The sequence below is a fragment of the Streptomyces sp. NPDC087215 genome (genome assembly GCF_044744885.1).
Classification (GTDB): Bacteria; Actinomycetota; Actinomycetes; order Streptomycetales; family Streptomycetaceae; genus Streptomyces.
Map to the genome: position 1 here is coordinate 57672 of NZ_JBIUZD010000018.1, position 52380 is coordinate 110051.

Genomic DNA, 52380 nt, shown 5'->3' on the forward strand with positions numbered 1-52380 from the left:
CGGGTCGAAGCCGGTGACCCGGCAGAGCGGGCGGGCCAGGGGGCCGGTGGCCCCGGGGTCGGTCGCGGCGGTGGGGCGGCCGGTGAGGACCTCCCGCCAGGTGGTGTCGGTGCCGATGCCCGCCGGGGTGACCATGCCGAGGCCGGTGACGGCGAGCGGCTCGCGCGCACGGCTCACGACGGGTCCGGGTCCCCGGCGCCGGGGGCGGCGTCGAGCAGGGCGCGGACACGGCGGAGGAGTCGGCCGACGGTCTGTTCGTCGGGGGTGTCGCCGTCCTCGTCGAGCGGGACGCCCCACCGTTCCTGGAGGGTGACGACGAGTTCCACCCGGGCCAGGGAGTCGAGGTCGAGTTCGGCGAGGGTGGCGGTGTCGGTGACCGCTTCCGGGGGCACCTCGAACTTGTCGGTGAGCAGGGCGGTCAGATGGCGGCGTACCTCGTCCACGGGTGTTCCTCTCGTCGGCCGGCCCGGCGGGCACGGTGCTGGATGGTTGCGGGGCCGCACGGCTGGTGCCGTGCCGTGCGGGTCAGGCGCGGGGTGCGGGGGCGGTGTTCGGGCGGACGGCGGGCCAGCGCAGGGTGGCCGAGGCCCAGGTCAGCCCGCCGCCGAAGGCGGTGAGCAGGGTGGCGGCCCCGGGGGTCGGCGGCCCGGGGCCTTCCAGCGCGGCGGCGAGGGCGAGGGGCACGGACGCGGCGGCGGTGTTGCCGACGTCGGCGATGTTCCCGTAGCGGTGGGCGGGGGCGATCCCCAGCCGGTCGGCGACGGCGTCGAGGATGCGCTGGTTGGCCTGGTGGCCGATGAACGCCCGTACGTCGTCGGCCTTCCAGCCGGTGGCGTCCAGGGCGGTGCGGGCCGAGGCGGTCATCCGGCGGACGGCGTGCGCGTACACGGGCCGTCCCCGCATCCGGAAGTACGTGTCGTCCCGTCCGGGCGGGCTGCCCGAGCGCGGCGCGCGCGAGCCCCCGGCGGCGATGGCGACGAGGTCGCCGCCCGAGCCGTCGCTGCCCCAGTCGGTGGCCAGGACCGCGCCGGGTTCGTCGCTGCCCCCGCCGCGCAGCAGGACGGCGGCGGCGCCGTCGCCGAAGAGCGGCGCGGTGTCGCGGTCGTACGGGTCGATGATCGTCGTGTACGTCTCCGCCGCGACGAGGAGCACCGAGCGGCAGACGTCCGCGCGGAGCAGGGCGGTGGCGGTGACCAGGCCGTAGAGGAATCCGGAGCAGACGGCGGAGAGGTCGAAGGCGGGTACGGTGCCGAGGCCCAGGCGGTGGGCGACGTCGGGCGCGGTGGCCGGGCAGGGACGGTCGGGAGTGGTGGTGGCGAGGAGGACCAGACCGGGGCGGGGCGTGCCGGGTGCCGCGTCGAGGGCGGCACGGCCCGCGGCGACGGCGAGGTCTCCGGTGGAGGTGCCGGGAGGGGCGTACCGCCGCCGGTGGATGCCGGTGCGGCTGGTGATCCACTCGTGGCTGGTGTCGAGTCCGCCCAGGGCGATGACCTCGTCGTTGCCGACGACGGGGGCGGGGAGGCAGGTGCCGACGGCCCGGACGACGGCGGTGCGGCACGTGGCTGGGCCTGGTGGGGCTGGTGGGGCGGCCGGGGGCGGGGTCACGGCGCGACGAAGGGGGACGGGGGCTTCGGGATGCCCGCGAGGCCCCCGTCGGCCAGGGAGAGTCCGCCGTCCAGGACGAGGGCGTGGCCGGTGAGGTACGAGGAGGCGGGCGAGGCGAGGAAGAGGGTGGCGGCGGCCACTTCGTCCGGGTGGGCCCAGCGGCCGAGCGGCACATGGGCGAGGAGCCAGTCGCTGAGCGGGCCGCTGGTGTGGGCGAAGGAGGTCATGTCGGTGCGGGTCCAGCCGGGGCACAGGGCGTTGACGCGGATGCCGGCACGGGCCCAGGCGGCGGCGAGGGTGCGGGCGAGGGACACCTGCGCGGCCTTGGAGGCGGCGTAGGCCTCCAGGAGGGGGGCCGCGATGACTCCGGCGACCGAGGACATCAGGACGAGGGAGGCGCGCGGGGACTCGGCGAGCACGGGGTGGGCGGCCCGGCACAGTTCGGCGGTGGCGTGGAGGTTGATGCCGATGACCTGTTCCCAGCCGTGCCGGTCGCTCTCGGTGAAGGGGGCGACGACCGGGGTCACGCCGTCGTCGGCGGTCGGCAGGACGCCCGCGTTGTGGACGACGACGTCGAGCCCGCCGAGCGCGGCGGCGGCCGCGTCGACGAGGGCGCGGGCGGTGCCGGGGACTCCGAGGTCTCCGGCGAGGAGGACGGCCTTGCGCCCACGGGCCTCGACGGCGGCGGCCGTCGCCGCCAGCGCCTCGGTGCTCCGGGCGGCGAGGGCGAGGTCGCAGCCCGCGTCGGCCAGGGCCACGGCACACGCGCGGCCGATGCCCCGGGAGGCGCCGGTGACGAGGGCACGGGCGCCGTCGAGCCGGAAGGCCCCGAGAAGTCCGGGCGCGAGGGAGACGGTGGCCGGGGCGGTGGGTTCGGAGGGGGCGGCGGGGCCGGGGGAAGGGGCGACGGAGACGGTCGGCGAACCGATGGTGTCGCGGGGCGGAGTGGCGAGGACGGCGGGTGCGTCGGCGGGAGTGGTGGGGCCGGTGGAGCTGGTGGACGAAGCGGCGGGGGCGGTGGACGGACCGACGGGGGCGGCGGGGGCGGTCGGCACGTCGGTGGGCTCGGCGAGGACGGTGGACGGACCGGCAGCGGTGGTGGAGGTGGTCGACGAACCGGCGGGAACGGCGGGGCCGGTGGACGGACCGGCCGGGGCGGCCGGGGCAGTGGGGCCGCCGAGGACGGTGGACAAGCCGATGGGGTCCCCGCTCGGGGCAGTCGGGCCGCCGCTCGGACCGGTGACGGGGACGGACAGGGCGGTGGGCGTGGTCGGCGTCGTGTTCACGGGGTGGTCCTGTCTTTCGTCGGGAGGGTGGAGGTGGTGACGGGACGGCTCCAGCGCAGAAGCGCGCTGCCCCAGGTCATGCCCGCGCCGAAGACGGTGACGAGCGCGAGGTCGCCGGGGGCGAGAAGACCGCGCGCGTCGGCGGCGGCCAGGGCGTAGGGGGCGCTCGCGGCGCCGATGTTGCCCGCTTCGTCGCCGACGACGACCAGCCGGTCGGGGCCGAGGCCGAGTTCCTCGCCGAGCCCGCGCAGGAGGACCGGGTTGGGCTGGTGGGCGATGATCCGGTCGAGGTCGCCGAGCCGGAGCCCGTTGCGGTCGAGGGCCTCGTGGACGAGGCGGGGGAAGGTCGCCCGGATGAAGCGGCTGATCTCCCGGCCGTCCATGTGGATGTGGTGCCCGCCGTCGGCGAGGCTCCGGTCGTCGGCGGGCCGCCTGCTCCCGCCCGCCGGGATGAGGACGAGGTCCGCGAGGGTGCCGTCGCTGCCGAGCCGGAAGTCGGAGAATCCGCCGGGCGGCGGGACGGGGCCGAGGACAGCGGCGGCGGCGCCGTCCGCGAAGAGGACGGAGGTGCCCCGGTCGGTGGGGTCGAGGAACTTCGAGTACGTCTCCACGCCGACCACCGCCGCGTATCCGGGCGGGCTCTCCTGCCGCAGCCAGTCGTGCGCGACCTTCGCCGCGAACAGCCAGCCGGAGCAGGCGGCCGAGACGTCCAGGGCCACGGCCGCCGAGGCGCCGACGAGGCCCTGGACGCGGCAGCCGGTCGACGGGCCGAGTTCGTCGGGTGTGGAGGTGGCGCAGACGAGGAGACCGAGCTGTCCGGCATCGATCCCGGCCGCCGCGAGGGCGTGCCGGACCGCGACGGCGGCCAGGTCCGACGAGGCTTCGTCGGGGGCGGCGACGTGCCGTTCGCGGACGCCGGTGCGGTCCCGGATCCAGGCTGCGGAGACCCCGGTGGCGGCGGCGACCTCGTCGTTGGTGCGGACGGTCGGGGGCAGATGGCTGCCGGTGCCGAGGACGCCGATGGCGGGTCCCGGCGACGGTGCGGGGGCGCTCATGAGGGGTCCTCGGGGAGGAAGGCTCCGGTGGGGTGCGCGGCGGGCGGACGGACGCCGAGGCCGGAGCACACGATGTCGTCGGGGAAGGAGAACAGCCCTTCCAGGAGCGGGAGATGGGGAAGCAGCCGGTCGCAGAGCCGCTCGGTCTCCGCCGCGACCGGCACCAGGGCGGCCGGGGCGAGGGTCCCGCGGGTGAGGAGTTCCCCGGCCCTGCGGCGGGCCGCGCGCAGGGCCGCGAGGGTGCCGAGGTCTTCGAGGGCGTCACGGAGCGGGGGGCCGACGTCGGTGAGGAAGCGGTTCCCGGCCCGTACGACGTCCTCGGCGGCGAGCCGGGCGGCGTGCGCCTCGCCCAGTTCGCCCGCGAGGTCGAGCAGGGGGTTCCACCTCTCGAAGTCGTCGAGGTGGCGGCGGGTGCGCAGGGCGCGGCGCAGCCCGTCCGCGAGGGCGGTCTCGTGGGCCCGCAGGACCGTCGGCCACCAGGAGGGGTCGGTCGGGTCCGTGGGGCACGGCGCGGATGCCCGGCGGGCGGCCTCCGGCCCGTAGGACTCGTACGGCTCGGACGCGTACGGCTCGGACGCGTACGGCTCGGACGCGTACGGCTCGGACGCGTACGGCCCATGAGGCGCGTACGGCTCGGTGGCGAGGGCGCGGCCGAGGTCGTACAGGATGAGCTGGCTGTCGCCGCCCGCCGGGTCGAAGGCATGGAGGAAACCCCGGTACCCGGCCAGCCTGTTGGCGTCGACGAGCCCGTGGTGGCCGCAGCGCCGCTGGCACAGGGCGACGACGCGTTCCGCCTCGCGCACGGAGTACGCCTTGTAGGCGGACAGGTCCCGGCTGACGGCCGTCCACGGGGCGAGCCCCAGGGTGCCGGTGGCGCGGCCCGCCGGTCCTCCGGGGGCGTCGAGCAGGTCCTGGAGCAGTTCCCGGGCGCGGGCCGCCGCGCAGCCGAGGGCGTACGAGTCCGCCAACGCGCCCAGCAGGGCGCGCTGTTGGCTCCGGTGGGAGAACAGCGGCGCGCCGAAGGCGGACCGGGTGAGGGTGGCCCTGCGGCGGGAGTGACGCAGGGCGAGCACCGTGGACTGGCGGGCGAGCGCGGCGGCGGCGGACGGCAGGGCGCCCCACAGCTCGCGCCCCACGTCCAGGGAGCGCCGGAGGCGGGCGTCCGGGGAGCCGAGCGGGTCGGCCGGGGTCCCGTCGGTGTCCAGGGAGGCGGTGTCGCGGAGCCAGTGGCCGACCGGGACGCGGACCCCGTGGAGGGAGACGTTGCGCAGGGTGAGGGGCAGGGCGCCGACCTCGACCGGCGCCGACCACTCCACCCCCGGGCGGGGGCCGTCGGCGTCGGCGAGTTCGACCAGGAACGGGAAGACCCCGCCCTCTCGCCCGGCCGCCTCGACGCGGGCGAGGACCACGGCGAGGCGGCGCTCCGGGGCGTCCGGGACCCCGGCGAACTTGGCGGCGCCGGGATCGGGCGTGTCCAGGACGAACTGTCCGCGTTCCGGGTCGTGGACGGCACGGGTCATCGCCCCCAGATGACTGTTGGCCCGTCCGGTCTCGGTGATCAGGTAGCTGCCCCTGGCGTCTCCCCGGTCCAACGCGTCGAGTGCTTCGCGGACTTCGGGCGTGCCGGTCGCCCCGGGGGCGAGCCGGACGAGGGAGCCGGAGCAGAGGACGGTGTGCGTGACGAGGTTCATGGCGAGGCGCGGGTCGGCGACGGCCGCCCAGGCGAGGGTGGCGGCGAGCGCGTCGGCGTCGGCGAGGAGCGTGCGGGCGGGCGGCAGCGCCCGCAGGAGGGAGCGGAGGCGTTCACCGAGGTACGGGTCGCGTTCCTCGGGCCTGACGGCGATCCGGTACGGGTGCCGGGCCAGGGCCTCGTGGACGGTACGGAGGAAGTCGGGCGGGCAGTCGCCGTGCAGGAGCGGTCGGGCGCCGGGCCGGGTGGTGCACGGGGGCAGGGGCGTGAGGGTCATGGTCACTCCGGGAGGAGAGGAAGGGGCGTGGCGGCGCGGACCGGCCGGGCGAGCGGCGGCGGCCGGACGGAGGGGACGCCGGGCGCGGGGCCGCCGACCGGACCGCCTCCCGGGAGGCCGAGGGGGAAGGGTGCCCCGCCCGACGGACTGCCGGGGGCGGAGCCGAAGCCCGAGCCGGGACCGGGACCGGGACCGGGACCGGGACCGGGACCGGGACCGGGACCGGGACCGGGACCGGGACCGGGGCCGAGGTCGGGACCGGGGCCGAGGTCGGAGCCTGGCCCGGAGCCGGAGCCTGGCCCGGAGGTGGCCGTCCGGGACGGGGCCGCGGGGCCGCTCGCGCGGCCGGAACCGGTACGCGCGTCCCCCACGGCGCCGGGGCGCGGAACCGCATCGGACTCCGGTGGGTCGGCGGGGCGCGGGGCGGTGCACGTCTCCGCCGCGAGGACGGGACACGAGGCCGCACCCTCCTCCCCCGCCATCGGGACGCCGGAGCCCGTACGTACCTCCGTGACCGGAGCACGACCGGGAGCCGCGACGGCCGGACCACCGCCGGACACTCCCCCCGCCTCCCCGGTCCGGAGCCGCCGGGCCACCGCGTCCACCGCGTCCACCGGAACACCCCCCGTCGCTCCGTCCGGCTCACCCTCCGGAGCGCGCCCCGCGACCGTGTCCACCGGCACACCGCCGGAGGCCGCGTCCACCCCCACCGGAGCCGTGTCCGTGTCCCTGTCCGCCGCCTCCCCCCGGCAGCGCCCGGACCCGCGTCCCGCCGGGGCGCGGCCGGGGGCCGTCCCGGTCTCCTCCGCCGGGGCCTCCCCGAGTCCCCCGCGGACCGTGCTGTCCTCCGGCAGGACGCGGCGGGCCGCGCGGGTCAGGGTCGTGCCGGGGCCCGCCTCGCGGAAGGTGTCGTAGCCCGTGGCGCGGGCGAGCCGCAGTACGGCGGGCAGGAAAGCGGGGCGGACCAGGCAGTCCGCGAGGCGGCGAGGCAGGTCCTCGCCGGGGCGGTACGCGCGGCCCGCGACCGCCGAGAGGACGGGGAGCAGGGGCGGGCGCGGCAGCCGGGCGCGGACGGCCGCGTGGAACCGGTCCGCCTGCGCGGTGAGCGCCGGATGGTGGGCGCTGAACGGCAGCCTCAGCCGTACGGCCCCGATCCCGGCGGCGGTCGCCCGCGCCTCCAGGCGGGCCAGTTCCCGCAGCGGCCCGGCGACGACGGTCTCCTCGGGGTGGTTGACGCACGCCACGGCGAGGGCGCCGGTGTCCGCGGGGGCGACGAGTACGGCGGCGGTGGCCTCGTCGCAGGCCACCAGGGTCAGCCCGCCCGGGGCGGTGGCCAGGACGCGGGCGAGCACATGGGCGAGTCCGGCCCCCTCGCGGACGGTGAGGGATCCGGCTGCGGTGAGGGCCGCGATCTCCCCGAAGCTCACACCGAGCACCGCGTCCGGGCGGCCGTACCGGTGGACGAGCGCGGTGTGGACGCTCATCGAGGCGCCGAACAGGGCGAGTTGTCCGGTGCCCACGGGCGCGGCGGCCAACTCTTGGGCGCCAGGCGGGTTCCGGCCCAGCAGCCAGGGCCGCAGTGCGGGCACGCCGCGCCGGGTGCGGTCCCGGTCGACGGCGGCGAAGGTCGCCTCGGCCGCCGCGCGCAGCACCTCGTCCCGTGCGAGCGCCGCCGTGAACTCCCGTACCGGAAAGTCTCCCTGGCCCGGGAACATGTGGACCGTTCTCGCCATGTCTTCCCCCGTGGACACCGTCGTCCTCCGCGTCCACCCGTCGTACGGACGCCTGGTACCACGGTCGCGCCGGGGAGGGGGCGCGGGACAGGGCCGCCGGGCGGGATCAGGGTGAGAACGGCGGAATGCTGAAAGCGGAGGGAGGGCCGCCGCCGGGTGCTGCGGGGGCGTTCGCCCACGGGCCCGGGGCGAGGGCGCCAGGGGCGTTCGCCCACGGGCCCGGGGCGAGGGCGCCAGGGGCGTTCGCCCACGGGCCCGGGGCGGGTGTTCCGGGGGCGGCATCCGGCGAGTCCGGAGCGGGAGTCCCGGGGCCCGCGCGGCGGGTCGTGACGGATCGCCTCACGGTGTCACTCGGGCCCAGTCTCCGCAAGGCGTACAGCAGTTGCTCGGCGAGCGGACGCGGGGCGTGGACGGTCTCGACGACTCCGACGGCTCCGGCGGCGCGCAGCCAGCCGGGGTCCAGGTCCCGGACGGACGTCACCGTGCGGACGGGGGTGCCGGGCGGCGCCCAGGAGGCGACGTCGGCGGCCTCGGGGTCGTCGGGGCGGGCGGCGATCAGCAGGAGGTCGACGAGCGCGGCGACGCAGCGCACGGTGTCGCGCCGGTCGTCGGCCTCGTAGCAGTAGGTGCCGGGAGCCTGGGGCACGACGTGCCCGAAGCGGGCACGGAGGGTCTCCCCGACGGCGAGGGCGGGCCGCAGGGCCTGACCGGGGACGAGGGCGAATCCGACCCGGCGCGGATCGGGCACGGGGGTGGCCGCCGGGTCCGGCGCGGAGAGCGTGACCCCGGGACGGGCCCGCTCCCCGCCTGACGCGCGGCCCGCGCCGGTCCGGCCGTCCGCCGTCGCCCCGGCCTCCCCCCACCGGTCACCACCGCCCGCCCCTCCCGCCTCGGCGCCCTCCGCTTCTTCCGCGCCCTCCCTCAGCCGTTGCGCCGCGATCGTCCGGAGGGGGGCCGCGAGGACCACGTGTTCGCCCTGGCGGGTGAGGCGGGCGAGTTCGTCGGCGGTGGACCGGTGGCGTTCGCAGACGGCGTCCACGACGGTGACGCCGGGCGGGGCGGCGCGGTCCGCCGGGGACGGCGGCAGGGGGCCCACGACCATCAGGTCCCCCGGGCGGGCCGGGCCCCCGTCCGCCGTCCGGCGGGCGCCGAGGTGGCGGAGTTCGTCGGTCACCGTCAGGCCGCAGCCCTCGGACCCGGCGACGACGGTACGGCCGCCGGGCGGGCGCCCGGCCCGCTGGACGGCGGCGAGGAGGCCCCGGGCTCCCGCGCACAGGGCTCCCGTCTCGGTGGTGACGAGCAGGCGGGTGCGCAGGGCCGCCGTCCACTCCTCGACGATTCGCCGGGCGGCTGCGACGGCGGCGCGGTCCGCCGGGTCGGCGAGCGCGGCGAATCCGAGCCGGAGTCCGGTGCCGAGTTCGTACGAGACGGCCCAGCCGGTGCTGCGGACGGGTGCGTCGGCGGACGGTCCCCGGGTTCCGGGGGAATCCTCGGCAAACGCTTGGGCGTGCATCTCACGGGGCGTCGCTTTCCAGCCGTTCCGTGCCGCGCTCCCGGCGAGCAGCCCGGTCTCCGCGCAGGTGACGCGCTCGCGCGGGCCGTGGGAAAAGCGGAGGGGAATGAGGATCTCGCCCGGCCCGCACTCCTCCGCCGAAACGATACGACCGACCATGCGAGTTCTGTTCACCGCGCGCCTCTTTCCCTTTCGGCCCGTTGTGGTGAATCCCTATCAGCCGGATTGACGCGCAACAAATTTCTTGCACCCAAGCGGGCGAGAGAATTCCGGTCATTTCTGTATTAATTCCAGAGTTTCCGTTCGACCGGCGGGCGGGGCCGGGAGCACTCTCCAGGGCCGTTCTCCGGGAGCGCGCTCCGGGCCGGGCGCGTCCGGGCGCCCCGGCGCGGCCGACCGAGGGGAGGGCGGCGTCCGGGGCGCGTCCGGCGCTCCGGCGCGCGCCACCGCGCCCAGCGCATCGCCGCAGGTCGAGCAGATGACGTCCCGATCTTCAGACTGCCATTGTTCGTATCGGAGTTGGGATGTTAGCGTCCCTGGCGACCAGCGGTGTTCGACGCTGGCGTGACGAACGGAGCCCTCGGGTTCCGTACCGGGGAGCGTCGCCATGGGGGGTGGAGTGGGTCCGCGAAGCATTGCCGGACTTCTGGATTTCGAACGTCGGGTCGTCCCTGTCGTGGACCGCCTGCGCGAGGTCCGGAGCGGTGGAGGAGACGGCGATCCGCGAGTCGTCCTTGAAGAGTTGCGCACGGCTGTCCGCGGGCTCTCGGAACTTATGCCGGAGCGTCAGATATCGGCGACCCTCGGTGACTTGGCGCGCTGGGGCGAGTCGGGGTGCGAGGGCGTCCCTGATTTCGACGCCACCCGGGACTCGGTGCCCGCGCCCGAGGACGGTGAACCGGCCGCGTACGTGGGGCCGGTGGTCCTGCCCAACAGCGCCCGGCACGAGGTGCACATCGAGGCCTTCTCGGTGGTCCGGCAGGACCCGGACTGCACTCCGTACCTCCAGGAGACCTATCCGCACCCGAAGGCCGTCTTCCAGTCGACCCGGCTGCTCTCGGCCTCGCGGGGTCTGCGGGAGGGCAACTGCGTGGTGTTCTTCCCGGAGAACATCCCCTCGGCGACCCGCTGCACGCACCAGAACTTCGCCTGGTTCTTCTTCGACCGGCACGTGGACATCTGGGCCCAGACGCTGGCGATCACCGAGCGGCTGTGCGGCCCGTCACCGTTCGCCGGGGACACCGGGCTCGTCTCCCCCGGCATCGACCCCGAGGACGTCTACCAGGCCAGGTGCGTCTGGGGGTACATGCACGACTACTTCCACCACACCGGCCCCCGGCCGCTCGACCAGCACCTGGCGCTGAAGACGAAGTGGCGGCCCGGCCTCCTGGAGGAGCTCAAGGTCGACATGAAGACGGCCATCGCCTGTTTCGAGGAGGACGTGCCGTACGGCCAGGTCGTCCTCGAATACGTCTTCCTGGAGCGGCTGTTCCGCTATCCGGCGCAGCCGGAGCCGCTGCGCAACTTCGACTCCGGCACCGGGTTCGCGCTCGGTACCTGGCTGGCGGCGCACGGGCTGTTCACCATGGACGGTTCCGGGCGGCGGGCCCTCGGGCCGAAGGCGGAGATCGTGGAGTGCGTCCGTGAACTCGTGGTCCTGATCGAGGAGATCGAGACGACCGAGGACGACGAGGCCTACCGGACGCGGGCCGTCGACTTCCTCTACGGGACGCTGCTGCGCAGGCCCGAGTCGAAGCCGGACCGCTACGGCGGTCCGCTGGCACCGATCGGACTGTGGGGTTCCGAGGTACATGTCTGAGACAGCCCCGCCCGGGGCCCCCGCACCGCCCGGCCCGGACCGTGTGCTCCGCGATCCCGGTTTCTGCCGTCACGCGACCGGCCGGGTCGCGGTCGTGGAGTGGGAGGCCGGAACCGGCTGGTCCGAGCCCAGGATCGAGCCGTACGGCAGCCTGGTCCTGGACCCGGCGACGCTGGGACTCCACTACGGGCAGGCCGTCTTCGAGGGCATGAAGGCCTTCCGGGGCGCGGACGGGTCGGTGTCCCTGTTCCGGGCGGCGGACCACGGCCGTCGCCTGGGGCTGTCGGCGGCGCGGCTCGCGATGCCGGAGATGCCGGTGGACCTGTACGTACGGGCGTGTGCGGAGCTGGTCGCGGCGGAGGAGCGGTGGGTGCCGGGCGGCTACGGGCAGAGCCTGTACCTGCGTCCGCTGCTGCTCGCCACCGAGGCGGAGATGGGGCTGCGGCCCTCGCGGAGCTACCGGTGCGTGGTCCTGCCCTATCCCGCGGACCCCTGTTTCGGGAGCGGCTTCCGGCCGCTGGCGGTGACCGTGGCGTCGGACGCGGTCCGCGCGGTGCGCGGCGGCACGGGCGAGTCGAAGTGCGCGGGGAACTACGCGGCCAGCCTCCTCACCAGGACGGCGGCGCAGGCGGCCGGGTACGACGAGGCGCTGTGGCTGGACGGGCTGGAGCGCCGCTGGGTCGAGGAACTCAGCACCATGAACGTCTTCTTCGTCCGGGACGACGGGGACGGGCCCCGGCTGACGACCCCGCCGTGCGACGGCACGATCGTCCGGGGCATCACCCGGGACTCGCTGCTGGCGCTGGCCGGGGACCTCGGGCTCCCGGCCGCGGAAGAGCCGACGTCGATCGAGGACGTGCGGGACGGTCTGCGCTCCGGACGGCTCACCGAGGTCTTCGCCTCGGGGACGGCGGGCGTGGTCGTGGCGGTCGGCAGACTCGGCCTCGACGGCGGGGACCTGCTCGTCGGCGACGGCACGGAGGGCCCGGTGACCCGGGGGCTGCGGACCGCGCTCCTCGACGTCCAGCACGCACGTACACCTGACACGCACGGCTGGCTGCTGCCGGTCACCGGCGGTGCCGGAGCGACGGCCATCGAAGGCGGGGGACGACACGCATGAACGACAGCACGGGACGCGGTACGGGCCGTGGCGCGACGCTTCCGGCGGTGACCACGATCCACACCCTGGGCCCTTCCGGGACCAATCTGGAGAAGGCCGCGCACCACTGGTTCGCCGAGCGGGGCGTCAGCGGGAAGGTGCTGCTGCACGCGGAGGTGGAGGACGGGCTGGACGTCATGGGCTTCGACGGCACCGAGGCCATCCTCGCGTGCGCCGTCTACCCCCGGCTGCACGACCTGGTCTTCCAGAACCTGCACCGTCTGGAGATGGCCGACAGCTTCCTCCTGGACACCCATGACATGGTCCTCGCGGGCCGGGCGGACGGCACCGGGGTCCGCACGATCGTGTCGCATCCGGCGCCCAGTTGCCTGGTCGAGGGCCGGGGCGCCGTGTCCCTGGCGAGCAGCAACTCGCGGGCCGCGGCCCTCTGCGCGGCCGGTGAGTTCGACGCCTGTGTGACCACGGGCCCCTCCGCGCGGGCGGAAGGGCTGCGGGTGCTGGAGAACTTCGGCCCCGTACCGATGGTGTTCACGCTCCATGTGGGCAGGCGCGGCGCCTCGGAAGGGGCGGTGTGATGGCCGGTACGGCGAAGGAGCCGGCGCCGTCGGCGGGCCGCCGGGGGCTGCCCGCCGCGTTCCGGGCGCTGCGGACCAGCGAGGCGGTGTCCTCGGCCGGTTCGCAGCTGACCCTGGTGGCGCTGCCCGTCCTCGCCGCCGCCGGTCTGGACGCCTCTCCGTCGCAGATCGCGCTGCTCAGCGGGGCGCAGTTCGTCCCGGTGCTGCTCGTCACCCCGTTCGCGGGGCGGCTCGCGGACCTGCGGGACCGGGCGCCGCTGCTGTACGCCGCGCACTTCGCGCGGGCGGTGGTGCTGCTCCTGGTGGTGGGGCTCTCCGCGGCGGCGTGGCTGGACTACCCGACGCTGTTCGCCGCCGCGATGCTGCTGGGCGCGTTCACCGCGCTCTTCGACACCGCGCTCCTGGCGTACGTCCCCGACACCGTGGACACCGAGGACCTGACCCGTGCCAACGGGCAGTTGGCGGCGGTCAACGCGGTCTCACAGACGGCGGGTCCCGCCATCGGCGGTCTGGTCGTGTCGGGGCTCGGTCCCGGTCCGGCCCTGGCTCTGGACTCCGTGTCGTACCTGTTCGGCGGGGCGGCGCTGCGGGCCCGCCGACAGCCCTCGCGGAACCGGGCGAGCCGGGAGAACGCGTCGATCCGCGCCGGGTTCGCCGCCGTCGCGGCGTCCGATCCGCTGCGTCGGCTGGTGGCGGCGGGCTCCCTGTTCAATCTGGCCGAACAGGTCGCCCTGAGCGTGCTGTTCATCGCCGTGGTGCAGGAGGCCGAGCACTCGGTCGCCTTCCTGGGCATCGGGTTCAGCGCGGCGGGCGTGGGCAGTGTGCTCGGCGCCAGGGCCAGCGCGCGGTACGGCGGCGGGAGCGGCGCCCGGTCATGGGTGTGGGCCCTGCTCGTCTCCCAGGCGGCGCTGCTCGCGGCGCTGTGGGCACTGGGCCTCGGCACCTGGGGTGCGGCGGTCTTCCTGGCGAGCATGGCGGTGTACGGCGCCGCCATGGCGTTCTACAACGTGCATTCGCTGACACGACGTCAACTGGTGTCGCCCGAGGGGATGCTGGGCCGGGTGAACGCGGTGTACCGCACGTTCGCGTTCGGGACGATCCCGATCGGCGCGGGCGCCGCGGCCCTCCTGCTGCTGTTCACCACGGCGGCGGTGGCGGCCAGTCTGGTGGCGGTCCTGAGCGTCGTCGCCACCTGGGTCCTGGCCCGGGGCACGTACACGACCGAGAGGCAGGACGAGGCATGGACGACCCCCTGACCCCGTTCACGGTGGGCGAGCTCGACCGCCTCGACCCCTCCGGGACCGGTGTGCCGTGGCTGGACGAGGCCGGTTTCTACACCTCCCGCCGCTGGACCGCCTCCCAGGAGGGCGACCGGGGTTTCGTCACGGCGTATCTGGCGGGCCGGGACACGGCGAGCGGCCGGACCAGCGCCCTGGTGCCCTTCCACACGGCGTCCGGCGGCGACAGCAACCCGCTCTACAACGAGTCCACCCTGCTCGGGCACACCCCCGAGGTGCAGGTGCTGGCCGGTTCGCGGACCGGCTACGACAACCGGGTGCTGCTGGATCCCGCGCTGGCCCGCGAGGGCCGCGCCGGGCTGCTCGGCGCCCTCTGCGGGCGGCTCCTCGACCGGGCCGAGGAGTACGGCGCGGGGCACGTGTCCTGGTGGTACCTGCCCGAGGCGGAGACCCGGGAGCTGGCCGCGCTGCCCGGGTTCGCGACGGTCGCCGCGCCCTGTCCTCCGACGGCCGTGGTCCTGCCGCGCGGCGCGGACTTCGACGCGCACGTGGCGGCGCTGCCCTCGTCCCGGCGTTCGCTGGTGCGACGTGATCTGAGACGGCTCGCCGAGGGCGGCTACCGGTCGCGGACCGTGGTCGCCGACCCGGCGGACCTTGAGCGGTACGCGCCGCTGGTCGTCCAGGTGCAGGCCCGGCACGGCGAGGAGCTCGGCGAGGAGGGCGCGGTGCGCTATCTGCTGCGCTGTCTGAGCGTCGGCGGCGCGGACGTGGTCGTCACCGAGGTGCTGGACGGGCGGGACCGGCTCGCCGCCTTCGCCCTGGGCATCGTCCACGGCCGGACCCTGCACATGCGGGTCTTCGGCTGCGACTACGCCGCCGGGCACGGCGGGGCCGGGGAGTACTTCGAGGCGACCGTGTACGGTCCGCTGCGGCTCGCTCTCGACCGGGGTCTCGACGCCGTGCACCTCGGGGTCACCTCGTACCGGGCGAAGTCCCTGCGCGGCGCCGAACTGCGGTCGCGCCGCACCCTGTTCATGTCCCGCACCGGCCGTCCGCTGCCCGTTCCCGCGCCCGACTGGGCGTTCCTCGGGGACGACGAGCGGTTCGTCGCCGGAGTCTCGTCGGAGGTCCTGCCGTGCTGATCGTCGTCCAGCCCCTGTCGGCGGGTGTCCGGCTCGCCGCCCGGGTGGTGGCGTCGGGGACGCCCTGTCTGATCCCCACCCAGTTCCCCGAGCTGCTGCCGCCGGAGGTCGCGGCGGGCGCGACCGTCGTCGACTGGAGTCCCGACCGGGGCGTGGCGGAGCTGCTGCGGATCGTCGGGGAGTGCGGGGAGCGGCCGACCGGGGTCGTCGCGGGCTTCGAGTACGTGGTGCCGGAGAGCGCCGCCCTGGCGCGGGCGCTCGGGCTTCCGGCGCTGGGCGCGGAGGCGGCGGAGGCGGTGCGGCAGAAGGACGTGATGCGCCGCTGGTGCGCGGAGCGGGGGGTGGCCTTCCCTCGTTCGGTGCTGGTGGAGCAGGGTGTGCCGGGGCCGTGTCCGCTGCCGTTCCCGGTGGTGGTGAAGCCCGTCGACTGCGGCGGGAGCCTGATGGTGAGCCTCTGCCGGGACGAGGAGGAGTACGCGGCGGCGTGCGCCGTGGTGCACGGGCCGGGCGAGGTGAGGTTCCATCCGAACCCCCGGCGGGCCGCGCTCGTGGAGGAGTACGTGGAGGGGCCGGAGTTCTCCCTGGACGGCTGGGTGGACGCGGCGGGGCCGCATCTGGCGAGCGTCACCACGAAGTTCCTGTCGGCGGAGCCCGACTTCTTCGAGACGGGGCACATCGCGACCGCTCCGGAGCGCTCGCCGCACGGGGTGGCGCTGGAGGGGTTCGCCCGGCAGGTCGTGGAGGCGTTCGAGCTGACGGTGGGGCCCTTCCACATCGAGACGCGGATCGACCGCGACGGGCGGCCGGTGCTGATCGAGGTCGGCGCGCGGCTCGCCGGAGACAACATTCCCGAGCTGGTGCTCGCGGGTCCCGGGGTGGACCTGTGCGCGGCGGCGGCGGACGCGGCCCGTGGGCTGCGGCACGATCCCGGTCCGCTGTCGCCGGTGAGCGCGGGCCTCGCGTTCGTGACGACCCGGCGGGCGGGACCGTACGCCGGGACGCTGAGCGGCACCGGTCCGTTCACCGGGGCGGGTGAGTTCCGGGAGCTGGTCCCGGAGGCGGAGCCGGGCATGGTGCTCGATCCGGGCGACATCTTCCGCAACCGGGTCGCCCGGCTGCATTTCGAGGGAGCCCTCGACCAGGTCGAGCGGCTGGTCGCCTCGGTCATCTCAGAGGTCGAGGCCGACGTCGAGGGCGTCGGTCTCCAGAACAAGGAAGGTGTCCACGCATGAGCAACGAACTGGTGGTCACACCCACCGCCACCCCCCGTCCGAGGCCGGAGGCGGACGGGCCCGCCACCCCGGTCCTCACCGATCACGCCTTCTTCATGCGGTCGGGGAAGCGCCGCACCTGGCAGGGGCTCACCGTGGCCGACCGGGACGCGATCCCGGCGCTGCGGCCCACCGCGGGCGCGGTCCTGGCCGGTCAGTCGGTCGTGGACACGTTCACCGCGTACCGTACGGCGGACGGCCCGATCGCCGTGTTCCGGCCGGACAGCCACCTGAAGCGGCTGAACAACGGCGCCCGCAGGCTGGCCCTGCCGCAGGTCGACTTCGACCGGGTGTGGACGGCGGTCCGCGCCCTGGTGGAGCTGGACCGGGAGTGGATCCCGGCGGGTCCCGGCGGGGCGCTGCGGCTGCGCGCGGTCCTCGCCGCCGACGGTACGGGGCTCACGCCCGGCCCGGCGGACGCCTGCCTGTTCTACGTGCTGGCGTCCGTCGCCGACCCGGCGGCGGGACGGCCGGTCCGCGCGATGACCCTCGACGGTTACGTCCGGGCCTGGCCCGGGGGCACCGGGGACGTCAACGACGCCGGGTCGCTCGCGGCGGCGGTGGTGCCCGGCGAGGTCGCGGCGAACTACGGCTACGACCACGTGCTGTGGCTCGACGGGCCGGAGGGCCGCTTCGTGCAGCAGATCGGGAACCTCAACGCCTTCTTCGTGATCGACGGGGTCCTGACCACTCCGGCGCTCGACCGCACGGTGCTGCCCGGGGTGACCCGCGACTCCGTCGTCAAGCTGGCGCGGGACGCGGGCACCCGGGTCGTCGAGCGGCCGGTGGAGCTGGCCGAGGTGCTGAAGGGCATCGCGGACGGCACGGTCACCGAGTGCTTCGCCACCGGCGGCGGGGCGGGGATCGCGCCGGTGACGTCGCTGGGCCACCGGGGCGAGGAGCACCGGTTCGCCGCCGGGGAGACCGGTCCGGTGACGGCCCGCTTCCGGGGGCTGCTCGACGGCGTCCACCGGGGCGAGACCGTCGACCGCTTCGGGTGGATGCGCCGGCTGACCGAGGTCGCGCCGGTCCACGCGTGAGGGCGTCACACCCCCTGTGACACAAACCGCGGCGGGAACGCCGGGAACGAGACCGCGGAGGTACCGAGAGATGGCGTACGTCGTCACCGACGAGTGCATCGGCTGCAAGTACACGGACTGTGTGGACGTCTGCCCCGTGAGCTGTTTCCACGAGGGCCCCGAGATGCTCTACATCGACCCCGAGGAGTGCATCGACTGCAACGCGTGCGTCGCCGAGTGCCCGCCCGAGGCCATCTGGGCGGACGTCGACCTGCCGGAGGAGAAGCTCCGGTGGATCGAGATCAACGGAGAGAAGAGCGCCCAGTACCCGGTCCTCCTCGAGAGCCGGGGTCCCCACGGGGAGCCCTCCAGCCAGCCTTCCTGATCAGAGAGTGGGAGCCGAGGCCATGACAACCCCTGTCGAGAACCCCTTCATGCTCGGGCTCGACTCGAACTTCTATCTGAAGGACGAGTTCGAGAGCCCCGAGAAGCGCACCAACGTCACCTGGTTCTACCCCAAGATCTGCGCCTTCCAGGACGCCCTCGACGACGAGGCGGAGAAGGCCGAGTACTTCTCGTTCCTGGACCGGCAGTCCCACCCGGAGCGGACGGACATCCTGCTCTACTTCCACATCCCGTTCTGCGAGGCGTTCTGCAACTTCTGCGCGTGCTTCAAGGAGTCCGCGGCGAAGTACCAGGGCGAACGGCAGAAGCGTTTCGTCCAGGCCATGGTGAAGGAGATCCAGCGCAACGCGCGCTCGAAGTACTTCCAGGGGACGAAGATCAAGTACGTCCAGTTCGGCGGCGGCACGCCCTCCGCGCTCGAACAGGACTCGATGGCCACCATCCTGGAGGCGGTGCACCGCGAGTTCGACCTCAGCGAGGTCGACGGCATCTCCCTGGAGGGCAGTCCGCTCGGGCTCTCCCAGGACGGCTACATCGAGATGCTGAAGTCGCTGGGCATCACCCGGATCTCCTTCGGCGTGCAGACCCTCGACGAGCAGATCCGGCGCAAGCTCACCATCAAGGCCACCGTCGAGCAGGTCCACCGCACCGCGGAGAACATTCGCAGGGCGGGCATCCGGACCTTCGCCCTGGACCTCATGTACAACCTGCCGGGCCAGGACGACGAGGTCCTCGGCCGGGACCTCCAGGGCATCTGCGCCGAGCTGCGCCCCAGCTTCGTGCAGACCTACCGGTTCAACCAGTGGGAGGGCACCCGGCTCGACCAGCAGATCCGGGCGGGCAAGGTCGCCGACGTGAAGCCGTCGGGCACCATCGAGCGCGAGCAGTACCGGCAGATCAAGGACGGTCTCGCCGGGTACGGCTACGACAAGCAGCTCCTGATCAACTTCTTCACCCATCTCGACGACGCGGGCGAGATCGGCCTCAACCACGCCTGCGGCGGCAACGGTTACCGTGCCAGCTACACCCTGGGCATCGGCCCCGCCGCCGAGAACTACATGGGCGAGCGCAGCTACCGCAACCACACCGACGTGGACCGGTGGATGCGGGAGGTCGAGGAGGGGATCATCCCCATCGAGCAGGGCCGCATCTGCAGCGAGGACGAGGTCGAGAACCGCGTCATGGTCTTCTTCCCCGTCTTCGGCACGGTGCGGAAGGAGGACGTCGCCAACTTCGAGAAGTACCGCCGCGAGGTGGACTGGCTCGTCGAGGGCGGCTACGCGGTGGAGACCGACGAGGACCTGACGCTCACCGAGGTCGGCCGGGAGAACGCGGGCAACATCGCCTTCCTGTTCTACTCCGACGAGGAGAAGGCGCGGGCCCGCCGCACGATGTACCTCTCGCTCAAGAACAAGCGCAACCCCTTCCACCAGGACGCGCAGAACATTCCCAGGACCCCGCTGTTCCTGCAGACCCGGCCGAAGACCGCGGACGAGACCGCCCCGGCGAAGACGCCCGGCGAAGGTCCCGCCGCGCCCGAGAGGAGCTGAACCGAGGGTGAGCGACCGCAAGACCCGGGCGGACATCGAGGACGACCTGCGCGGGGTCATCGCCGATATCTTCCCCCACCAGAAGGTCGAACTGACGCCGGACACGCCCCTGTTCAACGGCGGCCTCTCGCTGAACTCGACCCAGATGATCGAACTGACGCTGGCCTTCGAGACGTTCTACGACATCGAGCTCGAACCCGAGCTGCTGACCGTCGAGAACTTCGCGACCCTGGGCTCGCTGTCCGAGCTGCTCGACGAGCTCCTGGACGACGAGGTGTCCCCTGTCTGAGATCTCCACGGCGGGAGCGGGGCCGCACCGGCCCCGCTCCCGGGCGGACGTGCGGATCGTCCTGATCCACGGGAACGCCGGAGCGAGCGTCGAGGGCATCTGGTTCCCCTATCTCAAGCGGGAGCTGGAGGCCCTCGGCCACCGGGTGGTGGCGCAGACCTTCCCCGACCCCATCAAGGGGCGGCTGCGGTTCTGGCTGCCGTACCTCACGGACGTCGTACGGCCGGACGAGAACACGGTGATCGTCGGGCACTCCTCCGGGGCGCTCGCCGCGTTCCGGTACGCCGAGACGGCGCCGCTGCTCGGTACGTTCGCCGTGGCCGGGCACCACACCGACTGCGGCTACGAGCTGGAGCGGCGCAGCGGGTTCTTCGACCGGCCGTGGGACTGGGACGCCATCCGCGCCAACCAGCGGTTCATCGCCCAGTTCCACTCGAAGGACGACCCCTGGGTGCCCCTGGAGGTCGCCGAGGAGCTGCACGGGCTGACCGGCAGCGACCTCACCGTCCTGGACGGCATGGGCCACTTCGGCTCGTACGAGCAGCGGATGGACACCTTCCCGGAGCTGCTCGAAGCGATCCGGCTCCGGCTCGACTCCCCCCTCACCTGGCAGGAGGACCGATGAGCGGACGGGCGGAGGGCGGTGTGCCCGTGTACGCCGACGAGATCCTGGAAGCCCGGTCCACGAGCGACGCCACGGCCGTGGTGGCGCTGGACACCGGCGAGACGGTGTCGTACCGGACGCTGGCCCGGCGCACCGAGGCCCTGACCGGGCTCCTCGCGGCGCTCGGTGTCGGCAGGGGTTCGACCGTGGCCCTGGTGATGGACAAGTCGATCGCCTCGGTGACGGCGATGTGGGCGGCGCTGCGGCTCGGCGCCCGGTACGTGCCGGTGGACGAGTCGCTGCCCGCCGCCCGCGTCGCGCTGCTGCTCGACCGGTGCGAGCCGACCGTCACCCTCGTCCATCCCGGCCACCGGGCGCTCCTCGACGGGGCTCCCGCGGGCCGGGTGGTGACCGTCGGGGACGGCCCCGGGGAGTGGGACCCGACGGCCGAGTCCGCTCCGCTTCCGGTGGCCGACCCGGCCGGGCGCGACCCGGACGACGCCGCGTACGTGGTGTTCACCTCGGGTTCGACGGGCTCCCCCAAGGGTGTCGTGATCAGCCACCGGGCGCTGTGCGCCTTCCTCGCGGGGGCGCAGGAGACGGTCGGCTTCGAGGAGGGGATGCGCTTCCTCAATGTGGCGCCGCTGTTCTTCGACGCCTCCGTCGTGGACCTCTGGTCGACGTTCCTGGTCGGCGGGAGCGTGCATCTGCTGCCCCGGCTGCGGATGCCGACGCAGATCACCCGGGCGGTCGAGGAGTGGCGGATCACGGACACGCTGCTCGTCCCCTCGGTGATCCGGATGCTGGTGGGCCGCTTCAGCGACGCGGCCCGCCGCGACCTCGGCTCGCTGCGGCGGCTCTGGTTCGGCGGCGAGTCCTGTCCGGTGGCGGTGCTGCGCGCGTTCGCCGAGCGGGTGCCGGGGCTCACGTACGTCCACGGGTACGGGCCGACCGAGACCACGCACAGCGCGACGCTCTTCCTGGTGGACGACATCGCCGGGTACGGGGAGGAGTTCCTGCCGATCGGCGGGCCCCTGCCGTCGGTGGACGTGCTCGTGGTCGACGACGCCCTGCGGCCGGTGCCGGACGGGGCCACCGGGGAACTGCTCATCGGCGGGCCCCAGGTGATGACGGGGTACTGCGGGGAACCCGGACGCACCGCCCGTGCCGTGGTGGAGCCGCTGGGGCCCGGCGGCGGTCGCTACTACCGCTCCGGTGACTACGTCCGCCGCCGCACGGACGGCGCGCTCGTGTTCCTGGGCCGCCGCGACGACGCCCTGAAGATCAACGGGAACCTCGTCCACCTGTCGGAGGTGGAGGCGGCGACCCTCGCCGTGCCCGGGGTGGGCGACTGCTGCGCGGTGCCGGAGGACCACGCCCTGACGGGCCGGTCCATCACCCTCTTCGTCCTGGGCGGCGGCCCCGGTCCGGACGGCGGGCCCCCCGGGGAGCCGGAGCTGCGCCACGCCCTGGCCCTGCGGCTGCCCGACTACATGCTGCCCGCCCGGATCACCTTCCTCACCGACGAGGACGTGAACCTGACCCCGTCCGGCAAGCTCGACCGGCGGCGCCTGCGGGCGCTCACGACCGGCTGAAGGGAAGGCACCCCATGGTGGAGGAGGAGTTCGCCCGCTTCGAGGAGCACGGCACCCTCACCGTCGTCCCCCGCTCGGCCGGCGGACGGCGGATCGGCTCCGACCCCGGGCAGCTCCTGCGCCACCCCGTGACGGAGTTCCTGCCGCCCCCGGGGGCCGTGGACCGGCTCGCCGACGCGTACGCCCGCGAGGGGCTGCGCGTCGAGGCCCGCACCGGCGCGGGACTGACCGTGTCCGGCGGGAACGCCCTGCTCGCGGAGGTCTTCGGGAGCCCGGTCCGCCCGGTCCGCAACAAGTACATCCGGGGTTCCGTACGGTACGAGACCCGGGCCGCGGGCCCGCTGCGCTCCCGTGTCCTGCCGGAACTCGTCGACGACGTCCAGGTCCCCAGGTCAGGCTTCGAACTGGCGGTGAGCGCCACTCCTCCGCTCCCCCGCACCGACCGTTTCCTGCGGCTCCCCGAGGACGCGGTGCGGGTCGCGGGCGCCGGGCCGCTGCACGCCGCCGGGATCAGGGGCGAGGGCGTCCGGGTGGTGATGGTCGACACCGGTCTCTACGCGCATCCGCACCACCGGGCGCACGGCTACACGACGTCCGTGGTGCCCGCGCTGGCCGCCTTCGACCCCGCCGCCGACGAACGCGGCCACGGCACGGCCATGTCGGCGCTGCTGCTCGCGGTCGCGCCCCGGGCCGAGCTGACCATGGTGAAGATGGCGAACGAGGGCTTCTCGTTCCCGCTGGCGGCGTTCCAGCGGGCCGTACAGCTGTCCCCCGACGTCATCTCGTGCAGCTGGGGGACCCTGCGCGCCGAGCCGCAGCTGCATCTGGAGGTCGCCGACGCCGTCCGGCGGGGCATCACCGTCCTCTTCGCGGCGGGCAACGGATCCACCGACCGGCCCTCCGCCATGTTCCAGTCGGTGGCCACTCCCGGCGCGCTCACCGTCGGCGGGGCGCACCTCTCCCCCCGGGGGGCGCTGCGCGCGGCCGACCTGGCGTCGAGCTACCGCTCCGCGGTGTTCCCCGGCCGGAGCGTGCCGGATCTGTCGGGTCCCTGCGGACTCCTTCCGCACGGGGACTACATCGTCTTCCCGACCCAGCCGGGCTGTCTCTTCGACCGGCGCAACAGCGCGTACGACGGGACCGCCCCGGACGACGGCTGGCTGGTGTCCAGCGGGACGTCGGGGGCGACGGCGTACGCGGCGGGCGTGGTGGCGCTGGCCGTGCAGCGGGGTGTCGGCGGGGGCCGTGCCCTGCGGGCGGAGGACCTGGCCGACGTCTGTCTGCCGGTCACCGAGGGGGTGACGTCCACCGGGGACGACTGCGGGGGCAGCTGCCCGAACGAGGCGGTGGGCCTGGGCCTGCTGACGGCGGGCGGGCTCGGGGCCTGACGGCTCCCGATGCCGAGCACCGGGGCGCGGGGCACGGGCCCCGGGGCGCAAGGGCGGCCCCTCCGCGCGTCCGTGCCCGGACGGCCCGGGGCGGGGAGCCACCGGACCGTCGGGAGCGCGGTCCCGGACGAGGCGGTCTCAGACGAGACGGTGCATCCAGCCGTGCGGGTCCTCCGCCCGGCCGAACTGGATGTCCACCAGACGGCGGCGCAGCCGCATGGTCACCGAGTCCTCGGCGCCCGTGTCCGGGGCGACGACCTCGCCGCCGTCCCACACCAGCCGTCCGACCGGGGTGACGACGGCGCCGGTGCCGCAGGCGAAGACCTCGCGGATCGCGCCGGTCCGCGCCCCTTCCTGCCACTCGGTGATCGGGACGGGACGTTCCTCGACCTCCAGACCCGCCTCCTTGGCGAGGGCCAGGATCGAGGCGCGGGTGACGCCCTCCAGGATCGTGCCCAGTTCCGGGGTGACGAGCCTGCCGTCGTCGGTGACGAAGTACAGGTTCATCCCGCCGAGTTCCTCGACGTACCGGCCCTCCGCCGCGTCGAGGAAGCAGACCTGGTCGCAGCCGTGCTCGGCGGCCTCCCGCATCGGGGCGAGGCTGGCCGCGTAGTTGCCGCCGCACTTGGCGGCGCCCGTGCCGCCGCGCCCGGCCCGGGTGTAGTCGGTGGAGAGCCAGATCGACACCGGCTTCACCCCGCCCGAGAAGTACGGGCCGACGGGCGAGGCGATCACCATGTACGTGACCTCGGCGGCGGGCCGCACGCCGAGGAAGGGCTCGGAGGCGAACATGAACGGGCGCAGATAGAGGCTCTGTTCCTCGCCGGTCGGCACCCAGTCGCGGTCGGCCCTGACGAGTTCGGTGACCGATTCCAGGAACGCGGACAGCGGGAGTTCCGGCAGGGCGAGGCGCCGGGCCGAGCGGGCGAACCGCTCTCCGTTGGCCTCCGGACGGAAGGTACGGACCGAGCCGTCCGCGTGCCGGTAGGCCTTCATCCCCTCGAAGATCTCCTGCGCGTAGTGCAGGACCGCCGCCGCCGGGTGCATGGGGACGGGGGCGAACGGGATCACGGCCGCGTCGCCCCAGCCGCCGTCCTCCGTCCACACGGCGCGGGCCATGTGATCGGTGAAGTACTGGCCGAACTTGGGGTCGGCCAGTATCTCGGCGCGCCGCTCGGGACCGGTGGGACGGGGGTGGGGCTGAAGCGTGAACCGCAGACTCATCGCGGGGACCCTCTCGGTCGGCGCTCGGTATCGGCGCGCGCTTGCTCCATCATGGGTGACGGCACGGCACCATATCGGCCGATCGCGCGGCGGAGCAAGAGAGTTGGATCTTGGCATGATGATCGGATCGATGAGCGGCGGCGAGGCCGCGCGGAAGGTCGGCGGGAACCTCGGGGAGAGCGGCCGGGACGTCGGGGAGGCGGCGGCGCGGGCGGCCCGCGCCCTGATCGGCAGACGGGTCCTGAACGTGGGCACGGACCTGGTGGAGGTGGACGAGATGCGGGCCGTCCTGGAGCGTCAACCGCGCTTCGCGGAGCGGGTGTTCACCGAGCAGGAACGCGCCTACTGCGGCATCCCGGCGGACTGCGCCGAGCGGTACGCCGTACGGTTCGCCGCCAAGGAGGCGGTGCTCAAGGCGCTGGGGGTGGGCCTCAACGGTTCCGTGCTCACCGAGATCGAGGTGGTCCGCGATCCGTCCGGCAGCCCCTCGCTGCGGCTGACGGGCCGCGCCGCCGCGCTCGCGGAGGAGGCGGGGGTACGGTCCTGGCTGATCACCCTCACCCACACCCGCACCCTGGCACACGCCTTCGTGGCGGGACTGTACGAGGACTGACCCGGGGCCGGGGCCGGGGCCGGGGCCGGGGGACGCCGTCGCCGGGGCCCGGTCGGGGCCCGATGGGCCGTCACCCGGCCCCGGCCCGGCCCGGGTACACGGTCCGCGCGCACCCGGGCGTTCCCCATGGATGCCGGAAGGGGTCCGTACGGGAGCGGGTCCAGCGGGCGGGTCGCCCGTCCGGCCGTCTCCAGGGGCAGGTGCGGGGCCTTCGGAACGGTCCGGTCCCCGGCCGGAAGGGAGTGCGGCCCGCTCGTGACCGCTTGCCCGCCACCACGGCACCGGAAGGCGGGGTCGGCGGGGAGGCCGCGCCGGGCCTCGGCGGCCCGCGCGGGCCCGTAGGCCCGTAGGCCCGTCCCCCAGGCCTACCGCCGAGCCCGATGAGCCGATGCCCGACGGTGTCCCGGAACCAGGGCGGATGGGCCGGGGGCCGCCGCCGCGCCCGCCGGTCATGGCGCCGACGAAGGCCCCGGGCTTGGTCCGGGTCCGGGCTTGGTCCGGGTCCTGGTCCGATTCAGGACACCCGCCATTTCCCCCACGGTTCCCCGTGCGTCGCCGACTGCCCCGGGATCGTGGACGGCGACCCGGTCGGCGTGGAGGCGGAGGTGTGCGCCTGCCGGAGAACGGGCACCAGGGCTTCGAGCGAGACGGTCGTGCCGTGGATCCTGGCACGGGGCGCTGACAGCCCCTCGAAGGACCACCAGGACAGTCTGCCCCGGAAAGTCTGTAATGCACCGCTTCCTATGGCCGTACACCGCGTTGAGTCCGGCGTGGAGAGACGCGCAGCCGCACAGGGCATCGGCACCCCGCAACCACCACCCCGGCAGAGGGAACCGACCGGCCCTCCGCCGGACCCGCACGCCCGGCGCCGGGCGGCCGTGCGCTCGCACGGCCCTTCGGCAACCACCCCTCGGTACGGAACACACCACGGCCCTCCATCGCCTTTCGGCCACCCCGAGAGCCCGTCACCGTCCCTAAGGAAGCCCCTGTGAGAAGTCTCAGAACGCTTGCCGCGACGCTCACGACCGCGGCGGCACTCCTCTTCACCACGCTCGCCTCCCCCACCCCCGCCGCCGCCGACACCGTGCCCGTCGACACCCCGCAGAGCCTGCGGTACGTCACCTACAACATCTGCGGCCACTCCTGCCCCGAGGGCAAGGGCCCCGCCCCGGGGGGCTACAGCAACGCGCGGCGGATCGCCGCCGTCGTCGCGGAGGCGTCCGGGCTCTGGAAGGCCGACCAGATCCATCTCCAGGAGGTCTGCCAGCAGCAGTACGACGAACTCGGCGCCAAGCTCGCGCCCCTGGGGTTCAGCGGGAAGTTCGCCGCCACCGTCACCGGCAAGGCGACGGTCTGCGGCGGCCAGGCGTACGGGGTCGCCGTCTTCGTCAAGGGCACCGTCGTCCGGACGGCGACGATCGAGCTGACCCAGAGCAACGAGCGGGAGCTCATCCGCGTCCCCTGCGTGCAGAGCCTCTACCGGTCCAGGCTGAGCTGGGCCTGCTCCATCCATCTGTACTGGGACGACAACTCCCTGCGTGACGCCGAGGCCGCGGTCCTGCGCCGGCAGGCCGAGAGCTGGGAGCGGGCCGGGACCCCGGTCGTCCTGGGCGGGGACTTCAACGGGTTCCCCGACGAGGACTTCATGGACGGCTTCTACCGCCCCGCGCTCGGCGGCGGCGCCCAAGGCGTCTTCGACGAGGCGGACCAGACCGACAACAACCCCCGCAACACCCCGGCGTGCGCGGCCGGAACCCGGCTCTGCCGTGGTGGCGAGCCGACGTTCAGGGGCCCCGGCTGCCCGCCCGTCACCGTGCCGGAGACCCTGACCGACTGCAAGATCGACTACATCTTCTTCAGCTCGCGCCACTTCAGGCACGTCGTCGGGGACTCCATGCCCCTCGACAACAGGGTGACCGACCACCACATGGTGCGCGGCGCGGCCGACTGGATCGGCTGACACTCCCCCGTAACCGGCCGGTACGGCGAAGCCCTCCGCGCGGTGGCACGACCCCACCGCGCGGAGGGCTCCGGCGTACCCCGCCGCACGGTTCTGGGAGCGCTCTCAGCGGCCCGGGGCTGCGGATATCATCCCCGGGGGCGCGCACGGCCGCCCGCCACGCGACGCAGCCGAGGAGCGCCCGACTTGTCCGAGCAGACCACGGGGTCACGCCCCACGCTGGAAGCCGTCGCCGCGCGCGCGGGCGTGTCCCGCGCCACGGCCTCCCGGGTCGTGAACGGCGGCGCGGGTGTCCGCGCCCCGCTGGTCGAGAAGGTCCGCAGGGCCGTCGAGGAACTCGGCTACGTGCCCAACCACGCGGCGCGCACCCTGGTCACCCGGCGCAACGGAGCGGTGGCGGTGATCATCGCCGAGCCCGAGTTCCGGATCTTCTCCGACCCGTTCTTCGAGCAGCAGGTACGGGGCATCAGCCGTGAGCTGACCTCGCACGACGCCCAGTTGGTGCTGCTCTGGGCGGAGGGGCCGGGCGATCACGACCGGATCGCCCGCTATCTCGGCGGGGGGCATGTCGACGGGGCGCTCGCGTTCTCCCTGCACGGGGAGGACGCGCTGCCCGGCCTGATCGACCGGGCCCGGGTCCCCGTGGTGCTCGGCGGGCGTCCGGCGCCGGGGACCGGTCCCGGGGTGCCGTTCGTCGACTGCGACAACCGTGGTGGCGCCCGGGAGGCGGTACGGCATCTGGTGGGTCTCGGCCGCCGGAACATCGCGCACCTCTCGGGGCCCCGGGACCAGACGTCCGCCCTCGACCGGCTGCACGGCTACCGCGACGTCCTCGTGGACGCCGATCCCGCCCTGCTGTGCCGGGGCGACTTCACCGAGGAGAGCGGTGCGCGCGCGATGGCGGAGCTGCTCGACCGGCGGCCGGACGTCGACGGGGTGTTCGTCGCCAACGACCTGATGGCGGCGGGGGCGTTGCTGACCCTGCGGGAGCGGGGGCTGCGGGTGCCGGAGGACGTGGCGGTGGTCGGTTTCGACGACATGGCGTCGGTGGTCCGCAGGACCGACCCGGCCCTGACGACGGTGCACCAGGACGTCGAGGGCATGGGCCGGCTGATGGTACGGCTGCTGATGAGACTGCTCGACGGGACCGGTCCGGGAGGCCCCGCCTCCGTGATCACCCCCACGTCCCTGGTCCGCCGCGCCTCGGCCTGAGGACACACGAGCACACGAGGGCGGCGGCCCGGGGACGCCCCGGGCCGCCGCCCCCTTTCCCGCGCCTCGCGGTCAGTCGTACGGGATCACGAGCACCGAGCGGTCCGTGCCCGTCTGGAGCCGGGAGTCGGCGTTCCCGATGGCGCTCCACACCTCCAGGCGGACGGTGCCGCCGCGCAGGTCGGCGAGGGTTCCGGTGGTGGACCGCAGGCCGCGCGCCTGGCCGTACTCCTCCCAGCCCGTCACCGGGTCGGTCGCGAAGTACTGGTAGGTCTCGGTGCGGTCGAAGGTGCCGTCGCCGGTGAAGTCGTAGCTGATCCTGGCCTGCTGGCCGAGACCGACGGCCGTACCGGCGTCGACCTGGAGGCGGAAGGCGGTGGAACCGCCGCCCCTGAGCGTGCCGTTGACGTTCCGGGCCTGGTAGACGAGGGGCCGGTTCGGGGTGCCGTCGTAGGTGCCGCCCTGTGCCGAGGGGACGGTGTCGCTGACGGCCGTCGTGCCGGTGGCCGTGGTGAGCGTCCCCCCGGTGCGGAGCTGGAAGGTGTTGCCGGTGGGGGGCTCGGGGTCGGGTCCCGGGCCACCCGCGCCGGTGCCGGTCGCGGTGGAACGGGCCGGTACGGAGAGGGACTTCCCGTCCGAGAACGTGACGGTACGGGCGGTGGAACCGTGGTTGTGGGCGGCGTACGTCCGGGTGGCGCCCTTGGTGAAGACGGCGGAGGTGGGGACGGAGCCGGTGACGGTCGCGTCGGGTGCGCCGAGGGTGTCGAGGGCGGTGAGCCAGTGGTAGGTGTGGGCCTTGGACTCGCCCGCCTCCGGGGTGTATCCGGCGTTGCCCGCGTCCCATTTGGCCTTGGCGGCGGCGGGGTCGGCGAAGGACTGGAACTCCCACAGGATGTCCCGCCATTCGACGGCGGGGCCGCCGTTCTCCCGTTCCATCTCGGCGATGTTGCGCCGGACGGCTTCCTTGTGCCCGCCGAGGTGGAGCGAACCACCGGTCACGGGAAGGACGTTGATGCCGTGGATCTCCTCGGGGTTGGCGGTCCACCAGGTGGAGTACGCGCCGCCGCTGCCCCAGACCATGCCCACGGTGTCGTGTCCGAAGGAGCCGGGGAAGACCTGCTGGTCGGCGTCGAACCAGTACTGGGCGACGGCCTCGCCCTCGGTGGTGAGGAGGTAGGCGCCGAGGTCGCGGAGCGAGGTGTCCCCGGTCGCGGAGCCCCAGAGGACCAGGGCGGCGCTGAGGTTGGTGGACTCGGAGGAGGACTCCTGGTTGTTCCCTGCGGCGAAACCCTGGTGGCCACTGGCCCAGCTGTGTCCCGCGTAGACGTCGAAGCCGCGCAGGAACGGGAAGGCGGTGTCGGTGCGGCTCGGATTGGCGGTGTCGCGGACCAGGGTCCTCACCATGGTGCCCCAGGCGGAGTCGGCGGCCCAGCCGGGGTCGTACTGGGCGACGATCGCGGCGGCGTACACGTAGTAGCCGTAGTGGAAGTGGTGGTCGTTCAGCTCGGTGTCGCTGCCGTAGGAGGCCGGGTAGCCGGTGAGGGTCTTCCAGACCCGGTCGTACGAGAACTCGTTGGCGCCCCCGGCGGTGAACCAGTCCTGGAGGCGTCCCTTGATCTGGCCCAGGAGCTTGTCCCGGAGCGCGGTGTCGCCGATCTGGTCGGCGAGCGGCACCAGTTGGGCGAGCTTTCCCAGTGCCTTGCCCGTCCAGTAGGTGTCGACGGCCCCGGAGAAGGGGTCGGCCGAGTTCGCCACCTCGGCGAGGTGTCCGCGCAGTCGCGCGGTGTCGGCTCCGGTGCCGCCGGGCAGTGCGGGCAGGACGGCGGCGGACCGCTGGGAGGTGCTGAAGGAGGCCGCCTCGCGGACCTTCATGGTGCCGCGCGGCGAGACGTAGGTGTACGGGGTGAGCGGGTCGGTGGTGTGCAGCCACTGGTGGCGGTAGAGCGCCTGGAGGGTGCCGCGTTCGGCGCCCTCCTTCGGCTCGGTGGTGAGGGAGTAGGTGGCGCGGACGGTCCCGGCGTCGTAGCTCCAGTTCACGGCGGAGCCGGTGACGAAGCTGTACGCGTACTTCCGGTAGGTGGCGAGGGCGTCGGTGGACGGCAGGACCGCGACGGAGAAGTAGTCCCGGCCGCCGAGCCCGGCGGTGACGGTCGTGCCGGAGACGGTCCAGTCGGTGCCGGTGGGCGAGAAGAGGGCGTAGTGGTGGCCCGCGACGGTGATGCCGAGGACGTTGCCCTGGTCGGCGAAGACGGCGGGGGGTGCGGCGGTGGTGATCCGGGCGTCGCCGCCGGTGCCCTTGGCGTACACGAAGGGCAGGCCGTGGCCGATGGTGGTGCGCAGGGTGCGGGTGCCGTCGGACCAGTAGGGGGTGACGGTCCAGTCGGACCAGGCGTCGGCCTTGGTGTCGGGCGAGTTCAGACCGGTGAGGCCGAGGGTGAGGTCCCGCTTGTGGGGGAACTCGTACTGGCGCCCGTCGCCCACGATCGCGGGGCTGGTCGGATAGCCGACCTCCAGACCTCCGGCGACGGCCTGGTAGGTGAGCGGGTGGCCGTACATGGGGGTGGACCAGGGGTTGTCGCCGTACCGCTGGAAGGCGAGGGAGGACCACCAGTCGTTGGTGGGGACCGGCTTGCCCTGGGCCGCGGCGGTGACCTTGGGGGTGACGGGCGCGCCCGTGTTCGTGGTCGGGCCGGAGGTTCCGGCGGGGCGGGTGTCGGAGTAACTCCCGGCACCCGCGGGGACGGTGGCGGCCACGGCCGGGGTCACGGCGGGGCCGAGCCCGAGGGCGGCGAGGGCGGAGACCAGGACCAGCGCGGCGGCGGGCCTGGGACGGGGGGCTGGCATGTGCGGCACCTCATGTCGTGGGGACGAGTGGGGGCACGGGGAACACGCGGGGAAGGGGATCGCACGGAAGGAGGAGGACCGCGCGACTCCTCGGGAGCGTCCCGGCTCCTTCGGTCGTCGTCGGCCGTCGGCCGTCTTCAGTCGCCTTCAGTCGTCGGCCGCCGTCGTCTGTCGTCGGCCGTCTTCAGTGGTCTTCGCTCGTCTTCGAGCATTGTCGAGAGCGCTCTCAGAACGCCGGAAACGTAGAACCGCCGAAACGCGCGTGTCAAGAGGGTGAACACAAGCGGGAGTTGGCGCCCGCTCTCGTCCGTTACGTCTTCGAGCCTTGACGGAACGGCTTGTTCGCGGGCACGCTCCCCCCGCATGGTTGAGAGCGCTCTCAGGGAATCGCTCTCGACGATCCGCCCCTCAGGGGGCGTCTTCGGGCGCTCCCGCCCGTCCCCGCCCCGCCCGCTTCCGGAGCCAAGGAGGCTTCCCCATGCCCATCGCCCGAGCCGCCGTCACCGTCCGTGCCGCCCAGGCCAGAAGAACCGCCGTCCGCCTCGGCGCGGTCACGCTCGCCGGGGCCCTGCTCGCCGCCTGCGGGTCCTCCGGGGGCGGAGCCGCCGACGGGGCCGGAGGCCGGATCACCCTCACCGTGGACCTGTTCGGCTCCTTCGGGTACAAGGAGGCGGGCCTGTACGCCGAGTACGAGAAGCTCCACCCGGGCGTCACCGTCAAGCAGACCGACACCGAGGACGAGAACGACTACTGGAAGTCCCTCCAGACCCGGCTCGCCGGGGGCGGCGGCCTCGCGGACGTGCAGGGCGTCGAGGTCGGCCGGATCGCCTCCGTCGCCCAGCAGCAGTCCGACAAGTTCGAGGACCTGAGGAAGTACGGCGCCGAGGGCCTCAGGAACGAGTTCGCCCCCGCCAAGTGGGCCGCCGCCACCGGACGCGGCGGCGAGGTCCTCGGCCTCGGCACCGACGTCGGCCCCGAGGCCATGTGCTACCGCACGGACCTCCTCCGGCAGGCCGGGCTGCCCACCGACCGGGCCGAGCTGGCGAAGAAGTGGGCGACCTGGGACGGCTACCTGGCCCTCGGCAAGCGGTACAAGGCCGCGGCACCCGGAAAAAGCGCCTGGCTCGACAGCGTCGGCAGCCTGTACTCGATCATGATCGGACAGGAGAAGGAGCGGTACTACGACGCCTCGGGCAAGCTGATCTGGGAGGAGAACCCCGCTCTGCGCAGCGCCTGGGACCATTCCGTGAAGGCGGCCCGGGACGGGCTGAGCGCCAAGCTCGACCAGTGGTCCCCGCAGTGGAACCAGGCCTTCGCGGCCGGCTCCTTCGCCACCATCCCCTGCCCGGCGTGGATGCTCGGCTACATCAAGGGGCAGGCCGGTGAGAGCGGCAAGGGCAGGTGGGACATCGCGGCGCTGCCCGGCGGCGCCGGGAACTGGGGCGGCTCCTACCTCACCGTCCCCAGGGCCGCGAAGCACAAGAAGGAGGCGTACGAGCTGATCAAGTGGCTCACCGCGCCCGAGCAGCAGCGGCGCCTCTTCGAGAAGCAGGGCAACTTCCCGTCGGCGACGGGCGCGATCGACAAGGTCGCCGGTGCCAGGGACCCGTACTTCTCCGGCGCGCCCATCGGGCAGGTCTTCGGCGACGCGGCGAAGGCGGCCCCGGTCCAGGTCCTCGGCGTGCACGACCAGAACATCGCCCAGCAGATCACCAACGCGCTGAGCGAGGTCGAGCGCAAGGGGGTCTCGCCCGACAAGGCGTGGTCGAACGCGAGGAAGGGCGTCGCCAACACCATCGGCTGACCCCGCGCCCGCACTGCCGGGGCGCGGCTCCGGCGCAACTGCCTTGCCCGGTAACCGCATTGCCTGCCCACCGCCCGCACCGCCCCTGCCGGGGCGCGGCTCCGGCAGACCTCCCGCCCCTCGGGCCGCGCCGCTTCCCCGCTCCGCACGCCGCGCCGTCCGGCACCGGTCCGGCGGAACTCCCTCGCACCGGAGCCGTATCACTCCCCTGATCCGCGCGCCGCCACCGGATCGCGGGCCCCCGGCGGCCCCCGTCCTTCCCCTCTCCCGCCGCGATCCCCTCCCTGTGTCTCCGTGTCTCCGTTACCTTCGAAGGGCCGCGCCGTGACCCTCACCGCATCCGCGTCCCCGGCACCGCCGAGGTCCGTCCCGCCACCGCCCGTGCGGCGGGGTCCGGTCCGGCGGGCCTGGCGGACGTTCTCGCCGTACGCCTACATCGCCCCGTTCTTCACCCTGTTCGCCGCCTTCGGGCTCTTCCCGCTGCTCTACACGGCCTACGTCTCGCTGTACCGGGTGGAGCTCCAGACGCCCGGCACCATGGAGTGGCGTGGGCTCGGCAACTACACCGCGCTCTTCGGGGACGAGTACTTCTGGACCGCGCTCCGGAACACCTTCACCATCGGCGTGCTGTCCACCGTGCCGCAGCTGGTGATGGCACTCGGCCTGGCGCATCTGCTCAACTACCGGATGCGGGGCCGTACTTTCCTGCGCACGGCGGTCCTCCTGCCGTACGCGACCTCGGTGGCCGCCGCGACCCTCGTCTTCGCGCAGCTCTTCGGCCGGGACTTCGGCCTCGTCAACCATCTGCTCGGGCTCGTCGGCGTCGGTCCCGTCGACTGGCAGAACGGCACCGTCGCCTCCCAGATCGCCGTGTCCACGATCGTCGTCTGGCGCTGGACCGGCTACAACGCGCTGATCTACCTGGCCGGGATGCAGTCGATCCCGAACGAGCTGTACGAGGCCGCCGCCATGGACGGCGCCTCGCGGTGGCGCCAGTTCTTCCACGTCACGCTGCCGGGGCTGCGGCCCACGATCCTGTTCACCGTCGTCGTCTCCACGATCGGCGCGACCCAGCTCTTCGGGGAGCCGCTGCTGCTCGAAGGGTCGGTCTCGGGCGGCATCTCCCACCAGTACCAGACGCTCGGCCTCTACCTGTACGAGCAGGGCTGGGGCTTCTTCCATCTGGGCCGGGCCGCCGCCATCGCCTGGGTGATGTTCCTGCTCATCGTGGCGCTCGTCGGGCTCAACGCCCTGATCGTGCGCCGCCGTTCCCGCAAGGAGGCCGGTCGATGACCGTGCACGCGCCCCGGCGCCCCGGCGCCGCCAGGGCGGGCCGCACCCTGCACGCGGGGCCGTTGGCGTACGGCATCCTCGTCCTCGCCGTCCTGGTCTCCGCCTTCCCCTTCTACTGGACGATCGTCGCCGCGAGCCGGTCCAACGCCGATCTGGCGCGGGTCCCGCCGACGCTCCTGCCGGGCCCGAACCTGATCCGCAACTTCGAGGCGGTCCTCGAAGAGGCGGACATCGGCAAGGCCCTGGTCAACTCGTTCATCGTCTCCGGCTCGGTCACCCTCGGCACGGTGCTGTGCTGCACGCTCGCCGGTTTCGCCTTCGCCAAGCTCCGCTTCCGGGGCCGGGGCGCGCTCCTCGCGGTCACCGTGGGCACCATGATGATCCCGCCGCAGCTCGGGGTGATCCCGCTGTTCATGCTGATCGCCGAACTCGGCTGGGTGAACCAGCTGCAGTCGGTGATCCTGCCGGGTCTGGTGTCGGCGTTCGGGGTGTTCTTCATGCGCCAGTACCTGGTGCAGTCGCTCCCGGACGAGCTGATCGAGGCCGCGCGGGTCGACGGCGCTTCCACGGGCCGGATCTTCTGGTCGATCGTGGTGCCGATCGCGCGGCCCGGCATGGCCGTGCTCGGGCTGCTGACCTTCATGGCGTCCTGGAACGACTTCTTCTGGCCGGTGGTCGCCCTCACCTCGTCCGAGCCGACCGTGCAGGTGGCCCTGCGCCAGCTCGGCGGCGGCTATGTGCACGACCAGTCCGTGATCATGGCGGGCACCCTGCTCGGGACGCTGCCGGTGCTGCTGGTCTTCGGTCTCCTCGGCCGTCAGATCGTCGGCGGCATCATGCAGGGCGCGGTCAAGGGCTGACCTCCCGCCGAAGCCCCGCCCCCTCCTCCTCCGACCTCTCATCCCAGGGAGCCTCCCTCTCATGACCGCGCTCGACGCCCGTACCGACCGCACGACCGTCCTCCGTTTCCCCGCGGGTTTCCGCTGGGGCACCGCCACCGCCGCCTACCAGATCGAGGGCGCCGCCGCCGAGGACGGCCGGACGCCGTCCATCTGGGACACCTTCAGCCGGACGCCCGGGAAGGTCCGCAACGGCGACACCGGTGACATCGCCGCCGACCACTACCACCGGGTCGACGAGGACGTGGCCCTGATGCGACGGCTCGGGGTGACCGACTACCGCTTCTCGGTCGCCTGGCCCCGGGTGCAGCCGACCGGGCGCGGTCCCGCCGTGCGCAAGGGCCTGGACTTCTACCGGCGGCTCGCCGACCGGCTCGTCGACGCGGGCATCAGGCCGGTGGCGACCCTCTACCACTGGGACCTGCCGCAGGAGTTGGAGGACGCCGGGGGCTGGCCCGAGCGGGAGACGGCGTACCGGTTCGCCGAATACGCGGGCATCATGGCGGACGCGCTGGGTGACCGGGTGGCGACCTGGACGACGCTCAACGAGCCCTGGTGCGCGGCTTTCCTCGGCTACGGCAACGGGGTGCACGCCCCCGGTCGCACCAGTGACGTCGCCGCGCTGCGGGCGGCCCATCACCTCAATCTGGCGCACGGGCTGGGCGCGCGGGCGCTGCGCGGTGCGCTGCCCGGTTCGGCGGAGGTGTCGCTGACGCTCAACCTGCACGCGGTGCGGGCCGGTTCGCGGGCGGCCGAGGACGTGGACGCGGCGCGCCGGATCGACGCGGTCGGCAACCGGATCTTCCTGGACCCGGTGTTCCACGGGCGGCTCCCGGAGGACCTGGTCCGGGACACGGCCGCGGTGACCGACTGGTCGTTCGTACGGGACGGGGACCTGGCGACGGTGGCGGCGCCGATCGACTCGCTCGGCATCAACTACTACTCCCCGTCCGTGGTGGCGGCGGGTTCCTCGGAGTCGCCCTCGCCGTGGGCGGGGGCGGAGCGGCACGTCCGGTTCGAGCCGGTGCCGGGTCCGCGTACCGCCATGGACTGGCCGGTGGACGCGGACGGGCTGTACGAGCTGCTCGTCCGGCTGCGGGACGAACTGCCGGGCGTCCCGCTGGTGATCACCGAGAACGGCGCGGCGTACGACGACTACGCCGATCCGTCGGGCCGGGTGAAGGACCCGGAGCGGGTGGCGTATCTGCGCGCGCATCTGGCGGCGGTGCACCGGGCCCTCGCGGACGGCGCGGACGTCCGGGGCTACTTCCTGTGGTCGCTCCTCGACAACTTCGAGTGGGCGTACGGCTACAGCAAGCGGTTCGGCATCGTGCACGTGGACTTCGCGAGCCAGCGCCGCACCCTCAAGGACAGCGCCCGCTGGTACGCGGAGGTCATCGCGCGCGGCGGCCTGGCGGACGGCCCGGCCTGAGACGGCCGGTCCGTGCGGGAAGGGGCCGGTCCCAGTGGGAGGGGGCCGGTCCGTGCGGGAAGGGATCGGTCCGTGCGGGAGGGGGCGCCGCGGTACCCCCCTCGGGCCCGCGGCGCCCCCGGTCATCGGACGGTCCGTGTCACAGGCGCTGCCACAGGGCCGGGACGTTCGACGGTTCCCAGCCGGTCTGGGCCTGGTGGGCCTGGAGGCAGCGGTAGCTCGCGCCGCCGTGGGTGACCACGTCACCGGCCGCGTACACCTTGCCCGCCGACCAGGTGCCGCCGGGCTCCGGCTCGCCGGGCCCGGGGCCGGGGCCGGTCCCCGAGGTCTTCAGGGTCAGGCCGTAGTTCTGCAGCAGCGGGTTCAGCGGCTGGAAGAAGGTGGTGCCGCCGCTGGAGCAGTTGCCCGAGCCGCCCGAGGTGACGCCCTGGGCCTGGCTGCCGGAGATGTACGAGCCGCCGGAGTCGCCCGGTTCGGCGCAGACCGTCGTACGGGTCACCCCGGAGATGGTCCCCTCCGGGTAGGTGACGCTGGTGTTGTGCTGCTGGATCGTCCCGCAGTGCCAGCCGGTGGTGGAGCCCGAGCGGCACACGGAGGAGCCGACGGCCCCCAGGACCGAGCCGGTGACCTGGACGCCGGCGCCGCCGGAGCCCTTGACGTAGGGGGTGGCGGTCCAGTTGGCGTTGGCTGCGACCCAGGCCATGTCGTTGCCGGGGAAGACCGAGCCCTGGAAGCTGCCCTGGGCGACCTGGTTGAAGCCGCTGGTGGTGGTGCCCGCCCGGCCGCAGTGTCCGGCGGTGGCGAAGCCCTGGGTGGTGCCCCGGGTGACGGCGAAGCCGACGGAGCAGCGTCCGCCGCCGCCCATGTAGTACGCGTCGCCGCCCCGGATGTCGTACAGCGGGCGCGGTGCCTCCGCCGTGCGGACGACCCGGACGAGCGCGCCCGGGACGCCGGTGGCGCCGACCAGTCGCGCTCCGGCCCCGGCCCGTGCCTCCTCGACGACCAGGACGTTGGCGCGGACGTCGACGTAGCGGACGGGCGCGTCGGCGGTGGCGGACCGGTCGAGGGCCTCCTTGGCGCGTTCCAGGGCGGCGAGTCCGTACGGGACGAGCCGGGGGGTCGCCCCGGTGGCGCGTATCGCGGCGGTGTCGGCGGCCCGGGTGGTGGCCACGGTCAGCCGGCCGGCGTCGGCTCCGTCGAGCCAGGCGCCCGCGAAGGAGCCGCCGAGGTCCTGGCGGAGCCGGGCGGCGGTCGCCCCGGCCCCGGCCTCGTTGACCAGCCGGGCGCGGGCCTGGGCGCGGGTCAGGCCCAGGTCGCGCTCCATGGCCCGGAGCACCTCGGGGCGGGTGGCGTCGACGCCGAGCGCGCCCGCCGCGGATCGCACGGCCGGGTGGGGGGCCTGGTCGTGGGGGGCCGCGGTGGCGGTGCCGGACTGGAGTCCGGCCAGCGCCATTCCGGCGGCGGCCAGGGCGGTACACGCCGTGCGGGCGTGTCGTCGGAGCATGGGGGTCTCCTCGGTACGGCGTTCCCGGTTCCGGTCTCCCGGTCCCGGTGGGGATGCTCGAACCGTAGGGACCCCGGCGGGGCCGCGGGAGTCACCGGTCGGCCCCTGTCATCGCGTTATGCCCGTACGGGGTTCGGGGGCGGGCCCCTCCCCGTTCACCAGGAGCTGCCCTTCCGGGGCGGTGGCGCGTCCGGAACTGGCCGCGAGGGCTTCCGCGTGGGCCGCCCTGGTGTGTCCCAGGACGGTGGCGGCGCGGCTCGCGGCGCGGCCCTCGGGATGCCAGCCGAGGAGGTGGCGCCAGAGCAGCGGGGCACCGGCCAGGGCCCGGGTGACGATGCCGGGGGTGGCGGGGAAGGTAGCCCGGCACAGTCCGACGGCCCGGCCCACCCGGACCAGGTGCACGCAGGAGGCGGTGTCCGTCTCGTAGACGCAGGCGGGGGTGAACCCGGCGCGTACGCAGGCGGCGGCGAAACAGTCGCCGAAGCAGCCGTCGCCGGGGACGTCGGTCCAGGCCTCCGCCGCCAGTTCGGCGAGGTGGATCTCGGTGCGGGGCGCCAGGGGATGGTCGGCGGCGAGCATCACGTACACCGGGTCGCGGGCGACCTCGGTCCAGGCGAGCCGTCCGGCCTCGGGCGGGCCGCTCTCGCCGCAGACCCCGACCAGCGCGAAGTCCAGCCGTCCGGAGGCCACCCCGCCGGCGATCTCGCGCTCGGACCAGGAGGTGTGCGTGGAGACGAGGGCGCCCGGGTCGGTGCGGGCGATCCGGTCGACCAGGCCGCCGAGCAGCGGTCCGTGGGTGCCGCCCAACCGGTACCCTTCGGCGCCCTGCCGGGCGAACCGGACGGCCTCCTCCTGGAGTTCACAGACGGCGGGCAGGACGACCCGGGCCCGTTCGAGGACGAGATCACCGAGGGCGGTGGGCCGGACTCCCTCCCGGCCGCGCTCGAACAGGGCGCCGCCGAGGGCCCGTTCGATCCGTTTGAGCTGGGCACTGAGGGCGGGCTGGGCGAGTCCGAGGAGCGTGGCGGCGCGGGTGAGACTCCCGGCGTCCGCGATGGCCCGGATCGTCTTGAGGTGCCTCAGTTCCAAATCCATGTAAAGAGCTTGACGCCCAGGGCCCTGGCGGTCCATACCAAGGCCGGAACGGGCGGCCCGCCCGCCGGAGCGACCGGCGGGCGGACCGCCCCCGGATCAGGCGGCGTCGGGGCCGACGTCGGCCGGGGTGAGCGGGCGGCGGAGCGGGGTCGCGGTGGAGTACTCGTCGGCGCCGATGTCCCGTGCGGCGCCCCGCTGGTCTCCGTCGATGTCCTCGGGCACGGCGGTGCCGGTCAGGGTGGCGGCGCCGATCGCCGGGCTGTTCGAGGCGAGACGGTGGACGCCGTCCGTCGAGGCGGTCAGGCGCGGGTCGACCCGGGTGAACCCGCCGGTGGGGATGTTGCCGTTCGCGGCGGCGCCCCACAGGATGTTGCTCTGCCAGACGAAGCCGGTGGTCGCTCCCATGGCGACGAGGCTGCCGGTGTCGCCGACGATGAGGTTGTCGGCGACGGTCACATCACGGGGTTCATGGGTCCGGCTCTCGCCCGAGAGTGAACTCACGTTGTTGCGCAGGGTGTTGTGCACGATGACCGCCCGGTCGACGGCGTCGTTGCCGCGCCGCTGCTCGGTGGTCTCACCCGCCGTGTGGTCACGGGTGCTGCCGCTGCCCACGACGAGGGCCCGGCCGGACAGGTCGGCGAGGTAGTTGTTGACGATCAGATGGTCGTTGCCGTAGACGCGGATGCCTTCCTCACCCCCCAGCAGGTGGTTGCCGTCGACGGTGGTGCCGTTGCCGTGGCGGAGCACGATGCCGCCCTTGCTGTCACGGATCGTGTTGTGGCGGACGGTGTTGCCGGAGGATTTGACCGAGATCGCCTCGGGGTCGCCGTCGCACCGCTCGAAGAGGTTGAACTCCACCTTCGCGTCGGCGTGGGACAGGGCGCGGCTGCTCACCCCGAGCCGGATCGGCTCGCCGCCGTTGGCACCGGTGAAGGTGTGGTCGGAGAAGTGGTTGCGCATGATCTGGGTGCGCTGGGCGATGGCCGTCGAGCCGGGGCCGTCGACGACGACGAAGATGCCCTCGGTGCTCTTGTCGTGGAAGTGGTTGCGGTCGATCTTGGCGTCGTCGCCCCGCACCACCAGCCAGTCGACCGGGGTGGTCTCCGCGAACTGGAAGTCGTTGCGGGTGAGCCGGATGCCCTTGCTGTCCACGGGGATGGCGAGCGTTCCGCTCTGGCGCAGGGCGAAGCCGCTCACGGTGACGTACTGGGAGTTCTCGAAGACGAAGCTGCGCTCGCCGCGCAGGACGACACCGCCCCGGGACTGGGCGACGATCGTGATGGGAGCGCCGCTGGTGCCGTTGCGGCCGGTGACGCGGATGGAGCCGCCGGAGGGAACGGTGTACGTGCCGTCGGCCACGACGATCCGGTCACCGGCGACCGCGCTGTCGATGGCGCTCTGGAGGGCGCTGAGGGAGGTGACCGGATCGGCCGGCACGGCGGCGGACGCGCCACCGGCCAGGAGCGTGTCGAGCGGGACGGCGGTGACCGCCGCGCCGAGCAGGGAACCCTTGAGGAACGTCCGTCGCTTCATGCTGCCTCCTGGAGGGGGATGGGCGGTGCATGGATGCCGGGCGGGGCCCCGGCGGGGAGCCCCGGAGCGTCCCGGGTCGAACGGGTGGATCCGGGGCGCGCCCCCACGGCACGCCCCGGATCCGGTCGGTGCGGACGGCGGCGTGGGGCCGTCCGTCCGGTGCTGCCGGCGCCGGTGACTTCCGGTCCCCCGTCCGTTCCGTGTCCTTCCTTGGGGGAGGAACGACCACGGGCGTCCGGTGAACGGCGGGAACCGGACACCAGGTCGAACGGCGGGAACCGGCCACCGGGCCGGGCACAGGGGCTCAGTGTGCTCCCCTCCGCTCACGTCTCACTTACGTTCCACTAACGCGGTGTCCCAGCGCGACCGATCGGGTGAGCGCCGACGGTTCGGCCGTTCACATGCGTGTTCGTACGGACCGGGCCGCTCGGCGGCCGCTCCCCGGGGCTTCCGCTCCGGCGTCCCGATACGTCCCCTCCGGGTCCGTGTCGGGGAGTGTTCCTCGGCCATGGACAGTGGGCGGGGGCCCTGGCCGATCGTTCTGTTCCGGCCTCCGCGCCCGGTCTCCTTCTCCACGCTCCCCCGCCCTGGTGCCGGGGGCGCGGTGGGCGTGTGTGCCGGGAGGGCGGTGGGGGCGTGCGGTGGGTGAGCGTCCCGGGACGGCGATGGGCGGGCGTCCCTCAGGGCCCGGCCCGGACTCCGGTAAGGTGCTCGACCTCCGTACACGTACCCGATCACTCCAGTCACTCCAGTGAGGCGAACGACGTACATGAGCAAGCTGAGCCGCATCTACGTGGACACCTGCCTGCGCCCGGACAGCGGGCTCGCCGACGCCGTGGCCCGCGCCACGCTCCCCCCGGCCTTCGACGCGGCCTGGCGGACCCATCTGCTCCCCCGCCCCTGGTTCGTGAGCGCCCCGCAGACGGCGGCCTTCGCGCGTGATCTGGACGGTCTCTTCGACCTCCTGGTGTCACTGCCCGCCCGTCTGTTCGACGGCGATCTCGACCGGTACGCGGCCGAGGTCGGCATCGGGCCCGAGGTCGCCGCTCTGCTCCGCCGGGCCGGGTCGGGCGTGCCCGCGAAGCTGGGCCGCGCCGACGCCTACCACGACGGGACGTCGTTCAAGCTCCTGGAGTTCAACATCGGCAGCGAGGCCGCGGGGCTCGACATGGCCGTGTTCAACCGGGGGATGCTCGGCGTCCCCGAGTTCGCCGCCTTCGCCGACGAGCACGGGCTCGACCACGTCGACATCGCGGCGCGCACGGCCGCCGTGCTGCGCGACCGGGCCCGCCCCGCCGTCTCGGGCGGTGCGGAGCCGGTGATCGGGCTGATCGAGGGGCGCGGCGGTGCCGCCGCGTACGGAAGGATCATGCGGGCCACGGTGGAGGCGATGGCCGAGCAGGGGCTCGACCTGCGGATCGGCGAGATCGGTGACGTACGGGCCCGGCCCGACGGCAAGCTCACCCTGGACGGCACTCCGCTCGACCTGGTGCTGCGGAACTTCGCCGCGAGCCAGCTGCTCGACGACCCGGCGGGCCCGGCGGCGGCGGAACCGTTCTTCCGGGCCCACGAGTCGGGCCGTACGGTCCTCTTCACCACCCTGGAGAGCGGCTACTACGCGCACAAGAGCGCGCTGGCCCTGCTCACCGACCCCCGCTGGAGCGGTGCCTTCGACACGGACGAGCGGACCCTGGTGGACCGGGTCCTGCCGTGGAGCCGGACGCTGAGCGCGCCGCGCGGGTCCGGGGCGGGCTCCCGCGCCGCCTCGCGCGAACTGCTCGACCTCTGCCGGGAGCGGCGGGAGCGGCTGATCCTCAAGCCCGGCGGCGGGTACGGCGGTTTCGGCACCCATGTCGGCTGGGAGCTCACCGACGCCGAGTGGGCCGAGGCGCTGCGCGGGGCCGCCGAGCGGGGCGGTCATGTGGTGCAGGAGCGCGTGGTGCCGTGTCCTGAACCGGTGTACGACCCTGGGACCGGAGCCGTGGAGGACTGGATCGCGGTCATCGGCGCCTTCCTCACGGACGACGGGTACGCGGGCGCGCACGCGCGGGTCAACCGGGTGGACGGGGGCGCGATCGTGGGGCTGAGCAGCAATCCGGGCACCCGGATGGTGGGGGTGTTCTCCCACCCCTGAGCGGTCGTCGGGGGCGCGACGTGAGGCCCCGGCGACCGCTCGGGGGGGGCGTCGGGAGGGGCGCGATGCGAGGCCTCCGACCGGGGCGGGCCGCCCTCAGGGGCCGTCCGTCCGTGTCCCGTCCGCCTGTCATCAGCTCCGGGCGTCCGCCTTCCAGGGGCCGACGGCGAGCCGCCCGGTGGTGCCGAGGTCGAGTTCGGGGATCACCGTCACGGGGGCCGCGCCGGATTTCGCCCACACGCGCGCGTAGGGGGCGTTCACCGGGGCACCCGCTCCCGCCTCGACGGTGTTGCGCCAGACCAGGGCGGACCGGGCGCGCCCGCCGGGTCGCAGGACCAGCGGCTCCGGGGGCCCTTCGGCGCCGGTGCCCCCGGCGACGGCGTCGCCGCCCCGCAGCAGGGTCACGTCCTCGACGCGGTCGTGGTCCTCGTCGTGGATCTCGACCCGGGGGTAACCGTGCAGCGGGTAGGGACGGGTGCCGCAGTTCTCCAGGTGGAGTCCCACGACCCGCAGTCCCATGGCGGCGTCGCCCTCGTCCGCGTACACCCGCACTCCCGAGCGCGGGCAGGGACCGCTCCGTGACGGGGACTCCGCGGTGGGGAAGCTCCGGACCCTGAGGAGCCGGACCCGGGTGCCTCCCGTGGCATCCGGAGGCAGGCCGTCCGCGGTGACGGTCCGTCGTGCGGTGCGGCCGGGGGCGACCCGTACGGTGTCCTCCACCTCGGTGAGGACCCGGCCCGTCTCCGAGAGGAAGGCGAGCGTGACGGCATAGGTGAGGTCCCGGGCCGGTTCACCGGCGGCCTCGTACACGGCGCAGGGCCGTCCTGCGCGGCCCGTGCCGAGGACGGTGACACCGCCCCCGGCGGCGGGAGCCGACGCCACGGGATCCGGACCGGCGGTCGGGCCCGCCCCGCCAGAAACGCCCGACGTACCGGCATCGTCCGACGTACCGGCATCGTCCGACGTACCGGCACCGTCCGACGTACCGGCACCGTCCGAGGCGCCCGGGGTGACGGACCCCGGTCCGCACACCGGTGACGTGGAGGACCCGGCTCCGGCACCCGGGACCCCGGTCCCGCAGCCGCCGAGCAGCAGGACCCCGGCGACGGCGCAGGGAAGGGACAGCGGGAGGCGGATCAGGGCGGCGGCACACATGGGCCGAGTCGATCCGGACCGCCCCGACAGAGGATGAGGGGGTGTCATGGCGCCACATGGTAGTAGCGGCGACAGTCACGCAGCATGGCCTCCGGCGACAGGGTGAACACATCGACGAAGGGCAGTTCACCGGCCCGGCCCATCACCACCACGCTGTCCCCCTCGGCCACGATCCGGTCCAGCGTGTGCCGGGCGGGCGGGACCAGCCCCTCGCGGTGGATACGGAGGACCTCGGCGCGGCCGTGCCCCGGGGGCGCGTCGGGACGGCACAGTTCCACGTCCTCGTGGAGGAGCGAGCCGAAGCCGTCCACGTCGCCGTCGTCGAGGTACAGGTAGGAGAGCCTCACATGATCCACTCCGGCCGCCGTGACCATCCCGCCCACCACGTGCCCCCTGCCCCGTCCACTGTCTTCGTCGCTGCTCACCGGCCGTGTCCTTTCGTGCGTTCGCGGACACTCTCCTCCGCCCGTGCAACCCGGAACTATCGCTGGGCTATCACCGGACGGGACCCCCGCGCTCCACACGAAAACTCCACGCCATGGACAAATGCCGTTCCGTTCGAGGAGACTGACCCGGCACCCTCTGCGATCATCCCTCTCCGAGTGCCGGACCCCGACCCGGGAGACGTATGCCCGACTCCGTCAGCGGGGTACGCCCCGCTTCTGAAGGCCCGGCCTTCCGCATCCTGGGCCCCTTACAGGTCACCGGTCCGCAAGGGCGGGTCCGGGTGCCGCCCGGTCGTCAGGAAGTCATCCTCGCCGCGCTGCTGCTCGAAGCGAACCGGGTGGTCAGTACGGACTATCTCGTCGATCTGATCTGGGACGACGAGCCGCCGGACACCGCCCGCACCCAGGTGCAGATCTGTGTGTCCCGGCTGCGGAAGCTGTTCGCGGGAGCGGGGCTCGACGCCGCCATCACCACCAGGCCGCCGGGGTACGTCCTGATGACCGACGGCGAGAGCGTGGACGCGGCCCGCTTCTCCCGGCAGGTCGGTGAGGCCCGTGCGCTGCTCAGGTCCGGCAGTCCGGCGGAGGCGGTCGAACGGCTCCGGGCCGCCGAGGCCCTGTGGCAGGGCGCCGGTCTCGACGGGGTCACCTGCGACACGCTGCGCAGCAAGGCGCTCCAGCTGGACGAGGAACGGCTGACGGCCGTCGAGACCCGCATCCAGCTGGAGCTGGATCTCGGGCGGCATCACCAGCTGGTCGGTGAGATACAGCTGCTGGTCCGTGAGCACGCGCTGCGCGAGCGGCTGCGCGGGCACCTGATGCTGGCCCTGTACCGGTCGGGCAGGCAGGCCGAGGCGCTGGAGGCGTACCGGATCGGCCGGGAACTCCTGGTGGAGGAGCTGGGCCTGGAGCCCGGCGAGGAACTGCGTTCCCTGGAGGGGGCGATCCTCTCCGGCGATCCGTCACTGCGGGCCGTCGCCGACGACCGGATCGGCCCCGGTGTCCGCGGGTCGGCGCACGGCGGGGGCCGCGGACCCGAGCACGTGCCGGGCTGGGGAGCGGGCGGTGAAGGCGGCCGGGAGGACGAGGGCGGTGCGGTCGGCGCGGGACGGTCCGGCGGCGGCTGGGGAGACAGCCGTACGAGACCGGGCCCGGGGTCCGGTCCCGGGCCGGGGTCCTTCTCCGGCGCGGCGGCGGGCTCCGGGGCGTTCGACGGTACGTCCCCGGGCGGGGCGCTCGCGGTCGGCGGGCCGGTCCGTACGGGACCGGCCCGGAGTGCGGGACCGTCCGGGGGGACGGCCGTCGTCGGGGCGTCGACGGCCGTCCTGCCCCGCACGGTCGCGGGTACCGGCGGCGCGGGCGAGGAGATACCCCGTCAGCTCCAGGCCGATACTGCCGACTTCGTCGGTGACGAGGAGCAGATGGCGGCGATCGAGCACGCCCTCATCGGGGACGGGCAGCGGCGGGCGGTGGGGGTGGCCGTGATCGTCGGCAAGCCCGGCACCGGCAAGTCGACCCTCGCCACGCACATCGCGCACCGCATCGGGGAGAATCGTTTCCCCGATGGTCAGCTCTACTGTGACCTGCGCGGAACCACGGCCGCTCCGGCCACCGCGTCGGAGGTCCTGGGCCGGTTCCTGCGGGCCCTCGGCATCCCCGGGCCCGTGATCCCCGAGTCGCTGGACGAGCGCGCCGAGATGTACCGGACGCTGCTCGCCAACCGGCGGGTGCTCGTGGTCCTGGACGACGCCGCCTCGGAGAGCCAGGTCCGGCCGCTGCTGCCGGGCACCCGCAGTTGCGCGGTCCTGGTGACCAGCCGGCTGCGGATCACCGGGCTGCCCGGCGCGTACCGCGTCGAGCTGGACGTCCTCGACACCGAGCGCGCCCTGGAGCTCCTGGTCCGGGTCATCGGGCCCGAGCGGGTGACCCGGGAGTCGGTGGCGGCGGAGGCGCTGATCAGGACCGTGGGCGGGCTGCCGCTCGCGCTGCGGATCGTGGCCGCCCGCCTGGCGGCCCGCCCGCACTGGACACTGGCCTCGATGGTCCACCGGCTCGCCAACGAGCGGCACCGGCTGGACGAGCTGACCCACGGCGAGATGACCATGCGGGCCAGTCTGTCGCTCACCCACGACGGTCTGGGCGCGGCGGACCGGCAACTGCTGCGGATGCTGAGCCTGGCGCAGGGGCCGACCCTGCCGGGCTGGCTGGCCGGCGCGCTCCTCGACGACGACCGGCCCTTCCCCTCCGACCTGCTCGAACCGCTGGTCGACGTGCAGATGCTGGACGTGGTGGGCGTGGAGTCCACCGGCGGGTTCCGCTACCGCTTCCACGAGATCATCCGGGTCTTCGCGCGCGAGCAGCTCGCCGCCCATGACGAGCCGCACACCCAGGCGTCGGCGCTCGGCCGCATGATGGGCGGCTGGATGGCCCTGGCCGAGCAGGCGCACCGGCGGATCTACGGCGGGGACTTCACCGTCCTGCACGGGCGGGCGCCGCGCTGGCAGCCGCCCGCCACGGTCGTGGACGAACTCCTCGTCGATCCGCTGGAGTGGCTGGACAGCGAGCAGGCCAATCTGTGCCAGGCGGTGGAGCACGCCGCCCGGGAGCAGATGGACGAGCTGTGCTGGGACCTGACGACGACGCTCGTCACCCTCTTCGAGGTGCGCGGTCACCACGACCTGTGGGAGCAGACCCATCACCAGGCGCTCGGGGCGGTCCGGATCGCGGGCAACACCCGTGGCACGGCGGCGCTGTTGAGCTCGCTGGGCTCGTTGCAGCTCAGCCGCAGCCAGCACGAGGAGGCACGGCGGACGCTCGGTACGGCACTGGGCATGTTCGTGGAGCTGGACGACGCGCACGGGCGGGCCATGTGCCGTCGTGACCTCGCGCTCCTCGACCGTCTCTGCGGGGCGGACGACCGGGCCCTTGAGCTGTACGCCCTGGCGCTGGCCGACTTCGACCGGGCGCAGGACCCGGTGGGGCGGGCGAACGTCCTCACCCACAGCGCGCACATCTGGATGCGTCGGAACCAGGACACCACCGCCCAGTCGCAGTTGGACGAGGCGCTGGGCATCTACCGTTCGGTGGGCTACACGGGCGGGCAGGCGCGGACCCTGCGCCGGGTGGGGCAACTGCTGTACGGGCGGGGCGAGCACGAGCGGGCGGTACGGACGTTCAACGAGGTGCTCGAACTCTGCCGCGACCGGGGCGATGTGATCGGCGAGGGGCATCTGCTGCGGGACCTGGGCCAGGCGCACTCCGCCATGGGCCTCGACGGTCTCGCGCGGGGCTTCTACGACCGGTCCCTGACGGTCCGTGAGCAGATCATGGACCAGGGGGGTTCGGCGCTGGTGCGGCTCGACCTGGCACGGCTGCTGGCCCGGTCGGGCGAGCTGGACCGGTCGAGGAGCCTTCTGGAGAGCGCCGCCCAGACCTTCCGGGACCGGAACATGGCCCCGGAACTGCGGGAGGCGGAGCTGCTGCTCGGCCGATGAGCCGGGCGGCGGCCACCCGGCGACAGCGGGGAATCCCGCTCGGGTCGGCGGGGCGTACGGCGTCCCGGTCGTGTGGCTCGTAGGAGGACGGGGCTCGGGCGTCGGGGCGGGGACCCGTATCCCGGAGGGGAACCTCGTCCCGGAGGGGAGCCGTCTTCCGGCTGTCGCCGCCCGGGGCCAGGAGCCGGGTCCGGGGCGTACGTCCTCGGGAGCCGCGTTCTGATGCCGTGCCCGGGGCCTGTCTCCGGGCCGTCGTCGTTCCGGGGGCCGCGGGCCGGGATTCTCCCCGGCCGTCGTCCACGGGGTGTCGCCGCGAGGGGGCGGGTGGGGTGGCGGCCTTCGGCCGTCCGGTCAGTCCCAGGGGTCGTTGTTCGTCGCGGTGGGGGTCGGGGTCGGCGCGGGGACGGCGGCACCGTCGGCGGGGCCGGCGGGGGCGGCCTGGGTGGTCCCCGTGGGGGCCGGGACGTCGTCGGCGTACGCCGCCTGGGCTCCGAGGACGGCCGCACCGGCGAGGGCGGCGGTGAGGAGGGCGGTGCGGAAGGCCTTGGCGAGGCTCATCTGAGGGGTCCCTTCGGTTGTCGGTGCGGTGGCCGTGCGGTGCGTTCCGTGTGCGCTGCGTTCCGTGCCGTGCGCTGCGTCCGTTCTCCGCTTCGCGCCGTTCCGTTCCGTTTCCTGCTTCGTTTCCTGCTTCGTTCTCTGTGGGCACCACGTTAGGAAGTGCCGGAATCGTCCAACCGGCCCCGCCCCTATCCCCCCGTTATCACCGTGCCGACGGGCTCGGGGCCGTGATAGCGGCCCGTGGGGCGCCCGCTATCACGGACTGCCGCCGGGGCCGGTCGGCGGACCGGGGCAACGGCGCTGACCTGCGACGACGAGGTTCCCTTGGCCCGGTGATGTTCCGCGGATAGCGCGACTCGAACGATGGGAACAGGAACCGGACGGCGACCGCCCCACGCGGAGGGGAGCCGGACCGCACCTGCCAGGGGGTTCCCCACCACGACTCGCGGGAGCGCAGATGAGCATGACCGGCCCGTCCACCGCGGCAGCCGAAGGACCTTCCGGCCTCCGGGGGAGCGCCCGCCTCGGCGCCCTCATCAGGAGCCACCGGCTGCGGATCGGCCTCACCCAGCGGGAGCTGGCGGACCTGTCCACGATCAGCGTGCGGGCCATCCGTGACCTGGAGCAGGGCAAGGCCACCAGGCCACGCGCCGACACCGTACGGCTGATGGCCGACGCGCTCAGACTCGGCGCCCGTGCCCGGACGGCGCTGGAGGCGGCGGCGCATCAGGGGCGGTGCGTGACCGGTTCCGCCGGGGCCGTCCTGGACGCCGAGCAGCCCGCCCCGCCGACCGCGCTGCACGGGCTCACGGGTCGTGAGGCGGAGGCCGAGGCCATGGTGCGGGAGCTGTCCTCCGCGACGGAACGCCTGGTCAACGTGGTGGGGTTGAGCGGGGTGGGGAAGACCCGGCTGGCCCTGGAGGTGGCGGACCGGCTGTACGCGTCGGGGTTCCCGGTCCTCTGGTACGCGTTCCCCGGGGCGCCCCGGGACTATCTCGCGCCCGCCGGGTCCGGGCGGGCCGACCGGCTCGTCCGCATGGCCGTGGAGCACCTCTTCGCCCCGGTGGACGGCGCGCCGCGCGCCGCGGCGGCGGACGGCGGGCGCGCGGGCGAGTCGCTGCCGGAACTGATCGGCGACCGGGCCGTGCTGCTCGTCCTGGACGGGGCGCCGGAGAGCGCTCCCCGGTTCGAGCGGCTGACCGGGCTGATGCGGGAGTGCCCGGGGCTCCGGCTCCTGGTGACCTCGGAGCAGCCGTGGCAGGTTCCGGGTGAACGTCCCTTCCTGCTCGGCCCGTTGGAGGTGCCCGCCGCGCCGTCCGCCCGTCCGGGCGCGGACCTGGAGGCACTGTCCGCGCCTTCGGTGGGTCTGTTCCTCGACCATGTGCGGCGGGTGCGGCCGGAGTTCGTGCCCACGGGCGCCGATCTGACGGAGGTGGTACGGATCTGCCGGAGGCTCGACGGGCATCCGATGGCGCTGGGCGCGGCGGCCTCCTGGCTGGCGGTGTGCGATCTGGCGACGCTCCGCGCGAGCCTGGACGGTGATCCGGCGCCGCTGCTGGACCACCTCGCGGGAGGTGACGGCGGGGCGCGCTTCCGGGCGGCGCTGCACCGTGGGCTGGTGCGGCTCCCGCCCGCCCGGCGCGCGCTCCTCGCCACCCTGTGCGCGCGGGGCGAGGACGCGGGCGCGGACGGCGGGTTCGGACTGGACGAGATCGTGCGGCTGACCGGTCTGGGGCTGCCGGAGAGCGGACGCGCGGTGCGGGACCTGCTGATCAGCGGGGTGATAAGACCGAGCCAGGAGGCGGGCCGGTCCCGGTTCCGGGTGCTCCAGCTGGTCCGTGCCTTCCACCCCGGTGCGGACGCGACGGACGGGCGTGCGGCCGTCGAAGGTGCCGGGCCCGCCGCTCTGGCTGCCGCCGCGCACTGAGCTGCTGCCGGAGTGCCGGGGCAACTGCCGCCCGGGGCGGGCCCCCCGGGTTTGGATGACATCGGCCGGTTGGTGCGCGGAACGCCCCGGAGTCGGCCGGCCCGCACCCCGTCTCTCCCAAGGAGCTCGCTCATGGCGTCCGACGCTGGTACCGCCTCCGGTGCGGCAGCCCTGCGGCTGCCGTTGTCGGCAGCGCAGCACGACATCTGGATGGCCCACCACCTCGACCCCTCCGGTCGTCGCTACAACATCGGCGAGTACCAGGAGATCCGGGGCGGGGTGGACGAGGAGCTGTTCGCCGCCGCCTGGTACCAGCTGGTCACCGAGGCGGACGTGCTGCGCGTCCGCACCACCGGGTCCGACGAGGACGGTGTCTGGCAGGTCCTGGACGCGGAGCCGGGCGACCGGCGGATCGAGTCGGTGGACCTGAGCGGCACGGCGGACCCGGCGGTGGAGGGCCGCGCGTGGATCATGCGGTGCCTCGCCGCCCCGTACGACCTGACGGCGGGCCCGCTGACCCGGCACGCCCTGCTGCGGCTGGGCCCCGAGCACCACCTGTACGTGAAGTGCTATCACCACGTGCTGCTGGACGGGATGGCGTCGTCGATGCTGGACCAGCGGCTCGCGGAGCTGTACGGGCGGGCGCTCGCGGGCGAGCCGTGGGGTCCGACGCCGTTCGGGACGCTGCCGGAGCTGCTCGCGGAGGACGCGGCGCACCGGGCGTCGCCGGAGGCGGCGGCCGAGCGCGCCCACTGGGCGGAGCACCTGGCGGGGCTGCCGGAGACCCCCCGGATCGCCGAGGGCCGTACGGCCGAGGTGCCGGAGGAACTGACCGAGGGGCGGCCGTTCGTCCGCCGTTCCGCGGTGATCACGCCCGAGCGGGCCGACCGGCTGCGGGAGGTGGCGCGGGCCCACCGGACCCGCTGGCCGATCCTGATGGTGGCGCTGGTCGCCGCGTACGTGCACCGGATCAGCGGGCGCACGGAGCTGACGCTCGGGCTGCCGGTGACGGGCCGTACGTCGGAGCTGGCCCGCCGTACGCCGGGAATGGCGTCGAACGTGGTGCCGCTGCGGCTGGCGGTCGATCCCGGCGCCTCGCTCTCCGAGCTGGTGCGCGCGGTGGTGGCGGAGGCCAGGCACGGTCTGAAGCACCAGCGGACCCGGTACGAGGACATGTGCCGTGACCTGGGTCTGGGCGAGGGCGAGCGGCGGCTGACCGCGCCGCTGGTGAACCTGATGGCGTTCGCGCCGGAGCTGGACTTCGGCGGGCTGCCGACCCTGGCGCACAACCTGAGCAACGGGCCGGTGGAGGACCTGGCGATCGGGGTGTACGACCGGGGTCCCGAGGTGGGTCTGCGGGTCGACTTCGACGCGGCGCCGGAGGTGTGCGATCTGGCGGCCGTCGGGGACCACCAGGCGCGGTTCCTGCGGTTCGTGGACACGGCCCTGGCCCGGATGGACGCCACCGTGCGCGAGGTGGACCTGCTCGATCCGGCCGAGCGCCGACTGCTCCTCGACGAGCGCCGGGGCAGGGAGGTCGAGATCGGTAACGGGACGCTGGCGGAGCTGTTCGAGGAGCAGGTGAGGCTGCGTCCGGAGCATCCTGCGGTCGTCTTCGGCGAAGAGACCCTGAGCTACCGGGAGTTGAACGAGCGGGCGAACCGTCTCGCCCACCATCTGATCGACGCGGGACTGCGCCGGGGCGACCTCGCGGGCGTCCTGCTCGACCGGAGCAACACCTTCGCCGTCGCCGTCCTCGCCGTCGTCAAGACCGGAGCCGGATACGCCCTCCTGGACCCCGAGTTCCCCGACGAACGCCTGGCGAACACGGCGGCGGACGCCCGGATCGCGTCCCTGGTCACGGACGTCCGGCAGGCGGGGCGTCTGCCGGGACCGTGGCGGACGGTCCTGGTGGACCGGGAGGAAGCGGCGATAGCGGGCCGCTCCGCGGGGAACCCGGGGAAGACCGTCACCGGTGACGATGTCGCCTGCGTGATGTTCACCTCAGGATCCACCGGACGCCCCAAAGGCATCCTCTCCTCCCACCGCAACCTCGTCTCCACCCTCACCCAACAGACC

The 52380-nt window shown here is 74.0% G+C and carries 40 protein-coding genes (1 of these 40 cut by a window edge); 24 read left to right on the forward strand and 16 right to left on the reverse strand.

Annotated elements, in window-relative coordinates; translation table 11 throughout:
- The 8 genes from ACIO92_RS30650 to ACIO92_RS30685 form a co-directional block, all read right to left on the reverse strand.
- Positions 1-177, reverse strand: the 5' portion of a protein-coding gene (locus tag ACIO92_RS30650; protein WP_366444588.1) for a beta-ketoacyl-[acyl-carrier-protein] synthase family protein. It extends 1065 nt beyond the left edge of the window; 177 of the gene's 1242 nt are visible here — the first part of the coding sequence; it begins with the start codon at positions 175-177; its stop codon lies off the left edge, out of view.
- Positions 174-443 carry a phosphopantetheine-binding protein gene (locus tag ACIO92_RS30655; protein WP_366444589.1) on the reverse strand — a complete coding sequence of 90 codons (270 nt, stop codon included), beginning with the start codon at positions 441-443 and terminating at the stop codon, positions 174-176. Before ACIO92_RS30655 ends, ACIO92_RS30650 begins: the two co-directional genes overlap by 4 nt.
- Before the next feature lie 82 nt (positions 444-525).
- Positions 526-1605, reverse strand: coding sequence for a beta-ketoacyl-ACP synthase 3 (locus ACIO92_RS30660; protein ID WP_402060278.1), 1080 nt, complete (start codon positions 1603-1605; stop codon positions 526-528).
- Positions 1602-2534: an SDR family NAD(P)-dependent oxidoreductase gene (locus ACIO92_RS30665; protein WP_402280785.1), complete on the reverse strand. Its 933-nt coding sequence runs from the start codon at positions 2532-2534 to the stop codon at positions 1602-1604. The genes ACIO92_RS30660 and ACIO92_RS30665 overlap by 4 nt, the downstream gene beginning before the upstream one ends.
- A 353-nt stretch (positions 2535-2887) precedes the next feature.
- Positions 2888-3946 (reverse strand): 3-oxoacyl-ACP synthase III family protein, encoded by a 1059-nt coding sequence (locus ACIO92_RS30670; RefSeq protein WP_402280744.1) that lies wholly within the window; start codon positions 3944-3946, stop codon positions 2888-2890.
- Complete coding sequence (locus ACIO92_RS30675) at positions 3943-5913, reverse strand: acyl-CoA dehydrogenase (protein WP_402280742.1); 1971 nt, start codon at positions 5911-5913, stop codon at positions 3943-3945. Before ACIO92_RS30675 ends, ACIO92_RS30670 begins: the two co-directional genes overlap by 4 nt.
- 2 nt (positions 5914-5915) lie before the next feature.
- Complete coding sequence (locus tag ACIO92_RS30680) at positions 5916-7646, reverse strand: acyltransferase domain-containing protein (protein WP_402280740.1); 1731 nt, start codon at positions 7644-7646, stop codon at positions 5916-5918.
- A gap of 106 nt (positions 7647-7752) precedes the next feature.
- Positions 7753-9333 (reverse strand): hypothetical protein, encoded by a 1581-nt coding sequence (locus ACIO92_RS30685; protein WP_402596805.1) that lies wholly within the window; start codon positions 9331-9333, stop codon positions 7753-7755.
- 433 nt (positions 9334-9766) lie between these two features.
- Here ACIO92_RS30685 and ACIO92_RS30690 point away from each other — a divergent pair, with 433 nt between their 5' ends.
- The 13 genes from ACIO92_RS30690 to ACIO92_RS30750 all read left to right on the forward strand — a co-directional run bounded on the left by ACIO92_RS30690 (position 9767) and on the right by ACIO92_RS30750 (position 23174).
- Positions 9767-10978: a DUF6421 family protein gene (locus ACIO92_RS30690; protein WP_402280736.1), complete on the forward strand. Its 1212-nt coding sequence runs from the start codon at positions 9767-9769 to the stop codon at positions 10976-10978.
- A complete protein-coding gene (locus ACIO92_RS30695) occupies positions 10971-12098 on the forward strand; it encodes a branched-chain amino acid aminotransferase (protein ID WP_401242012.1) in 1128 nt (375 codons plus the stop codon). Before ACIO92_RS30690 ends, ACIO92_RS30695 begins: the two co-directional genes overlap by 8 nt.
- Positions 12095-12673 carry a bacilysin biosynthesis protein BacA gene (locus tag ACIO92_RS30700; protein ID WP_366444597.1) on the forward strand — a complete coding sequence of 193 codons (579 nt, stop codon included), beginning with the start codon at positions 12095-12097 and terminating at the stop codon, positions 12671-12673. Before ACIO92_RS30695 ends, ACIO92_RS30700 begins: the two co-directional genes overlap by 4 nt.
- Complete coding sequence (locus ACIO92_RS30705) at positions 12673-13929, forward strand: MFS transporter (protein ID WP_366444598.1); 1257 nt, start codon at positions 12673-12675, stop codon at positions 13927-13929. Before ACIO92_RS30700 ends, ACIO92_RS30705 begins: the two co-directional genes overlap by 1 nt.
- Positions 13914-15053, forward strand: a complete 1140-nt coding sequence (locus ACIO92_RS30710; RefSeq protein WP_366444599.1) for a GNAT family N-acetyltransferase — start codon at positions 13914-13916, stop codon at positions 15051-15053. The genes ACIO92_RS30705 and ACIO92_RS30710 overlap by 16 nt, the downstream gene beginning before the upstream one ends.
- A complete protein-coding gene (locus ACIO92_RS30715) occupies positions 15047-16285 on the forward strand; it encodes an ATP-grasp domain-containing protein (RefSeq protein ID WP_366444600.1) in 1239 nt (412 codons plus the stop codon). The genes ACIO92_RS30710 and ACIO92_RS30715 overlap by 7 nt, the downstream gene beginning before the upstream one ends.
- A complete protein-coding gene (locus ACIO92_RS30720; protein WP_401242006.1) occupies positions 16282-17364 on the forward strand; it encodes an aminotransferase class IV in 1083 nt (360 codons plus the stop codon). The genes ACIO92_RS30715 and ACIO92_RS30720 overlap by 4 nt, the downstream gene beginning before the upstream one ends.
- Before the next feature lie 70 nt (positions 17365-17434).
- Positions 17435-17728 (forward strand): ferredoxin family protein, encoded by a 294-nt coding sequence (locus ACIO92_RS30725; RefSeq protein WP_366444602.1) that lies wholly within the window; start codon positions 17435-17437, stop codon positions 17726-17728.
- 22 nt (positions 17729-17750) lie between these two features.
- Complete coding sequence (locus ACIO92_RS30730) at positions 17751-19298, forward strand: radical SAM protein (RefSeq protein ID WP_366444603.1); 1548 nt, start codon at positions 17751-17753, stop codon at positions 19296-19298.
- A 7-nt stretch (positions 19299-19305) separates the two neighbouring features.
- Complete coding sequence (locus ACIO92_RS30735) at positions 19306-19587, forward strand: acyl carrier protein (protein WP_402280732.1); 282 nt, start codon at positions 19306-19308, stop codon at positions 19585-19587.
- Positions 19588-19636: 49 nt separating this feature from the next.
- Positions 19637-20212 carry an alpha/beta hydrolase gene (locus ACIO92_RS30740; RefSeq protein WP_351784073.1) on the forward strand — a complete coding sequence of 192 codons (576 nt, stop codon included), beginning with the start codon at positions 19637-19639 and terminating at the stop codon, positions 20210-20212.
- Positions 20209-21786, forward strand: coding sequence for an amino acid adenylation domain-containing protein (locus ACIO92_RS30745; RefSeq protein WP_366444605.1), 1578 nt, complete (start codon positions 20209-20211; stop codon positions 21784-21786). Before ACIO92_RS30740 ends, ACIO92_RS30745 begins: the two co-directional genes overlap by 4 nt.
- A gap of 14 nt (positions 21787-21800) precedes the next feature.
- Entirely contained in the window at positions 21801-23174 is a 1374-nt protein-coding gene (locus ACIO92_RS30750; protein ID WP_366444606.1) for a S8 family serine peptidase, read from the forward strand.
- Between the two features lie 138 nt (positions 23175-23312).
- On the opposite strand, the gene ACIO92_RS30755 is transcribed toward ACIO92_RS30750, so the two are convergent.
- The gene (locus tag ACIO92_RS30755; protein ID WP_402280729.1) at positions 23313-24398 is read right to left on the reverse strand and encodes a branched-chain amino acid aminotransferase; all 1086 of its coding nucleotides are present in this window, start codon (positions 24396-24398) and stop codon (positions 23313-23315) included.
- Between the two features lie 115 nt (positions 24399-24513).
- Between ACIO92_RS30755 and acpS the strand changes: the two genes are divergently transcribed.
- From acpS to ACIO92_RS30770, 3 genes are all read left to right on the forward strand, one after another.
- Positions 24514-25011 carry a holo-ACP synthase gene (gene acpS, locus ACIO92_RS30760; protein ID WP_366444608.1) on the forward strand — a complete coding sequence of 166 codons (498 nt, stop codon included), beginning with the start codon at positions 24514-24516 and terminating at the stop codon, positions 25009-25011.
- Between the two features lie 988 nt (positions 25012-25999).
- Positions 26000-26971, forward strand: a complete 972-nt coding sequence (locus ACIO92_RS30765; protein ID WP_366444609.1) for an endonuclease/exonuclease/phosphatase family protein — start codon at positions 26000-26002, stop codon at positions 26969-26971.
- Positions 26972-27157: 186 nt separating this feature from the next.
- Complete coding sequence (locus ACIO92_RS30770; protein ID WP_402280726.1) at positions 27158-28183, forward strand: LacI family DNA-binding transcriptional regulator; 1026 nt, start codon at positions 27158-27160, stop codon at positions 28181-28183.
- Between the two features lie 72 nt (positions 28184-28255).
- Here ACIO92_RS30770 and ACIO92_RS30775 read toward each other — a convergent pair whose 3' ends face one another.
- Positions 28256-31027 (reverse strand): glycosyl hydrolase, encoded by a 2772-nt coding sequence (locus tag ACIO92_RS30775; protein WP_402280724.1) that lies wholly within the window; start codon positions 31025-31027, stop codon positions 28256-28258.
- A gap of 478 nt (positions 31028-31505) precedes the next feature.
- Between ACIO92_RS30775 and ACIO92_RS30780 the strand changes: the two genes are divergently transcribed.
- From ACIO92_RS30780 to ACIO92_RS30795, 4 genes are all read left to right on the forward strand, one after another.
- On the forward strand, positions 31506-32831 hold the full coding sequence (locus tag ACIO92_RS30780; protein ID WP_402280722.1) for an extracellular solute-binding protein: 1326 nt from the start codon (positions 31506-31508) through the stop codon (positions 32829-32831).
- A 324-nt stretch (positions 32832-33155) separates the two neighbouring features.
- Positions 33156-34124 carry a carbohydrate ABC transporter permease gene (locus ACIO92_RS30785; protein WP_401241994.1) on the forward strand — a complete coding sequence of 323 codons (969 nt, stop codon included), beginning with the start codon at positions 33156-33158 and terminating at the stop codon, positions 34122-34124.
- Positions 34121-34984 carry a carbohydrate ABC transporter permease gene (locus ACIO92_RS30790; RefSeq protein ID WP_366444613.1) on the forward strand — a complete coding sequence of 288 codons (864 nt, stop codon included), beginning with the start codon at positions 34121-34123 and terminating at the stop codon, positions 34982-34984. The genes ACIO92_RS30785 and ACIO92_RS30790 overlap by 4 nt, the downstream gene beginning before the upstream one ends.
- Before the next feature lie 61 nt (positions 34985-35045).
- The gene (locus tag ACIO92_RS30795; RefSeq protein WP_366444614.1) at positions 35046-36455 is read left to right on the forward strand and encodes a GH1 family beta-glucosidase; all 1410 of its coding nucleotides are present in this window, start codon (positions 35046-35048) and stop codon (positions 36453-36455) included.
- 139 nt (positions 36456-36594) lie between these two features.
- On the opposite strand, the gene ACIO92_RS30800 is transcribed toward ACIO92_RS30795, so the two are convergent.
- The 3 genes from ACIO92_RS30800 to ACIO92_RS30810 all read right to left on the reverse strand — a co-directional run bounded on the left by ACIO92_RS30800 (position 36595) and on the right by ACIO92_RS30810 (position 40587).
- Positions 36595-37959, reverse strand: coding sequence for a carbohydrate-binding protein (locus ACIO92_RS30800; RefSeq protein ID WP_366444615.1), 1365 nt, complete (start codon positions 37957-37959; stop codon positions 36595-36597).
- A gap of 108 nt (positions 37960-38067) precedes the next feature.
- The gene (locus ACIO92_RS30805; RefSeq protein ID WP_366444616.1) at positions 38068-39054 is read right to left on the reverse strand and encodes a LysR family transcriptional regulator; all 987 of its coding nucleotides are present in this window, start codon (positions 39052-39054) and stop codon (positions 38068-38070) included.
- Positions 39055-39150: 96 nt separating this feature from the next.
- Positions 39151-40587: a chondroitinase-B domain-containing protein gene (locus ACIO92_RS30810; protein ID WP_401241985.1), complete on the reverse strand. Its 1437-nt coding sequence runs from the start codon at positions 40585-40587 to the stop codon at positions 39151-39153.
- 769 nt (positions 40588-41356) lie between these two features.
- On the opposite strand from ACIO92_RS30810, the gene ACIO92_RS30815 reads away from it, so the two are divergent.
- A complete protein-coding gene (locus tag ACIO92_RS30815) occupies positions 41357-42721 on the forward strand; it encodes a hypothetical protein (RefSeq protein ID WP_401241982.1) in 1365 nt (454 codons plus the stop codon).
- Between the two features lie 132 nt (positions 42722-42853).
- Here the strand turns inward: ACIO92_RS30815 and ACIO92_RS30820 are convergent, their stop codons facing one another.
- Complete coding sequence (locus ACIO92_RS30820; RefSeq protein ID WP_402060314.1) at positions 42854-43603, reverse strand: DUF4232 domain-containing protein; 750 nt, start codon at positions 43601-43603, stop codon at positions 42854-42856.
- Positions 43604-43920: 317 nt separating this feature from the next.
- A complete protein-coding gene (locus ACIO92_RS30825) occupies positions 43921-44301 on the reverse strand; it encodes a nuclear transport factor 2 family protein (protein ID WP_366444620.1) in 381 nt (126 codons plus the stop codon).
- Between the two features lie 203 nt (positions 44302-44504).
- Here ACIO92_RS30825 and ACIO92_RS30830 point away from each other — a divergent pair, with 203 nt between their 5' ends.
- Positions 44505-47816 carry an AfsR/SARP family transcriptional regulator gene (locus ACIO92_RS30830; protein WP_402280717.1) on the forward strand — a complete coding sequence of 1104 codons (3312 nt, stop codon included), beginning with the start codon at positions 44505-44507 and terminating at the stop codon, positions 47814-47816.
- Positions 47817-48167: 351 nt separating this feature from the next.
- Here the strand turns inward: ACIO92_RS30830 and ACIO92_RS30835 are convergent, their stop codons facing one another.
- A complete protein-coding gene (locus ACIO92_RS30835) occupies positions 48168-48374 on the reverse strand; it encodes a hypothetical protein (RefSeq protein WP_366444622.1) in 207 nt (68 codons plus the stop codon).
- A gap of 457 nt (positions 48375-48831) precedes the next feature.
- Between ACIO92_RS30835 and ACIO92_RS30840 the strand changes: the two genes are divergently transcribed.
- Both ACIO92_RS30840 and ACIO92_RS30845 read left to right on the forward strand, forming a co-directional pair.
- Positions 48832-50301, forward strand: coding sequence for a helix-turn-helix domain-containing protein (locus tag ACIO92_RS30840; RefSeq protein ID WP_402280715.1), 1470 nt, complete (start codon positions 48832-48834; stop codon positions 50299-50301).
- Between the two features lie 132 nt (positions 50302-50433).
- Positions 50434-52380: condensation domain-containing protein (locus ACIO92_RS30845; RefSeq protein WP_402596807.1), on the forward strand; the 1947-nt coding region annotated here is incomplete at its 3' end.

Bases quoted from the DNA above. Each gene is read 5' to 3' on its own strand.
- ACIO92_RS30710 (WP_366444599.1), top strand. From the start codon at position 13,914: ATGGACGACCCCCTGACCCCGTTCACGGTGGGCGAGCTCGACCGCCTC.
- ACIO92_RS30775 (WP_402280724.1), bottom strand. From the start codon at position 31,027: ATGCCAGCCCCCCGTCCCAGGCCCGCCGCCGCGCTGGTCCTGGTCTCC.
- ACIO92_RS30840 (WP_402280715.1), top strand. From the start codon at position 48,832: ATGAGCATGACCGGCCCGTCCACCGCGGCAGCCGAAGGACCTTCCGGC.
- ACIO92_RS30780 (WP_402280722.1), top strand. From the start codon at position 31,506: ATGCCCATCGCCCGAGCCGCCGTCACCGTCCGTGCCGCCCAGGCCAGA.
- ACIO92_RS30750 (WP_366444606.1), top strand. From the start codon at position 21,801: ATGGTGGAGGAGGAGTTCGCCCGCTTCGAGGAGCACGGCACCCTCACC.
- ACIO92_RS30700 (WP_366444597.1), top strand. From the start codon at position 12,095: ATGAACGACAGCACGGGACGCGGTACGGGCCGTGGCGCGACGCTTCCG.
- ACIO92_RS30680 (WP_402280740.1), bottom strand. From the start codon at position 7,646: ATGGCGAGAACGGTCCACATGTTCCCGGGCCAGGGAGACTTTCCGGTA.
- ACIO92_RS30790 (WP_366444613.1), top strand. From the start codon at position 34,121: ATGACCGTGCACGCGCCCCGGCGCCCCGGCGCCGCCAGGGCGGGCCGC.
- ACIO92_RS30720 (WP_401242006.1), top strand. From the start codon at position 16,282: ATGAGCAACGAACTGGTGGTCACACCCACCGCCACCCCCCGTCCGAGG.
- ACIO92_RS30670 (WP_402280744.1), bottom strand. From the start codon at position 3,946: ATGAGCGCCCCCGCACCGTCGCCGGGACCCGCCATCGGCGTCCTCGGC.
- ACIO92_RS30805 (WP_366444616.1), bottom strand. From the start codon at position 39,054: ATGGATTTGGAACTGAGGCACCTCAAGACGATCCGGGCCATCGCGGAC.
- ACIO92_RS30745 (WP_366444605.1), top strand. From the start codon at position 20,209: ATGAGCGGACGGGCGGAGGGCGGTGTGCCCGTGTACGCCGACGAGATC.
- ACIO92_RS30830 (WP_402280717.1), top strand. From the start codon at position 44,505: ATGCCCGACTCCGTCAGCGGGGTACGCCCCGCTTCTGAAGGCCCGGCC.
- ACIO92_RS30730 (WP_366444603.1), top strand. From the start codon at position 17,751: ATGACAACCCCTGTCGAGAACCCCTTCATGCTCGGGCTCGACTCGAAC.
- ACIO92_RS30795 (WP_366444614.1), top strand. From the start codon at position 35,046: ATGACCGCGCTCGACGCCCGTACCGACCGCACGACCGTCCTCCGTTTC.
- ACIO92_RS30690 (WP_402280736.1), top strand. From the start codon at position 9,767: ATGGGGGGTGGAGTGGGTCCGCGAAGCATTGCCGGACTTCTGGATTTC.
- acpS (WP_366444608.1), top strand. From the start codon at position 24,514: ATGATGATCGGATCGATGAGCGGCGGCGAGGCCGCGCGGAAGGTCGGC.
- ACIO92_RS30810 (WP_401241985.1), bottom strand. From the start codon at position 40,587: ATGAAGCGACGGACGTTCCTCAAGGGTTCCCTGCTCGGCGCGGCGGTC.
- ACIO92_RS30705 (WP_366444598.1), top strand. From the start codon at position 12,673: ATGGCCGGTACGGCGAAGGAGCCGGCGCCGTCGGCGGGCCGCCGGGGG.
- ACIO92_RS30725 (WP_366444602.1), top strand. From the start codon at position 17,435: ATGGCGTACGTCGTCACCGACGAGTGCATCGGCTGCAAGTACACGGAC.
- ACIO92_RS30755 (WP_402280729.1), bottom strand. From the start codon at position 24,398: ATGAGTCTGCGGTTCACGCTTCAGCCCCACCCCCGTCCCACCGGTCCC.
- ACIO92_RS30800 (WP_366444615.1), bottom strand. From the start codon at position 37,959: ATGCTCCGACGACACGCCCGCACGGCGTGTACCGCCCTGGCCGCCGCC.
- ACIO92_RS30695 (WP_401242012.1), top strand. From the start codon at position 10,971: ATGTCTGAGACAGCCCCGCCCGGGGCCCCCGCACCGCCCGGCCCGGAC.
- ACIO92_RS30835 (WP_366444622.1), bottom strand. From the start codon at position 48,374: ATGAGCCTCGCCAAGGCCTTCCGCACCGCCCTCCTCACCGCCGCCCTC.
- ACIO92_RS30675 (WP_402280742.1), bottom strand. From the start codon at position 5,913: ATGACCCTCACGCCCCTGCCCCCGTGCACCACCCGGCCCGGCGCCCGA.
- ACIO92_RS30815 (WP_401241982.1), top strand. From the start codon at position 41,357: ATGAGCAAGCTGAGCCGCATCTACGTGGACACCTGCCTGCGCCCGGAC.